47 protein-coding genes and 3 pseudogenes are annotated in these 44,113 nt (G+C 64.0%); 10 read left to right on the top strand and 40 right to left on the bottom strand.

Annotated elements, in window-relative coordinates; translation table 11 throughout:
* From HUU94_RS03445 to HUU94_RS03435, 3 genes are all read right to left on the bottom strand, one after another.
* Window positions 1-572: DUF72 domain-containing protein (locus HUU94_RS03445; protein ID WP_174273717.1), on the bottom strand; the 572-nt coding region annotated here is incomplete at its 3' end.
* Complete coding sequence (typA, locus tag HUU94_RS03440; protein WP_174273716.1) at window positions 572-2,410, bottom strand: translational GTPase TypA; 1,839 nt, start codon at window positions 2,408-2,410, stop codon at window positions 572-574. The genes HUU94_RS03445 and typA, both read right to left, overlap by 1 nt.
* Window positions 2,411-2,480: 70 nt before the next feature.
* Window positions 2,481-3,095: a LysE family translocator gene (locus tag HUU94_RS03435; RefSeq protein WP_174273715.1), complete on the bottom strand. Its 615-nt coding sequence runs from the start codon at window positions 3,093-3,095 to the stop codon at window positions 2,481-2,483.
* Window positions 3,096-3,219: 124 nt separating this feature from the next.
* On the opposite strand from HUU94_RS03435, the gene HUU94_RS03430 reads away from it, so the two are divergent.
* On the top strand, window positions 3,220-3,513 hold the full coding sequence (locus HUU94_RS03430) for a plasmid stabilization protein (RefSeq protein WP_174273714.1): 294 nt from the start codon (window positions 3,220-3,222) through the stop codon (window positions 3,511-3,513).
* Window positions 3,514-3,631: 118 nt separating this feature from the next.
* Here the strand turns inward: HUU94_RS03430 and tgt are convergent, their stop codons facing one another.
* From tgt to HUU94_RS03415, 3 genes and pseudogenes are all read right to left on the bottom strand, one after another.
* Window positions 3,632-4,765: a tRNA guanosine(34) transglycosylase Tgt gene (tgt, locus tag HUU94_RS03425; RefSeq protein ID WP_174273713.1), complete on the bottom strand. Its 1,134-nt coding sequence runs from the start codon at window positions 4,763-4,765 to the stop codon at window positions 3,632-3,634.
* Between the two features lie 51 nt (window positions 4,766-4,816).
* Window positions 4,817-4,951, bottom strand: a pseudogene (locus HUU94_RS03420) (S-adenosylmethionine:tRNA ribosyltransferase-isomerase); the annotation flags it as partial.
* A gap of 226 nt (window positions 4,952-5,177) precedes the next feature.
* Window positions 5,178-6,974, bottom strand: coding sequence for a DUF4209 domain-containing protein (locus tag HUU94_RS03415; RefSeq protein WP_174273712.1), 1,797 nt, complete (start codon window positions 6,972-6,974; stop codon window positions 5,178-5,180).
* Window positions 6,975-7,055: 81 nt separating this feature from the next.
* Here HUU94_RS03415 and HUU94_RS03410 point away from each other — a divergent pair, with 81 nt between their 5' ends.
* On the top strand, window positions 7,056-8,282 hold the full coding sequence (locus HUU94_RS03410) for a phage tail tape measure protein (RefSeq protein WP_174273711.1): 1,227 nt from the start codon (window positions 7,056-7,058) through the stop codon (window positions 8,280-8,282).
* 98 nt (window positions 8,283-8,380) lie between these two features.
* Here HUU94_RS03410 and HUU94_RS03405 read toward each other — a convergent pair whose 3' ends face one another.
* The 4 genes from HUU94_RS03405 to HUU94_RS03390 all read right to left on the bottom strand — a co-directional run bounded on the left by HUU94_RS03405 (window position 8,381) and on the right by HUU94_RS03390 (window position 12,190).
* Window positions 8,381-8,674, bottom strand: a complete 294-nt coding sequence (locus HUU94_RS03405) for a hypothetical protein (RefSeq protein WP_174273710.1) — start codon at window positions 8,672-8,674, stop codon at window positions 8,381-8,383.
* 49 nt (window positions 8,675-8,723) lie between these two features.
* Window positions 8,724-9,890 (bottom strand): tyrosine-type recombinase/integrase, encoded by a 1,167-nt coding sequence (locus HUU94_RS03400; RefSeq protein WP_174273709.1) that lies wholly within the window; start codon window positions 9,888-9,890, stop codon window positions 8,724-8,726.
* Between the two features lie 209 nt (window positions 9,891-10,099).
* Window positions 10,100-10,507, bottom strand: coding sequence for a hypothetical protein (locus tag HUU94_RS03395; protein WP_174273708.1), 408 nt, complete (start codon window positions 10,505-10,507; stop codon window positions 10,100-10,102).
* A 174-nt stretch (window positions 10,508-10,681) separates the two neighbouring features.
* Window positions 10,682-12,190 carry an AAA family ATPase gene (locus HUU94_RS03390; protein WP_174273707.1) on the bottom strand — a complete coding sequence of 503 codons (1,509 nt, stop codon included), beginning with the start codon at window positions 12,188-12,190 and terminating at the stop codon, window positions 10,682-10,684.
* A 510-nt stretch (window positions 12,191-12,700) separates the two neighbouring features.
* Between HUU94_RS03390 and HUU94_RS03385 the strand changes: the two genes are divergently transcribed.
* The gene (locus tag HUU94_RS03385) at window positions 12,701-13,111 is read left to right on the top strand and encodes a LysR family transcriptional regulator (protein ID WP_174273706.1); all 411 of its coding nucleotides are present in this window, start codon (window positions 12,701-12,703) and stop codon (window positions 13,109-13,111) included.
* A gap of 255 nt (window positions 13,112-13,366) precedes the next feature.
* On the opposite strand, the gene HUU94_RS03380 is transcribed toward HUU94_RS03385, so the two are convergent.
* The 4 genes from HUU94_RS03380 to HUU94_RS03365 form a co-directional block, all read right to left on the bottom strand.
* Window positions 13,367-13,759, bottom strand: coding sequence for a hypothetical protein (locus HUU94_RS03380; protein WP_174273705.1), 393 nt, complete (start codon window positions 13,757-13,759; stop codon window positions 13,367-13,369).
* A gap of 139 nt (window positions 13,760-13,898) precedes the next feature.
* Complete coding sequence (locus HUU94_RS03375; RefSeq protein ID WP_174273704.1) at window positions 13,899-14,288, bottom strand: hypothetical protein; 390 nt, start codon at window positions 14,286-14,288, stop codon at window positions 13,899-13,901.
* Window positions 14,289-14,407: 119 nt separating this feature from the next.
* Complete coding sequence (locus HUU94_RS03370; protein ID WP_174273703.1) at window positions 14,408-14,572, bottom strand: hypothetical protein; 165 nt, start codon at window positions 14,570-14,572, stop codon at window positions 14,408-14,410.
* Between the two features lies 1 nt (window position 14,573).
* Complete coding sequence (locus HUU94_RS03365; RefSeq protein ID WP_174273702.1) at window positions 14,574-15,011, bottom strand: hypothetical protein; 438 nt, start codon at window positions 15,009-15,011, stop codon at window positions 14,574-14,576.
* Window positions 15,012-15,483: 472 nt separating this feature from the next.
* Between HUU94_RS03365 and HUU94_RS12935 the strand changes: the two are divergent.
* Both HUU94_RS12935 and HUU94_RS03355 read left to right on the top strand, forming a co-directional pair.
* Window positions 15,484-15,882, top strand: a pseudogene (locus HUU94_RS12935) (hypothetical protein); the annotation flags it as partial.
* Window positions 15,883-15,981: 99 nt separating this feature from the next.
* Complete coding sequence (locus HUU94_RS03355; RefSeq protein ID WP_174273700.1) at window positions 15,982-16,533, top strand: hypothetical protein; 552 nt, start codon at window positions 15,982-15,984, stop codon at window positions 16,531-16,533.
* A gap of 11 nt (window positions 16,534-16,544) precedes the next feature.
* Here the strand turns inward: HUU94_RS03355 and HUU94_RS03350 are convergent, their stop codons facing one another.
* The 12 genes and pseudogenes from HUU94_RS03350 to HUU94_RS03295 form a co-directional block, all read right to left on the bottom strand.
* Complete coding sequence (locus tag HUU94_RS03350; RefSeq protein ID WP_174273699.1) at window positions 16,545-17,945, bottom strand: restriction endonuclease; 1,401 nt, start codon at window positions 17,943-17,945, stop codon at window positions 16,545-16,547.
* Entirely contained in the window at window positions 17,942-18,991 is a 1,050-nt protein-coding gene (locus tag HUU94_RS03345; protein WP_302480177.1) for a DNA cytosine methyltransferase, read from the bottom strand. Before HUU94_RS03345 ends, HUU94_RS03350 begins: the two co-directional genes overlap by 4 nt.
* Before the next feature lie 8 nt (window positions 18,992-18,999).
* Complete coding sequence (locus HUU94_RS03340; RefSeq protein ID WP_217429554.1) at window positions 19,000-20,085, bottom strand: DNA cytosine methyltransferase; 1,086 nt, start codon at window positions 20,083-20,085, stop codon at window positions 19,000-19,002.
* 77 nt (window positions 20,086-20,162) lie between these two features.
* Complete coding sequence (locus HUU94_RS03335) at window positions 20,163-20,423, bottom strand: ribbon-helix-helix protein, CopG family (RefSeq protein ID WP_174273698.1); 261 nt, start codon at window positions 20,421-20,423, stop codon at window positions 20,163-20,165.
* Window positions 20,424-20,496: 73 nt separating this feature from the next.
* The gene (gene queA / locus HUU94_RS03330; protein ID WP_174273697.1) at window positions 20,497-21,522 is read right to left on the bottom strand and encodes a tRNA preQ1(34) S-adenosylmethionine ribosyltransferase-isomerase QueA; all 1,026 of its coding nucleotides are present in this window, start codon (window positions 21,520-21,522) and stop codon (window positions 20,497-20,499) included.
* A 20-nt stretch (window positions 21,523-21,542) separates the two neighbouring features.
* Entirely contained in the window at window positions 21,543-22,256 is a 714-nt protein-coding gene (locus tag HUU94_RS03325) for a peptidylprolyl isomerase (protein WP_174273696.1), read from the bottom strand.
* A 2-nt stretch (window positions 22,257-22,258) separates the two neighbouring features.
* Window positions 22,259-22,744, bottom strand: coding sequence for a pantetheine-phosphate adenylyltransferase (gene coaD, locus HUU94_RS03320; RefSeq protein WP_174273695.1), 486 nt, complete (start codon window positions 22,742-22,744; stop codon window positions 22,259-22,261).
* Between the two features lie 12 nt (window positions 22,745-22,756).
* Complete coding sequence (locus HUU94_RS03315; protein ID WP_254601918.1) at window positions 22,757-23,659, bottom strand: polyprenyl synthetase family protein; 903 nt, start codon at window positions 23,657-23,659, stop codon at window positions 22,757-22,759.
* Window positions 23,660-23,666: 7 nt separating this feature from the next.
* Window positions 23,667-23,933: an exodeoxyribonuclease VII small subunit gene (locus tag HUU94_RS03310; protein ID WP_174273693.1), complete on the bottom strand. Its 267-nt coding sequence runs from the start codon at window positions 23,931-23,933 to the stop codon at window positions 23,667-23,669.
* Window positions 23,934-24,154: 221 nt separating this feature from the next.
* The gene (locus HUU94_RS03305) at window positions 24,155-24,814 is read right to left on the bottom strand and encodes a DUF1013 domain-containing protein (protein WP_254601917.1); all 660 of its coding nucleotides are present in this window, start codon (window positions 24,812-24,814) and stop codon (window positions 24,155-24,157) included.
* A gap of 193 nt (window positions 24,815-25,007) precedes the next feature.
* Window positions 25,008-27,337: pseudogene (locus tag HUU94_RS03300) on the bottom strand (ligase-associated DNA damage response DEXH box helicase).
* A 195-nt stretch (window positions 27,338-27,532) separates the two neighbouring features.
* Complete coding sequence (locus HUU94_RS03295; RefSeq protein ID WP_174273692.1) at window positions 27,533-27,721, bottom strand: hypothetical protein; 189 nt, start codon at window positions 27,719-27,721, stop codon at window positions 27,533-27,535.
* A gap of 168 nt (window positions 27,722-27,889) precedes the next feature.
* Here HUU94_RS03295 and HUU94_RS03290 point away from each other — a divergent pair, with 168 nt between their 5' ends.
* The 3 genes from HUU94_RS03290 to HUU94_RS03280 all read left to right on the top strand — a co-directional run bounded on the left by HUU94_RS03290 (window position 27,890) and on the right by HUU94_RS03280 (window position 32,540).
* A complete protein-coding gene (locus tag HUU94_RS03290) occupies window positions 27,890-28,900 on the top strand; it encodes a ligase-associated DNA damage response exonuclease (protein WP_174273691.1) in 1,011 nt (336 codons plus the stop codon).
* 95 nt (window positions 28,901-28,995) lie between these two features.
* Window positions 28,996-31,584 (top strand): TonB-dependent receptor, encoded by a 2,589-nt coding sequence (locus tag HUU94_RS03285; protein WP_174273690.1) that lies wholly within the window; start codon window positions 28,996-28,998, stop codon window positions 31,582-31,584.
* A gap of 41 nt (window positions 31,585-31,625) precedes the next feature.
* Window positions 31,626-32,540, top strand: a complete 915-nt coding sequence (locus HUU94_RS03280; protein WP_174273689.1) for an arginase family protein — start codon at window positions 31,626-31,628, stop codon at window positions 32,538-32,540.
* Here HUU94_RS03280 and HUU94_RS03275 read toward each other — a convergent pair whose 3' ends face one another.
* The 4 genes from HUU94_RS03275 to HUU94_RS03260 form a co-directional block, all read right to left on the bottom strand.
* Window positions 32,541-33,908, bottom strand: coding sequence for an HD-GYP domain-containing protein (locus tag HUU94_RS03275; RefSeq protein ID WP_217429553.1), 1,368 nt, complete (start codon window positions 33,906-33,908; stop codon window positions 32,541-32,543). It abuts the gene before it with no gap.
* Window positions 33,909-34,112: 204 nt separating this feature from the next.
* Window positions 34,113-35,495 (bottom strand): phosphoglucomutase/phosphomannomutase PgmG, encoded by a 1,383-nt coding sequence (pgmG, locus tag HUU94_RS03270; RefSeq protein WP_174273688.1) that lies wholly within the window; start codon window positions 35,493-35,495, stop codon window positions 34,113-34,115.
* Between the two features lie 48 nt (window positions 35,496-35,543).
* Window positions 35,544-35,945: a DnaJ domain-containing protein gene (locus HUU94_RS03265; protein ID WP_254601915.1), complete on the bottom strand. Its 402-nt coding sequence runs from the start codon at window positions 35,943-35,945 to the stop codon at window positions 35,544-35,546.
* On the bottom strand, window positions 35,942-36,730 hold the full coding sequence (locus HUU94_RS03260; protein WP_174273687.1) for a division plane positioning ATPase MipZ: 789 nt from the start codon (window positions 36,728-36,730) through the stop codon (window positions 35,942-35,944). Before HUU94_RS03260 ends, HUU94_RS03265 begins: the two co-directional genes overlap by 4 nt.
* A 129-nt stretch (window positions 36,731-36,859) precedes the next feature.
* On the opposite strand from HUU94_RS03260, the gene HUU94_RS03255 reads away from it, so the two are divergent.
* Window positions 36,860-37,138, top strand: a complete 279-nt coding sequence (locus HUU94_RS03255; protein WP_174273686.1) for a hypothetical protein — start codon at window positions 36,860-36,862, stop codon at window positions 37,136-37,138.
* Between the two features lie 10 nt (window positions 37,139-37,148).
* Here the strand turns inward: HUU94_RS03255 and HUU94_RS03250 are convergent, their stop codons facing one another.
* Genes HUU94_RS03250 through HUU94_RS03235 form a run of 4 tightly spaced genes read right to left on the bottom strand, consistent with a single transcriptional unit; the run spans window position 37,149 to window position 39,696 of the window.
* Entirely contained in the window at window positions 37,149-38,318 is a 1,170-nt protein-coding gene (locus HUU94_RS03250; RefSeq protein ID WP_174273685.1) for a GNAT family N-acetyltransferase, read from the bottom strand.
* Window positions 38,293-38,751, bottom strand: coding sequence for a RidA family protein (locus HUU94_RS03245; RefSeq protein ID WP_174273684.1), 459 nt, complete (start codon window positions 38,749-38,751; stop codon window positions 38,293-38,295). The genes HUU94_RS03250 and HUU94_RS03245 overlap by 26 nt, the downstream gene beginning before the upstream one ends.
* Window positions 38,738-39,409, bottom strand: a complete 672-nt coding sequence (locus HUU94_RS03240; protein WP_174273683.1) for an HAD family hydrolase — start codon at window positions 39,407-39,409, stop codon at window positions 38,738-38,740. The genes HUU94_RS03245 and HUU94_RS03240 overlap by 14 nt, the downstream gene beginning before the upstream one ends.
* Window positions 39,406-39,696, bottom strand: coding sequence for a DUF3572 family protein (locus HUU94_RS03235; protein ID WP_174273682.1), 291 nt, complete (start codon window positions 39,694-39,696; stop codon window positions 39,406-39,408). The genes HUU94_RS03240 and HUU94_RS03235 overlap by 4 nt, the downstream gene beginning before the upstream one ends.
* Window positions 39,697-39,724: 28 nt before the next feature.
* Here HUU94_RS03235 and HUU94_RS03230 point away from each other — a divergent pair, with 28 nt between their 5' ends.
* A complete protein-coding gene (locus tag HUU94_RS03230; protein WP_174273681.1) occupies window positions 39,725-40,087 on the top strand; it encodes a response regulator in 363 nt (120 codons plus the stop codon).
* A gap of 21 nt (window positions 40,088-40,108) precedes the next feature.
* Here the strand turns inward: HUU94_RS03230 and HUU94_RS03225 are convergent, their stop codons facing one another.
* The 6 genes from HUU94_RS03225 to HUU94_RS03200 form a co-directional block, all read right to left on the bottom strand.
* Window positions 40,109-40,357 carry a DUF6356 family protein gene (locus HUU94_RS03225; RefSeq protein WP_174273680.1) on the bottom strand — a complete coding sequence of 83 codons (249 nt, stop codon included), beginning with the start codon at window positions 40,355-40,357 and terminating at the stop codon, window positions 40,109-40,111.
* Window positions 40,358-40,416: 59 nt separating this feature from the next.
* Window positions 40,417-41,256, bottom strand: coding sequence for a 2OG-Fe(II) oxygenase (locus HUU94_RS03220; RefSeq protein ID WP_217429552.1), 840 nt, complete (start codon window positions 41,254-41,256; stop codon window positions 40,417-40,419).
* Between the two features lie 41 nt (window positions 41,257-41,297).
* Window positions 41,298-41,717, bottom strand: a complete 420-nt coding sequence (gene ribH, locus HUU94_RS03215; RefSeq protein WP_174273679.1) for a 6,7-dimethyl-8-ribityllumazine synthase — start codon at window positions 41,715-41,717, stop codon at window positions 41,298-41,300.
* Window positions 41,717-42,850, bottom strand: a complete 1,134-nt coding sequence (ribB, locus tag HUU94_RS03210) for a 3,4-dihydroxy-2-butanone-4-phosphate synthase (protein ID WP_174273678.1) — start codon at window positions 42,848-42,850, stop codon at window positions 41,717-41,719. The genes ribH and ribB overlap by 1 nt, the downstream gene beginning before the upstream one ends.
* Window positions 42,834-43,463, bottom strand: coding sequence for a riboflavin synthase (locus HUU94_RS03205; protein ID WP_174273677.1), 630 nt, complete (start codon window positions 43,461-43,463; stop codon window positions 42,834-42,836). The genes ribB and HUU94_RS03205 overlap by 17 nt, the downstream gene beginning before the upstream one ends.
* Before the next feature lie 4 nt (window positions 43,464-43,467).
* Window positions 43,468-44,113: RibD family protein (locus tag HUU94_RS03200; RefSeq protein ID WP_174273676.1), on the bottom strand; the 646-nt coding region annotated here is incomplete at its 5' end.

Genomic DNA, 44,113 nt, shown 5'->3' with positions numbered 1-44,113 from the left:
GACCAGTAGATTCGCGGGCTGCCGTGGAGGCGGCGGTAGGTGAGGCCGCGCCAGCCGCCCGGATCGGCGGCGGCCGGGACGAGTGCGGGATCGGCGGCGACGCGCGCGATCCGGTGGCCGGCGAGAAGCGCATCGGCTTCGGCGGTGAACCAGCTCGGGTGGCGCGGCTCGCAGACCATCGCGCCGCCGAGGCACCCGGCCGCGAGCACGAAGAAACGCTCCGCCGTTATCGGCGCGAAGGCGAAGCTCGGCGGCAGTTGCAGGAGCAGGGGGCCGCGCTTTTCGCCCAAGCCGTCGACCTCTTCGGCGAAGCGCGCGAGCAGCTCGGCGCAATCCTCCAGCCGGCGCTCATGGCTGATCGCCTTGGGCAGCTTGACCGCGAAGCGGAAGCCGGGCGGCACGCTCGCCGCCCAGCGCGCATAGGTGGCGCGGCGGTGCGGGCGATAGAAGCTGCTGTTGATCTCGACCGCGTTCAGCCGCCGGGCGTAGCGTTCGAGGTGGCTGCCGTCCGCCGGAAAGCGATCGGCCAACGCGGCGGGGATCGACCAGCCGGCCGTCCCCGTCCGCGCCATCAGGCCGCCTGCTTGGCCCGGCTGGCGCGCTTGCGCTCGTGCGGATCGAGGTAGCGCTTGCGCAGGCGGATCGATTTGGGCGTGACCTCGACCAGCTCGTCATCGTCGATATAAGCGATCGCCTGCTCCAGCGTCAGCCGGCGCGGCGGGGTGAGGCGGATGGCGTCGTCCTTGCCGCCCGACGCGCGGAAGTTGGTGAGCTGCTTGGCCTTCATCGGATTGACTTCGAGATCGTCGGTCTTGGCATTCTCGCCGACGATCATGCCCTCGTAGAGCAGCTCCTGCGGCGCGACCATCAATATGCCGCGCTCCTCGAGCGGGCCCAGCGCATAAGCGTTGGCCTCGCCCGCGCCGTTGGAGATCAGGACGCCGTTCTTCCGGCCTTCGATCCTGCCCTTGTAGGGACCATATTTCTCGAACAGCCGGTTCATGATGCCCGTGCCGCGCGTATCGGACAGGAATTCGCCGTGATAGCCGATCAGCCCGCGCGAGGGGGCGGAGAAGGTGATGCGCGTCTTGCCGCCGCCCGACGGCCGCATATCGGTCATCTCGCCCTTGCGATTGGCCATCTTCTCGACGACCGTGCCCGAATATTCCTCGTCGACGTCGATCACGACGGTCTCGTAAGGCTCCTCGCGGCCATTCTCGCCTTCGTGGAACAGCACGCGGGGGCGGCTGATGCTGAGCTCGAAGCCCTCGCGGCGCATCGTCTCGATCAGCACGCCGAGCTGGAGCTCGCCGCGCCCGGCGACCTCGAAACTGTCCTTGTCGTCACTCTCGGTGACGCGGATCGCGACATTGCTCTCGCCCTCGCGGGTGAGGCGATCGCGGATCATGCGGCTGGTGACCTTGGTGCCCTCGCGCCCCGCCATCGGCGAATCGTTGACCGCGAAGCGCATCGACAGCGTCGGCGGATCGATCGGCTGCGCATGGAGCGGCTCGGTCACGCTGGGATCGGCGATCGTGTTGGCGACGGTCGCGACGGTGAGGCCGGCGATCGAGATGATGTCGCCCGCCTGCGCCTCGTCGGTCGGCACGCGCTCGAGCCCGCGGAAGGTCATGATCTTCGATGCGCGGCCGGTCTCGACGACATTGCCGTCGTTATCGAGCGCGTGGATCGGCATGTTGGTCTTGACCGAGCCCGAGAAGACGAGGCCGGTGAGGATGCGGCCGAGGAAATTGTCGCGGTCGAGCAAAGTGACGAGGAATTTGAACGGGCCATCGGGATCGGCCGAGGGCGGGGGAACATGCTCGATGATCTTCTCGAACATCGGCGCCAGCGTGCCTTCGCGCAGGGCCGGATCCTCGTTGGCATAGCCGTTGCGGCCCGAGGCGTAGAGCACGGGGAAATCGAGCTGTTCGTCGGTCGCCTCTAGGCTGACGAACAGATCGAACACTTCGTCGAGCACTTCCTGGATGCGCTCGTCGGGCCGGTCGATCTTGTTGACGACGACGATCGGGCGCAGGCCGAGCGCCAGCGCCTTGCCCGTGACGAACTTGGTCTGCGGCATCGCGCCCTCGGACGAATCGACAAGCAGGATCACGCCATCGACCATCGAGAGGATGCGCTCGACCTCGCCGCCGAAATCGGCGTGGCCCGGCGTATCGACGATGTTGATGCGGATAGGGTCGCTCTCGCCCGCAGGCGTCCATTCGACCGAGGTCGGCTTGGCGAGGATGGTGATCCCGCGCTCCTTCTCGAGATCGTTCGAATCCATCGCGCGCTCCTCGACGCGCTGATTGTCGCGGAAGGTGCCCGACTGGCGGAAGAGCTGGTCGACCAGGGTGGTCTTGCCATGATCGACGTGCGCGATGATGGCCACGTTGCGGAGGCGCATGGTGGTCTTTCGGATCAGAAGCTTCAGAAGTGCCGCGCCCTTAGCCGAATTGCGGCAACGCAACAAGCAGTCAGGCGCGCGCCGCGAGCAGGCCGGCGCCGAACGCGACGAACAGGGCGCCGGTCGCGCGGTTGAACAGGCGCTGCCGGCCCGGCCGCGTCAGATGGCGCGCGAGCCGCCGGCCCCCAAGGGCATAGGCCGCATACCAGCCGGATTCGATCACCGCGAAGGTGGTGACGAGCAGCAGGAGCTGCGGAAGCTGCGGCGCGATGAACTGCGGGAACAGCGCGCCGGCGAAGACGATGAGCTTGGGGTTGGAGAGGCCGGTCAGCAAGGCATCGCGATAGAGACGGCCGGCGGACACGCCCTTCGCGGTGTCGACGCCTGCGGGATCGCGCGGACCGTCGCCGGCGCGCCAGCTCGCGATCCCCAGCCAGACGAGATAGGCGACGCCGGCATAGCGCAGCGCATCGAACAGCCGCGGGAAGGCGGCCAGCAGCGAAGCCAGCCCCGCCGCCGACGCGAGCAGGGCGAGCAGCACCGCCGTCAGACATCCGGCCATCGCCCAGAGGCTGCGCGCGCCATGCTCGATCGAGCGGGTCATGACGTGCAACATGTTCGGGCCGGGCGTCGCCGACACCAGGAACACCGTCACCGCATAGAGCCACCAACTTCCCGCGGTCATGACTCTCCCCTCGGCGAAGCGCGCCCTCTGCCCGGTGAGTGGGGCGATTTGGAGGCGCCCGGCGCCGGAATCGAAACCCGCCGAAGCGGCGGGCGTTGCGGCCGTGGAGATCAGGAGAGCGATCATGCCGCGTGGTGACAAAGGCGCCTACACCGACAAGCAGAAGCGCAAGGCCGAACATATCGAGCAGGGCTATGAGCAGCGCGGCGTGCCCAAGGCGGCGGCGGAGGCGCGCGCCTGGGCGACGGTGAACAAGGAGAGCGGCGGCGGCAACAAATCCGGCTCCGGGCGCGGCAAGGCGGATACGCATGTCTCGTCGAGCCGGGGCGGTGAGGCGCACAAGGCGGGGTCGCCGGAGGCGCGGTCGGCGGCGGCGAGGAAGGGGTGGGATACACGGCGGAAGAAGGCAGGGGAGTGAGCCCTTCCCGTATCGTCACCCCGGACTGGTTCCGGGGTCCCGCTGCCTGCCGACGCTGAAGAAGAAGCGGGACCCCGGATCAAGTCCGGGGTGACGGTTAACTTGGATAGGACAGCCTTTAGGGCGAGGGGCGCCGCGCTCCGTAGCGTCTGCGGAAATCATCGGCCCAGCTTGCCAGCCGCCGCTCCGCGATCGCGTCGCGCAACGCGGCCATGAGCTGCTGGTAGAACCAGAGGTTGTGTTCGGTGAGCAGCATCGCGCCGAGCATTTCGCCTGACTTGGTGAGGTGGTGGAGGTAGGCGCGGCTCCAGCCGGCGATCGGCGAATCCGGATCGATCGGCGCCACATCCTCGGCATGCGCGGCGTTGCGGAGGTTGAGCGGGCCGTCCCAGGTAAAGGCCTGGCCGTTGCGGCCCGAGCGCGTCGGCAGCACGCAATCGAACATGTCTATCCCGCGCTCGACCGCGCCGACGATATCGTCGGGCTTGCCGACGCCCATCAGGTAGCGGGGCCTGGCCGGATCGAGCTGGGCGGGCGCGTAATCGAGGCAGGCGAACATCGCCTCCTGCCCCTCGCCGACCGCGAGGCCGCCGACCGCATAGCCATCGAAGCCGATGTCGAGCAGCGCGTCCGCCGAGGCCTTGCGCAGTTCGCGATCGAGCGCGCCCTGCTGGATGCCGAACAGCGCGGCGCACTCCGCATGCGCGCCGCCGCCGTCGAACGCGGCGCGCGAACGCTTCGCCCAGCGCATCGATCGCGCCATCGCCTCGGCCTGGATATCGCGGGTCGCGGTGGTGGGGACGAGTTCGTCGAACGCCATGACGATGTCCGCGCCGAGCAGCCGCTGGATCTCGATCGAGCGCTCGGGGCTGAGCAGGTGCGCCGAGCCGTCGAGGTGGCTCTTGAAGGCGACGCCTTCCTCGCTGCGCTTGGTCAGCGCGGAGAGGCTCATCACCTGATAGCCGCCGCTGTCGGTGAGGATCGGACGGTCCCAGCCCATGAAGCCGTGCAAACCCCCCAGCCGCGCGACGCGCTCCGCGCCGGGGCGGAGCATCAGGTGATAGGTGTTGCCGAGGAGAATGTCGGCGCCCGTCGTGCGAACCTCGGCGGGGCGCATCGCCTTGACCGTGCCCGCGGTGCCGACCGGCATGAACGCGGGTGTGCGGATCGCGCCGCGCCGCATCGCGATCGCGCCGGTGCGCGCGGCACCGTCGGTGGCGTGGATCGAAAAGGCGAAGCGGGGGGCGGGCATGGCAGCCGAGCGCATGCCGCCCACCGCGCCACGTGTCGAGTATCAGCGTCTTCAGCTAGGCAACAGCAGGCTCGCATCGCCGTAGCTGTAGAAGCGATAGCCCTCGGCGATCGCGTGGGCGTAGGCCGCCTGCATCCGATCCAGCCCCATCAGCGCCGAGACCAGCATGAACAGATTTAGCGGAGGCCAACGACTTTCTGATTTAGATCAAACGACTTATGGAGTTTCTCAGGCAATCTTTTTGCCTTCCCATGAACGACCCAATCTCAACGAAGCCTCTAGGTACGCCGCTATCGAGCGAAAAGCACTTTGGTAGGACGAATCGCGTTACGGTGACCTACTCCCCGCCACCGCAAATTGCTTTCGAGAGCCGACTAAGCTCTGACTTGTCACCGCTCAACGGGTGACTCCGTTAGGTGGCTTGCTCCGGGGAACGGTTGGCTAGGCTACCGAGCAGTAATGCTGAATGAATGAGCCAATGGGTCAATTCTTGCGTCATATCCTGTCGGTCGAGAATGCCATGGGCAAGGTCGTTCCGAACATTGCGTGCGCGGGAATCCGCGTAGAGTGTAGCGATTTGCAGTGAGATACCTTCACCGACCGTCCCAAATTTGGTGGTGAGAATCTTGTCATGCATGATGTCGCCCATCGTGATGACTACCTGTGCCGTCGAGAACCTAGGATGCGGTTTGGTTGAGGCCCCGCCGGCAACTTCGATAAGGTTGCGGAAGCCGCGCTCGATCTGAGGAACGAGAACATGCACAGCCTTGACGAAATCGCCATCAAAATAGGCCTCAAGTCCATCCTGCAGTAAAAGTCCGTCGCCAAACAGTCCGGCGCGGTTGGCAAACCGGGCAAACTCTAAGGCCTTGAGGCGGTGTACCTCAATCGCACGTTTCATAGCCCAACCTAGGAACGGTGTGTCGAACATGACTTTGCGGACTGCTCGACGAAGTAGGTGCCCATTCGGGTCGTCCTCTGCTGAGCCAACTGTCGCCACCACATGATCGCCGTCGAAAATCGATTGGGTGATCATTGAATAAAGCGGTGCCTCCCGTTTGCCCTCTTCGATTAAGGCTTCGAGCGGCGCGCGCTTCAGCAAAAAGCCGACGGCTATGGCTTGCAACGTTGCATCGGCGGACGGCTTAATAACACCTGAGAGAAACTCCTCCACTTTATCAAATGTGACGGTGAACTCCTCTTGAATCGCCGTCATTTCGGATTGTGCTTGGCGGCTTTTCACCGCCATTTCGCGACGTATCCGTTCGACCTCTTCGGACATGCCGGCCTTGCGATATGCTTCCATGCTACTCTGCAGGACGGCAGATGCCAGTAAGGCGTTGCCGAGGCTTGCATGGTGTTCGGCGGCACGGGCTACCGTAGCGTGGCAGCGACCGGCGTCTTGGACTTGTCCCGTTCGCTCGTAATGCTTGGATAGACGGTCCGCCGTCATTTTTACGAAATGCGGATCGAAGGCATTTGGATCGGCCGCGTTTGAATGATGCACGAGCATCGATTCAAGGTCACATACAAGCGACGATCTTTCGGAATCCGATAGGCCTGCTTTTCTCTGCTGGACGAGAATATCGTACGCCTGCCACCATAGAGTGCCTTCGCTCATTGCTCGGAAGTGCAACGCAAGCACCGCCTGTTTTGCAGCCGGAATCCGAACGCTATCGTTGATTTGAATTGCTAGCTGCAGCGCCCTGGCACCGTCCTCGAAACCTTGATGAAGGTTGGCAGCTGCGACCGTGCTGGCCGCCTCTATGTAACTATCTATAGCGAGCTTCACGTCCGAGAAGACGCCGTTAATGCCCGCAATCGTCTTGCTAAGATCCCAGCAAAGGTCGGCATATCGAGCGCGAAGTGCGGGATGCGTCAATGACTGCGATCGGCTGCACCAATGTTCAAGAATCTCAGCGTCCGCTTGGGATATATCTGGGCTATAAAATGCCGTTCCATCCGCATATTCACCAGACGCTATTGGTCCAAAATGGGTTGACCAAGGACTGTCGCGCGGATCGCAATTGACAAGCGCGAACGCTAAAATCTCTGCCCACGCTCCCTTTTGCTGGTCGTCAGACAGAGCGCCCAAAGACTGCCTCGCGGCTTGTAGAGCGGTTAACACCTCAACGCGATCGAATGGAGTCGAGCGTTGGTCAAAATCAGCGAGTATTTGTGCGATCGCCGTGGGGATTATCAGAGCCATAGTTTCCCATGGGCTCCCGACGAATGCATGCCAACACATACGCTGAGCCGGCGGGCCAGCGCAAAGCAGCGGGAGAGAGTTATGGCGCGCGAATTTACCCGGCAGTCGCTATACGAATTGGTCTGGTCGAAGCCGATCACGCACGTCGCGAAGGAATTTGCCCTCTCCGATGTCGCGGTTCACAAGATTTGCCGCAAACATGGTATTCCGACCCCGCCATTAGGCTGGTGGACAAAGATGCAGGCTGGAAAGCCGGTAAAGCAAACGCCCCTTCCTTCTGCGCCCGCCAACAGTGCGGATCGGATCGTCATCACGACGCTCGACCTCAGCAAAGAAGGCGGTTCGCTCGCCGATGCCCGACAGCAAGCACGCATTCGGGCCAGCAGCCAAGATTCCAGTGTCTCGCGCTCGTTTCCTATAATCGATCGCACCATCACTGCGCTTCGCCAGGCGGATGTGGCATACAATGGTCTCTCGACGGTTTCGGGGCCTAGCCTCATCAGCTGCGAAGTCAGCAAGGCGGCGTTGGATCGGCTCAAACTGTTTCTCTCGCGCCTAGCCGCAGCGGCGGAGGTTCAGGGCTTCCAACTTAAAGATGGTGAGCGGGGCGTCCAATTCGCGGGCGATGGTGAGACGATCCACCTTCGGGTGACTGAAACCGTCAAGCGCGTGAAGCATGAACTGACGGCCCAAGAGCAGAAACTGCAGGACGCTCGGGACGCCAAGGTCGAACGCGAAGCGAAACGACGAACGTGGAACCTAGATTACTCGAGCAGGCCGTTCTTTGCCGAGTGGGATTATATTTGCACTGGCCAGCTCAGCCTTGAGATGGAAACCGCGCATATAGAGGGCAGACAGGGTCCGCGCAGCACGTTCCGCGATGCAAAGATACAGCGCCTGGATAAGATGGCCGAGGATATCTCGGTTGCGTTAGCAGTGCTTGCTGTCGCCAAACGCGATGCGCGCGAACGCCGTGACCAGGCCGAGTGTATCCGGCTGGAAGAGAAGCGCCGCCGGGAGCAACCGCTCAGGGCGAAACACATCGCCCAGCGGCGGCGCGAAGGGCTGGACAGCGTATTGGTGGACCTCGCAAATCTTGATCGTCTGCGGCGGATGCTGGCGGGCTTAAAGGACATCAAGAAGGACGGGGCATCGACGAGGGTGTCGGAGTTCCTCTCTCGGGCGCAGATCGAGCTTAACGTGAGGGAAGAGGCGCTATCGGCGTCCGGCTTGCATAGGCGCTTCGAAGAAACCCGGCTGTTTGGCGACGACGATGACCATGGGTTCAAATCGCCTCTCTGGTATTAACTGCACGCCCAACAATTCCTTCGATATGACGCCACCCGGCGCCGTAAACATAATAGGAATATCCCACCCGCGAGCTTCGCGGATGGGATCAGGTTTGGTTACGGCGGGGATGAGCTGGAACGGTAATAGCCGTCGTCATCGCACGACCAATTGCCAGCTCGTAATCCTGCCTTCAACGTAATGACGACATGCTGGTGGTTGAATTCGAGTTCGCGCAACGCGCCGACAATACGACGCCGGGTGTTGATGCGCGCATCGAGTAGCGCATGAATCAGATTGGTCGCTTGCTCGTGCTTATTTGAGCCGCTGGCCCGCTTGAGTGCCCGCAGACCTCGAAAGAATTCGGCGTTCTGATCAGGCGTCCAGTTAGTGGAATCATCCGGTGTAGTCATGGTGTGTCCAATGATTACCGGCTGCGCCGAAGCGCAGGCCGGGTTTCGGTTAGATGGTGGGAAGCGTCCAAGTCGTGCCGCTCGCCTTGACGGCCGTGTTCACCGCGTTGCGAAGTGTCTCGGTTGAGAGGTGAGCGTACCTCTCGGTGGTCCGTGTCTGGGCATGGCCCAGCACGTTCGCGATGACCCAGAGCGAATGACCAGATTGGGCAAGGTGACTTGCCAGAGTGTGGCGCAGGTCATGTAAGCGGACGTCGCCAAGGCCTGCTCGATGCCGCGCCTGATCCCAGCTCGTGAAGATCGAGGTGAACGGTACCTTCGTTTTGGGGTTCGCCACGATGTATGGGCACCGATCAAGACGAGGAATTGAACGGAAGACCGCCAACGCCTCATCCCCGAGCGGCACATGCCGAGCGCCGGTTTTACCCTTCAGGATCTTTAGGCTCTTGTTCTCGAAGTCGACCTGATCCCACTTGGCATCCAGGATTTCCCGTTTCCGGCACCCTGTAAGCAGGAGCAAGGCGACGATCTGGCCCAACTTCGCGTTGGGACTTTGCTCGACCGCGACCTTGAGCCGCCTGACCTCCTCCTGCGTAAGGAACCGTTCCTTCCTGTTGTCGGGATCCTTGAGCTTCGCGCCCTTCAAAGGATTGCGCTCCGCCCCCGGCACACCCCAGTCCCCGGCGAGCCGCATCATGCACGACAGGATCACCTGCCAGCGATTTACGGTCGCCTGTGCATAGCCATCCTTCACCTTCCCGTTCAGCCATTCCATGATCTCGGTCTGGTTGAGCTTATCGAGATGCTGCTTGCCGAAGCGCGGAAGCAGGTGAAGGCGTAGATATCGCTCATCGATATCTGACGAGCGCTTGTTCTCGCGGGCGTGGTCCAGATAGCGCGGAGCGAATTCTGCCAGGGTCGGCACCTGCCGGATGACCTTGCGCTTCGCTTGGGGGCTTTCACCAGTTAAGGCTTGCGCCTTGACCCTCAAGGCCACCCTACGGGCTTGGTCGGCCGTCAATACCGACGCATCCCCGATCTTATACTGAATCTGCTTGCTGCGATCGTCGGTGTATCGAACCGCGTATGTTTTGCGGTTGTGGGCGATCTCGCACATGAAGCCCGTCAGAGCCTCGTCGAACAGCGTGATCTTGCGTTTGTCGGGCGGGCAGGTCGCGATCAAGATTGCGGTGTTGGTGATTTTTATGACTGGCATTTCTGTTTCCTTGAGCAATTGAGGGGCGGTTGGGCACGCAGGAGCGCGCCGAGCGGCGGCGATGGTCGGCTGATGCACGGGCGCGGGTCGGCTCTCCTCGGTCCGCAGGCGGGCGAGGTTGGGCAGTTTCCGGCGCGTTCAGGGGGAGCCGGGGAGAGCCGGTTGGCGTTCCCAGCGGGGCTACAGCGGGGCGTTACCCCGCAATTAAATCAGTATGGCTGATCGAGATCGGCGACCGTTGAAGGCTTTCGTTTCCGCAGTATGGGGCCCGTCCGTAAATCAACAGGCGGCTCTATACGGACTACCGGGAGCTGGAGATGATAAGCCTTGTTATCATCGCGGTACCAATACCCGTCGTTGATCGTCGGACCCGAAAAGCGGTCCAAGACGGAGGCGACCTCTGCATAGCCGAAGCCCACAAATCGAGGGACATTCCGGACGATATCGTCTCGCGTCCGAGCGCCTTCGGCGATGCACGCCATAATCATGATGAGCAGGCAATCTTCATCGGCGACGATCGCTTGTCGGTCGCGCATGAAGGCTCTGCCCCGTTCGATGAGCGCTTTGTAAGTGCGGCGCTGTGCTAGCATTTCGGTGGCGGTCTTAATGTTGGACATATCGGTCTCCTAAAAATGGCAAGGGAAGTCGTTTTCCGAACCTCGGTTTTGAGACTCAGAGCACGGTGCGCGGGCACTCGCTCAGTGCAGCGCGGCAGATTTGCGGGAAGGTTCAGCGTTGCGGCCGGGCGCGGCTGCGCGACGGCAAAAATCTGAAACGCTGCTGTGATGCTGTTAGGTGGGCGCGAGATCGCCCGGCGGCAACAATGGAAGCAGCTCGTAAATGAACGCTCCTCGCCCGCCGCGTTTGAACTGCCAGCGATGTTGCAGCGGATCATCGCCGGTGTAGCGATCGATCAGTCGGCCGCCCTCCCGGCCGCTGATCCCGGTCCTGGACGCGATCTCTTTGGCGAGGATCATCTTAGTATTGATGCCCTCTGTGATGCAGGCAGACGCGACCGTGATGAGATCGGCGTCCGATCGCTGTTCTTCGACTCGCTTGAATTCGTCGATCTGTTGCGGATCGATGAGGCGGACCGATGCCAGCAGTTCGTCGTACGGTACGCCGGTCTCGCCAGCATAGGCGTAGGCCGCCCTTTCGGCGGAGTCGCCACGGGCTTTGACCCGCCGGAACTCGACCACCTTCTCTTTTTCTTCGGTCGAGGTGGACAGCTTGCTGATAGTGTAAACGGCATCGGCATCATCAACGAGATCGGAAGTTCCGGCGTAACGCGCGGTCCCATCGGCGTTAGCGTTCTTGGTGGTATGCGCGAGGCCAAGTACGCTGCCACCCCTCATGGCAACCTGTCGAAACGCTTGGGCGATGGCGCTTGATTCCTTCTTATCCATGAGGCTTCCGAATTTCTTGATCGTGTCGACGATGACCAAAACACCCCGCGCGTCGTCATCGTCCGCCAGCTTGTGGAGTAGCGCTATAAGCACGCTGTTTCGCAGGTTTCGGAAGCCCGGCGAAAGGGTGTGTGCGCCGAGGTCGTCCATGATCTGAAGCTTTGTGGCAAAGCCGGAACCGTTGTCGTCGGCGTTCACAAAGAACACATTGCCGGCAGCAATCCGCCCCTCCCGCACGGCATCGACGACGAGGCTCAACGCAAGCAGCGTTTTCCCTATGCCGGGACCGGCATACCAGATTGTTACCTGCCCCTTGAGGCATACGTCGCCAAGGAGAGGTTTCGCCTCGATCGCGAGCCGCTTGAACTTATCTGCCTGTCCGCGCAGGCTGAACGGAACAAGCGCATTACTGCTCGCGGCCGGTTCAGGTGCCGAGGTTGTCAGCTGATTGACGTGGGCGGCAGCGAGCACCGAAAGCTCAGCGACGTTTTTCGCGAGACCTTCGCTGAGATCGACGCCACTGAGATCGACCTTCTCACCTTCGCTGATGAGATCGACCCCGTCTGGCACAGCGCGCCTGAGCGGACTGATTAGCGCAGGATTGTCCAATCTGTAGAGTGCCAGGCGGCGGTCACCTTTCACGAGGGCAAAGTGCGACGGGACGCCCATCGTTTTGAGCATTTCAATCAATGCGGCGTGCGTGTGCTCGCCGTTCGCCTGAAGCATGATGACAGAGGGAGGGAGCAGATATTCGCCCTCGCCGGTTGGTATAAGGCCAAACTCGACAAGCGGGTCTACGGGAGGCGGGTCGAGGAACAGGCTGCTGACCGCGATCTTCGCAGACGATTGTGGAGGTTCAGGTACAGCCGAAATTGCTGAAAAGGAGGTTAGCATCAACGATGCCTTTCAGTTGAAGTTGGTAAGCCAGCGGGCAGCCGAGCTTTTCTTGGATGGCAGCGCCGCACCGTTTCGGTGCGAGCTTCGCATGAACACCGTGACGCGCTGCAGCGCTGTAAAGCTAAGATGAAGCACGCGCCTTGCGATCATGTTCCGCGATCACCTTGTTGGCCATCCGCAACACATCCCTAAGTCGTTTGAGTTGTTTCCGGTATTGGAGAGGTGAGTTATCCGGAATATCGAAATCTCCAAAACTTTGACGTTTCTGATCGTCTTTCATGTTTGTCCTGTCTTAATCGATTCGCAGAGTGTTATCGCTCTGTCTGCTGTGCATGATACTTTCTCGATCCAATTCGACAATGCGTTCTGGAGAGCGTTCTTCCCCCACGGCCCACTTAGAGCTTCCGGGGAAATTCCCCGGTCGCACTCCTGCGCCACGGTAGACTCTCGATTTCGCGATTCGTTTGTGCGACTAATTCAGAATTAATCCGAGGCTGGGAGTTGCACGTGGGAGTCAGCAAAAAGTCGGCCGAACCAAATGAAGCGGATGAGTCCCCCACCCCGACCACGGTCAGCCTCGCCCAATTTGAAACGTTTTTGGCAATCATTCGAACCGGAGCGACGAAGACTGCTGCTGACAGGCTTGCGATTGATGATTCGACGCTGCGGGGACGCATACGGAGCCTAGAAGCATGGCTCGGCAGAACGCTTTTCACGAAGAGGCCGACTTACAGGCTGACGCCCTACGGGCACCGGTTTCGCCCTACTGCTGAGCTGTTAGTTCGCTCGCTGTACGAAGCTCGCGAAAAAACCAACTTCGAGCGCATCATGGAATTGAAAGGTGTGCCCCTTGATCAGCCCTTAGGCCGGGAAGTCACGAACAAAGTCACGGGCGAAACCTACTATCAGATAGATTGATTGATGGAGACGTGTAGGGCTATTGCCGTTGAATTGTGCGAGCGATTATTGCCAACGCGGCGACGCCAAGGCTGACCGCCGGCTGAGCCTGAACCATACCGATGACCGTACATATCGCGAGTAAGCCAAATACCTCTCGTGGTTTGGTGAACAAGCCCACGATGATGCTGAGAAGGACGGCGAGGTACAATGCGACGGCAATGGCTTATGCCGCCGCAATCACGACGCAAGCGACGATGAAGATGCCTATGATCTTCATGCCTCTGCGAACATTCGGCATAGGCACTGAAGCTCTGGTATCACGCCGTCTGCGTTGGGGATGATCAAGATATACGCGAAAGCCGAGCCGAAGCTGACGATCATCACCCAGTGGCCGTCTTCGTAATCGAGGTGATCCCAAAAGGGATGGAATCCTTTGTTACCAAAGCGGCCTCCATCGGGATCGAGAAGCGGCGACATGCCGATGGCATCAATGATGTCGGCTTCGCGATCACCCTGCTCGACGATCACGAACTCGGTGTGATCGCTTAAATCTCCCCAGCGTGTGTGCAGGGAGGCGAAGCGGCGTTTGAGGATTGCGCGGAGGTCGGGGTTGAGGTCGAGCGTGAGCGTGTGCGCTATTGAGGCGCGATCGTAGATAGTCTTCATGTGGATATGCTCCAGGCATAAAAATAGCCCGCGAAGGCGAGGGCCTTGCGAACTGGGAGCCGCGTTGTGGCGGCAGGTTTGTTGGCTTTATTTGGCTTTTCGTTCGAGACTGCGGCGGCCAGGAACGACGATGGACAACTTAGCCCTTAGGTGTTGCAGCCTCGGTGGATGTTGGTGCGATAATGGCTCCGACGCGCACTAGCGCGAGCAGAGCAGGATCGATTTCGCTGCTGGTCAGCACTACCAAGATGTGAGCAAAGTCATCGGAAAGAATGAACGCGACTTCGATGCAGCCGCCGTGGTCCATTGACCATTCCCATGATGGAGCGGGGCCGTCGCCGGTCAAGTTGACCAACAGCGGAAAGCCGAGTGTCTGCTCCACTTCTGGAAGGCCATCACCGGGCTCGACGATGTAGAACCAAGCTTCCTCCGCCAGATCAATGCGGAGGCGCAATAGCGATCGGATGGCAGGAGCGGTTGGAGGATCGAGCGCGCTGCTAAACGCACTCGGGCTGGCAATGATGTACATAGTTTTCTCCAATATAAAAAGCCCCCGGCGGTGAGGCCGAGGGCTTGGCTTTGGTTAGTAGTGAGCGCGATCGCCCTACAGCGAAGCACTTAAAGTCGTGTAGGCTTAGATTGACGTGATCAATGCATAGAGTCTGACAATCTTTCTAGTTCCTTTATTGACTGAACAGCGTCTCGATTCTGTTTTGCTTTAATGGCATCGCCGAGTGTAAGATGTATGATTGGCGGTAACGCTGTCAGCAGAATGAGCAGCGCTGCGACGATGGATCGGAGCTTCTTGGTCATATCAAAGCTCCTTGCGTGAGTTGCTGAGCATAATCAGGCCTAGTGCCAGCCCGCCTAGCGGGAGCCCAATATCGCGGACGAAGCCCATGCCGCCCGGTTGATCAACATCAGAATAGAAGTCGTTGTTAGCAAAGCACGGCATCTGGATGTTGATGAAATCAATTCCTTGCCGTTGCGGGCCAAAGAATGCGTAACAATATCCTGTTTGGTCGATGAGCTTGAGACTGATCGATAGGATGAGGAGTAACGACACCCCCAGAAGGGTGGCCGTGTTGCGGGAAATTCCCAGACGCTGAATCGGTTGTAAGTTGGCGACGGCTATCAAGATTACTCCGCCGCCCACAGCAGCTTTCATGTCGTAAAAGGCCCAGAACGTCAGCGCGAGCGCTGCCACTGCAAGCAGGTAATCGTATTTTTCGGAAAAGATGGTTCGCTTCATAAACTGTTCCCCTGTTGATGATTGAAGGCATGCGAAATCGCGTCAGAACGCGGTTGCGCTGACGTGTCAGATCGTTGCTGTCATTGATGTCGCCCCCACTTGCGGAGCGACCTTCGGCTCAACCTCGTGCCGCCCCTATGTTCCTCTCGGGGCGACGGCCGAAGCCGGATGTTCGAAACCTGATCGATGAACAGGCGCATGCGCCTTTACCGTCGCCGGCTGGACATACGCGCATGCCACCCGGCCTCGGAATCAAGTTCCGTGGACCGAGTTCATCGATTGAGGTTTCGACGCCCCACCTTCCGGCTTTCACGGAAGGCCGGCGGATCATGGTCAGGCCGGACGGTGTTCGCAATACCCGTTTGCGTGGGAAGGGTTTGAGACCCTCATATAAGGTGGTGTTTCTGCCTCGCTGCCCAACAGTTTAAAGGAGATACTGGCTGGCGGATTGATAAGAAGGTAAGTCGATCAGATGGCACGACCGACGAAAAGCGACCTGCTTCAGCGCATCACCGCATCCTTCAAAGATGCGGGGTGGTCAGTTGAGTTGCTTTCCGAGATCGGGGTCCACCCCATTGAGCTCAGTATCGCGCGAGGACATAAGCGCCTGGCTGTCCGTGCTTATGTTTGGAATCTGACCCACGGAGGAAAAACTCGCTCCAGAGACGAACTTCGCATTCAGGCGACCGGGATAAAATCTTTCGATCGGGCGATCGGCGCGCAGACCATAATCCTTGGTTGGAGCCAAGAATTCCATGCTTTCGCCTGCTTTGATATCGATCGCCATCTCGGTGCTTTGGGGTCTTCGCCTTCCCTACAGATTAGTCGGTCCGCCCTTGAGTCGTCAGAAGCGTCCGGGATCGCGGCGCGTACAAAGAGCAACAGTGAAATAGTGGTGGCCGTAAGGTCCGATGTTCTCGCGGAATATGTGAATCATCGAGCGCGACTTCATAGCCCGGCTGAGGCGCAAATGACTGTCGAGGCTCTCCGCGAGACACTTCGGCGCGACCGCGAAGACCGGCTGCCGGAATTGGCGCGATACGCCGAAATTGCCATCGGCGGCCGCAAGGCAGTCTTTGGCGATGAGGCGGAAATGGTAGAGAGGCGCGTCATCCTGGAAAGGCTGGCGACGCTAGAGCGTGAAATTGATCAGATACGCCAACAACCGGGAATGATGGGACACAATCGCCCCCCACCGGAGGAGGCTCTGACTGATCCGAGCATCGCTGAGATTGCCGATGCCGTGCGCGGGATGGGCGAGGAAATGGAGCGGGACGAGCCTCGACCTCGTGAGATAGTGGACCGCGTCACCGTGATCGAGCGAGTTGCCAAGGTTTGGCGATCCGTCCAGAGTGAGGCTCTAAAGGTCAAAGATGTCGCCAAAGACGAAATCAGGAAACGTGCAGTCGGCGCAGTCATAACCACTGTCGCAGGCGGTGGAGCTTTATATCATCATGAAGTGGGCAAAATAGCTGCGCAGATTGTTGAGGCAACTCTCAACTGGTTGAGCTTGATCTTTTAATAATACGGAAACTAACTACCGTCCTCGGGAGCAATTGATTGATTGCGCTTTTGCGCCATGACACGAGCAGCGTTGGCGGCAACATAATCCAATAAAACGCTAGCTCCCTTGTCGAGATAGCCTTTAACAATCACACCGTTTATAAGCAAAAACTGTAGATGCGTCGCCTGCGTAATCTCGCGAACGTATGCAATGGCTTCGCTAGAGAAGTCGCTCGTAGTAACGACGGCGACAACATGCGCTTTCGAGTAAATGGCAAGGCCGACTTCCTTAGCCACATCACCTAAGCTGACCCGGTTGGTTATGCACTTGCATTGAAAATTCCAGCGCGAAAATAGCAGGTTTTTGCCCTCAGCGGTCAAATCAACCTCGGCGTGAGCCGTGTCGCGGCTTCGCAAACGAAACGCCCTTGGTTCAAGTCCGATATCAAGGATCATTTTAAGCGCGAGCAATTCGAGGCCCAGGCCTCTTTCATAAGTGTCTCTGCTTTCTAGCAGCTGCTGCACTTCAGCGCGGGGGAGGTCGATTTTGGCGCGAAGGTCGGACGGGATAATTTGATCGAAGTCGGGCAGCACAGAAGTGATCGGAATGCCCATCAACTTAGCTGATGGTATGATCACCCCGCTTTTACCGCCTCGGCCGGTGACGCTGGGACCAGCCGGCACCTCGACCCAGCCGGCGTCGATAAGAGGATTGATGATTTTCGATCGGATCTGATCCTCATCGAACCGTGCGCGATGTTCTCGTAAACACTCGTCAATTACTTGCTTAGCTGGGGTTTCCGTTCCGCCATTGGTCTCAGCAAGCCGGCGCAGCACTCGGATAAAGATCTGCTGATTCAGCGGCAACTCGGCAAAGCCAGACCGCTCAGAATCCGAAATGCCGAGGACCGCCTTCATCACCGCGTCTACAGGTTCTGGATTGCCCCGCCCGTCTTTGGTGAAAAGCCCTGCTAACACCATCCAATTAAGTAACGTCGTGTGATCAGTCGTCGCGTTCGACAACCCCTGTATGCCGCCGACCTCTAGCTCACGCTTCAGACTTGCCTTGGTTAGGTCTTCTCCCCGACGATTAAGCGAGCGCACCGCATCGACGATAGCCATGCCGTTGCCCGTGGCGACGATGTGACTGATCATCCGTTGTGCGGCTTCCGTAGCATCTGGTGCGGCGAGAATAGCTTTACCCACGTCGGTGAGAGCAAGTGGTTGGCGGGTCATCAGGCCAAGACTGTTTAGCGTAGCGGGAATGTTCGTGCTGGCGCGCTTGTTGCCGGCGCTCGCAAAGAACGCACCATCCCATTCAGCGACAATTGCTGACATGTCTGGTGCCAAACGTTCGAGTATCTCGAGCGGACGTCGAACATCTTTGATAATGCCCGGCGAGAAATCGTTGAAAGATGGAAGGCGTCTCATGCAGCTTTGCGTAACGGCGTCCCTAGCGCCTCGGCAACGCTGCGCCCCACCGCCGCCGCCAGAACAGGTGGAACGGCATTGCCGATTTGACGCCATTGCCGCTCAATAGTGCCGGAAAGATCGAAGTTGTCGGGAAATGTCTGCAACCGCTTAATTTCGCTGATCCTCAAGATACGATTGCGCCAATGGAATGGCCCCATGTTGTTGGAGCGCCGCGCCTGGATAGTCCACGATGGCATATCCGGACTAAGTTTTAGTAAGAACGACCAGTACCGCCCGCGCCACTTGAACTTAGGCTCGGGATGGCCGCGCTTTTCTGTAAAATATAGGTAGTTATCTCCCGGCGGTACCTGACGAAGCAAGTCGTGGTGTTGGCCACCGGCGAAATGGCCCAAGTCGCCAGCATTCTGTTCAGTGTCTAGGTCGGCCAGGACCTCACCCGCAGTAGCCCATGGTAACAAAATAGAATCCGGCTGATTAGAATGTGTCGGTTTCGGAAGTTCAACGCGCGCTTCTAACGAACCAATTACAAAACAGCGTTCACGAATCTGCGGTACCCCGTAATCAGCAGAGTTCAAAACGCCTGTTGTGACTTTATAGCCTAACCCCTCCGCGCGGCTAATAATCGTTTCAAGTGCGTCCGCATGGACTTTGTAGGCTAAGCCCTTCACATTCTCTAGGATAAACGCCCGAGGGCGTACCCAATCAAGCATATTGAGATAACCGTTGATCGTCTCCCAACCGCTAGGGTCATCGAGCGCACGAGGCATTTCCTTGCGGTAGAAGCGGCTTTTTGAAAACGGAGGACAAGGAGGGCCGCCTGCAACGAGATCGATCTCTCCGATTGTCCCGCCGAGAGCCTCGGCAACATCATTACGATCAATCGTGCCGATCCCGCCGACAAGGAAAGGAGTTTTAGGCATATTGCGCCGCCACGTCTCGCTGCACAAAGCCTCGAAATCGCTGGCAAGCGCAGTTCGGAATCCAGCCTCATGCAGTCCCAAATCAAGGCCGCCGCAACCGCTAAACAGGCTTATGCTTCGCACACGCCCTCCTATCGATCGACTGCCGCAAGCACAGCCTCAACCATTCGACACGCTAATGGAGGTGGCACCGCGTTGCCCAATTGGCGCACACGATCTCGCCTGCTGCCAGCCAAACTATAGTTATTCGGAAAGCCCTGAAGCGCTGCCATTTCTACGGTGCGCAGACGGCGGTCCGACCAGTGGAATGGTCCGGTCCATGGCCCAGGCGATGCTGCAATCGTCCAAGAAGGCCGATCAGGCGCTAGCTTTAGAAGAAAATTCCAGAAGCGCGTTTCAGTGACGAATGTGGGACTGGGATGTCCCGCCCAAGCTGTATGGGCCTTGTAGTTGCCACCCGGAGGCACGGTTCGCAGATGCTCCGCCCATCGACCGATTACGAGCTCCTCCGGTTCGAAAAAGCGAGGGTGATCAAAACCTTCGAGAGCCTCGCCTGCCGTGATTGCCGACTTCCGTCCCGCCTCAAACTTGAGAGCGTGCGTAGGCTTCGGCGCTATCGGGTTGCAACGCTTTGCGCCCAATAGGAAAACGCGCTGCCGGGCTTGCGCGACGCCATATTCGACAGCATTGGCAGTGACCTCAACAACTTGATATCCCGCTGCTTCTGCCGATGTCCGAAAACCCTCGAGCACCGGTTTGTTGCGTGGATGCTTGATGCTGGGGACGTTCTCAAAAACGAATCCATCCGCATTTGACTCGAAGATTAGCCGCCAGAACTCTTCGACTAATGTCCGGCGAGCATCGGGCCGCACCGCTGTAGGGGCTAATGGGCGCTCCATTGCAATGCCAGCAGCACGTGCCTGCCGATAACGAGCCTCGTCGCCGTCTTCGACCCAATAAGCAGCCTTAGAAAATGGCTGGCAAGGCGCGCCGCCGACAACGATCAAAGGGTCAGTCGGACCCAATCGTGCAGCATTCCGCAACGCGAGACCAGTCAGTGTTGAAACATCGGCTTCGATCACCGCACCGTGAAGGCCCTCATTGGCACGCAGCGTTCGGCAGGCAATTGTGTCCTGCTCGACGCTAACACGTACTTCGCAGCCTGCATGATGTGCGCCGATGCTGAGACCGCCAGCCCCTGCGAAGAGATCGATCACGGGCATACGCGTTTTCGCGTACGAAAAGGCATTGTTAGCCCTGCGCGACGAAACCAGTGAATCGAGCAACGCCACAGCTAGCTCAGCTGCCCGAGATTAAGCGGAAGTTGCGTTTCGCGATTTTGTTCGAGAAACTGATCTACGGCATGGCGAACCAGCCAAGCGACACTGACCTTATGTTTTGCAGCGAGATCTTTGAGAGCTTGCTCCTGAGCCCTACTTAAAGATGCTGTCACACGGGCAACGCCGTCATCTGCGATAACCGCCATATCCGCCCCTGCTGCTGTTTGCAGCAGTGTTCTGCACAATGACTCGGTCACATGCAATAGGCGGAACATACCATGATCGAATTAATTTTCGGGCGATTAGAGCTTTGATCAGAAGCCCACCAACTTCCCATCGGAATGCGCCTTAAGGCAGGAGCAGCGACGCATCCCCGTAGGAATAGAAACGGTAGGTATTCTCGATCGCATAAGCGTAAGCGGCTTTCATACGATCAAGCCCCATCAGCGCCGATACCAGCATGAACAGGGTCGAGCGGGGAAGGTGGAAGTTGGTGAGGAGGCCGTCGATGCCTTTGAAGCGATAGCCGGGGGTGATGAAGATGGCGGTGTCGCCTTCGAAGGGCCGGATATGCCCGTGTTCGTCGCAGGCGCTTTCGATCAGGCGCAGGCTGGTGGTGCCGACCGCGATCAGGCGGCCGCCGCCCGCGCGGACGGCATCGAGGCGCGTGGCGGTGGCGGGATCGATGCGGCCCCATTCGGCGTGCATGCGATGATCGGCGGTGTCCTCGGCCTTGACCGGGAGGAAGGTGCCCGCGCCGACGTGGAGCGTCAGCGTTTCGTGGGCGATGCCCATGGCGGCGAGCGCTTCGATCAGGGCGGGGGTGAAGTGGAGCGCGGCGGTGGGGGCGGCGACGGCGCCGGGTTCGGCGGCGAACATCGTCTGATAATCGCTGGCGTCTCGCGCGTCGGCGGGGCGTCTGGCGGCGATATAGGGGGGGAGCGGCATCCGGCCGACGCGCGCGAGCAGCAGTTCGACGGGCTCGTCACCCTCGAAGCTCAGCAACAGCGCGCCATCGTCGCGGCGTTCTTCGGCGATGGCCGAGACGCCTTCGCCGAAATCGATGCGGTCGCCGATCCGCACGCGTTTGGCGTTGCGGACGAAGGCGACCCAGGTCCGCGGGCCTTCGCGTTTGTGCAATGTCGCGCCGATGCGCGCGTCGCCGCGCCGTCCTTCGAGCTGGGCGGGGATGACGCGCGTGTCGTTGAAGATCAGGCAGTCGCCCGCGCGGAGCAGGCCGGGCAGATCGCGGACGTGCGCGTCGCGCGTGCCTTCACCCTCCAGCACCAGCAGCCGCGCGGCATCGCGGGGCGACGCGGGCCGGAGCGCGATGCATTCGGGCGGCAGCGCGAAATCGAAGCGATCGACGCGCATAAGCGAGCGGCCGACCCGCCCTAGCGGCGAACCGGCTTCTTCGCAGGAGCGGAAGCGGGGGCCGTGGGCTTGGGCGGCAGCACGATCGGCGCGGAGGGCAGCGAGCCGACCGAGGGCGCGGGCAGGCCGGGATCGGCGGGCGGCGCGCCGAAATAGACGCGGACCATCCGCGTCGGCGCGGGCGGCGGCTCGCCCCGCGCGATATGATCGACGTTGGCCATGCCCTGGATGACACGGCCGACGACGGTGTAGCCGCGATCGAGCGCGAGATTGGGCGAGAGCATCAGATAGAATTGGCTGTTGCCGCTGTTGGGCGCGGAGGTGCGCGCCATCGCCATCGCGCCGCGAAAATGCGGCAGATCGTTGATCTCGTCGGGCAGATCGGGCAGCTCCGATTCGCCCTCGCCGGTGCCCTTGGGATCGCCGCCCTGCGCCATGAAGCCATCGATGACGCGATGGAAGGTGAGGCCGTCGTAGAAGTGGCGCGCCGCGAGCGTCTGCAACCGCTCGACCGCCTTGGGCGCCTTGTCGGGACGGACGAGCACCGAGACGGTGCCGCCGCTGGAAAGCTCGATATTGATGATGTTGGCGGGATCGGCCCTGGGCGCGATCGGCGCGGGAGTGTCGCTGGACAGCGGCTTGGGCTCGGCGAGGCCCTGCGGCCCCGTCGCCTGCGCCAGCAGCGGGAGAGCGGCGAAGGCGCCGAGCCCGAGGGCGATGCTTTTCCGGAACATGCTCACGCTCCTGCCAACTTCGCGGTCACATCGGCCGCCACCCCTGGCGTGACGAAGTGGCCGATATCGCCGCCGCCCCGCGCCACATCCTTGACCAGGCTCGAGGCGATCGGCCGCAGCGCCGGATCGGCCATCAGGAAGACCGTGTCGATCCCGCCATCGAGCATGCGGTTCATCCCCGCCATCTGCGCCTCATAATCCAGATCGGTGCCGCTGCGCAGGCCGCGCACGATCGTGGTGCCGCCGATCATCCTGACGAAATCGACGAGCAGGCCGTCGCAGGCCATGACCTCGATCGCATGGTCATATTCCGAAACCTCGCGGCGGAGGATTTCGAGACGCTCGTCGCGCGTGAACAACGGCGTCTTGGCCGAATTGCCGAAGATGCCGATCACCAGCCGATCGCAGAGCCTGGCGGCGCGCGCGATGATATCGAGGTGGCCGAGCGTCGGCGGATCGAAGGTTCCCGAATAGACGGCGGTGTGCATCTGCGCCCAGCCCTAGCGATCGCGCGCGATGACGTAGCGCGCGATCGTGCGGAGCAGATCGGCCTCGGTGCCGAAGCTCGCGAGCTGGCCGATCGCCTGCTCGACGAGCATCTGCGCCTGGCGGCGCGCGCGATCGACGCCGAGCAGCGAGACGAAGGTCGCCTTGCCCGCCTGCGCATCCTTGCCCACCGCCTTGCCGGTGTTGGCGGCCTCGCCCTCGACGTCGAGCAGATCGTCGGCGATCTGGAAGGCGAGGCCGATGTCGCGCGCATAGCCGCGCAACGGGCGGCGCCCGTCGGGCGGCAGCTTGCCGAGGATGCCGCCGGCTTCGAGGCAGAAGGCGATCAGCGCGCCGGTCTTGAGCTGCTGGAGCCGCGTCGTCGTCGCAAGATCGAAGGTCTGGTTCTCGGCGGCGATGTCCATCATCTGCCCGCCCGCCATCCCCGCCGGGCCGCTGGCGCGCGCCAGCTCGGCGATGAGCTCGGCGCGGACGAAGGGATCGGCCTGCCAATCGGGCTCGCCGAGAATCTCGAAGGCGAGCGCGTGGAGCGAATCGCCCGCGAGTACGGCGGTCGCCTCGTCGAACGCCTTGTGGACGGTGGGGCGGCCGCGGCGGAGATCGTCATCGTCCATGCACGGCAGATCGTCGTGGATCAGGCTGTAGACGTGGACGCATTCGACCGCGACGCCGACGCGCAGCGAGGCGGCGGGATCGACATGGTAGAGATTGGCGGCGGCGCGGACGAGCAGGGGGCGGAGCCGCTTGCCGCCGCCGATCGCGGCGTGGCGCATCGCTTCGTAGAGGCGCGCGCGCGGATCATCGGGCACGGCGAGCAGGCGATCGAACGCCTTGTCGACCTCGGCGGCGAGGCCGTCCATCGCCGCCTTGAGCGAGATCGAGACGACGTTGCTCATCCTGACCTCAGCCGGCATCGAACGGACGCACCCCGGCGGGCGCGCCATCGGGATCGAGGGTGATGCGCTCGATTCGCGCCTGCGCCGCCTGAAGCCGCGTCTCGCACTGCTTCCGCAGGCGATCGCCCTCGCCATAGAGTTCGATCGATTCCTCGAGGCTGGCCTCGCCGCCTTCGAGGCGATGGACGATCGCTTCGAGGCGCTTGAGCGCATCCTCGAACGATAGATCGGCGATCGGTGCGACCGGCGGGGTTTCGGGAGAAAGGTCGCTCATGGCTCGCGCGTATTTGTGAGCGTGGCGGGCGTTAGGGTCAAGCGAGGGTTGATGATCGGGTGACTCACTTAGTCGCGTGTGGGTGGAGGGATTCTCCCCTGGAAGGGGAGGTGGCATGCCGCGAGGCAGGGCGGAGGGGTGTCGCCTTATCGATAGCGCGGATACCCCTCCACCAGCCTGCGGCTGGTCCCCCTCCCCCGATGGGGGAGGAACTAACGGATTTAGCTCCGCTTGCCGAATAGCTGGTCGACGTCCGAGAGCACCGCCTCGCCCGCGTGGCTGGCGACTTCGCGCTCGTGGCGGAGCTGGGTGATCAGCGCCTCGCGGTCGCCTTCGAGACGCGTGTCGACCGGCGCCTCGATGCCGGCGGCCTTGGCGGCCTTGGCGACGATCGCGTCGAGCTCGCGCTGCGACGTAAGGCCGAGCGTGACGGGATCCTTGGGGGTGATGTTCGCCATGTTCCAGTGGCTGCGGTCGCGGATCGCGGCGATCGTGGTGCGCGTCGTGCCGATCAGCAGGCTGATCTGGCCGTCGGTGACCTCGGGATGGTTGCGGATGATCCAGGCGATGCCGTCGGGTTTGTCCTGCCGCTTGGAGACGGGGGTGTAGCGCGGGCCCTTGGTGCGGCGCTGCTGATCGGGCACCTTGGACATGACGAGCGCGTGATCGGGATCGGCCTGGCCCTTGTCGATCTCGTCCTGCGTCAACTCGTGCGCGCGGATCGGATCGCGCCCGGTGAGCTTGGTCGCGGCGGTATCGTCGGCGATCGCCTGGATTTCGAGAATGTGCAGCCCGCAGAAGGCGGCGATCTGCTGGAAGGAAAGCGAGGTGTTGTCGACCAGCCAGGATGCGGTCGCGTGGGGCATGAGCGGCTGGGCCACGGGGATACTCCAGATAAAGAAAGGGCCGCCCCTCACCGGAGCGGCCTATATGTGGGGCGAATGTAGCCGCGTGGCGGATTTGGGGCAAGCGGTTCTACTCTCGTCGCCCCGGGCTTGACCCGGGGTCCCGCTTCCTTCTCCACCGCGCCAGGAAAGCGGGACCCCGGGTCAAGCCCGGGGTGACGATGGTGCGTCAGTCTTCGCGCATCGCCTCCGCCACCAAGGCCTCGGCCTCGATCAGCAGCGCGTCGTCGGTGGTTCCCTGCGTCACGCGTTCGCGGCCGATCAGCACCAGCACGGGGACGGCGAGCGGCGAGACGCGCGCCAGATCGACGTGGAGCATCGTGCCTGCCGCGCGATCGAGCAGATCGGCGAGGCGGCCGACGTCGGTCATCCGCGCGCGGGCGTCCTGCCAGGCGGCGCGCATCAGCAAATGATCGGGCTCATATTTGCGCAGCACGTCGTAGATCAAATCGGTCGAGAAGCTGACCTGGCGGCCGGTCTTGCGCTTGCCGGGGTGCTGGCGCTCGACGAGCCCGCCGATCACCGCGACCTCGCGGAACGCGCGCTTGAGCAGGCTCGATTGCTGGACCCAATCGACGAACTCATGCTCCAGCACGTCGCGATCGAACAGAGAGGCGGGATCGGTGACGGGTTCGAGGCCGAACGTGGCGATCGCATAATCGCTGGCGACGAAGCCGATCGGCTTCAGCCCCGCGGTCTCCATCCGGCGGGTGAGCAGGAAGCCGAGCGACTGGTGCGCGTTCCATCCTTCGAAGCTGTAGACGACCATATAATGCCGCCCCTCGCGCGGGAAGGTTTCGACGAGCAATTGGCCGGGCTTGGGCAGCACCGAGCGGCGCGCCTGCATCTCCAGCCAGTCGCGCACGTCGGCGGGGAAGCGCGGCCATTGCGCGGGATCGGCGAAATAGCGGCGCACGCGGGTCGCGAGGTTGGTCGAGATCGGCATGCGCGCGCCGCCGTAGGTCGGGATGCGCGCGGGCTTGCTGGTGGCGCGGACGAAAAGATCCTCGCCGTCGATCCGCTCGACCTCGAGGCTGAGGCCGGCGAAGAAGAAGGTGTCGCGCGGGCTGAGCGTCGCGGCGAAGCTTTCCTCGACCTTGCCGAGCCCGCGGCCATTGCGGAAGCGGACGTTGAGCATCGTCGCCTCGACGATGATGCCCGCGTTGAGGCGGTGCTGCGCGATGAATTTGGGGTGGCTGACGCGCCACATGCCGCCTTCGTGGACGAGGCGGCGGAAGCGATCATAGGCCTTGAGCGCATAACCGCCGGTGGCGATATAATCGAGCACCTGGGCGAAGATTTCGGGGGCGAGCGCGCTGTAGGGCAGCGCGGATCGCACCTCGGCGAGCATCGCCGCTTCCTCGAAAGGCGCCGCGCAGGCGCAGGCCATGACATGCTGGGCGAGCACGTCGAGCGCGCCGGGGCGGAAGATTTCATCGTCGAGCTCGCCCTCCTCGATCGCATCGAGCGCGGCGCGCGCCTCGAGATATTCGAAGCGGTTGCCGGGGACGATCACCGCTTCGGAGGCTTCGTCGAGGCGATGGTTGGCGCGGCCGATCCGCTGCGTCAGCCGCGACGCCCCCTTGGGCGCGCCCATCTGGATGACGAGATCGACGTCGCCCCAATCGACCCCGAGATCGAGGCTGGCGGTGCAGACCAGCCCGCGCAGGCGCCCCTCGGCCATCGCGCCCTCGACCTTGCGCCGCGCCTCGATCGACAGCGAGCCGTGATGGATGCCGATCGGCAGCTTGAGCTCGTTGACCGCCCACAGATCCTGGAAGATCAGCTCGGCGAGACTGCGCGTGTTGCAGAAGACGAGCGTGGTGCGGTGCGTCTCGATCTCGGCCATCACCTGGGCGGCGGCGTAGCGCCCGGAATGGCCCGACCAGGGAATGCGGTCCTGCGGCAGCAGGATCGCGAGATCGGGATCGGCGCCGGGATCGCCCCGCACCAGGGTCACCGCATCGATATCGCCGTCGGGCGCCAGCCAGGCGCGATAGGCGTCGGGATCGGCGACGGTGGCGGAGAGCGCGACGCGGCGGAGTGCCGGGGCGAGCGTTTGCAGCCGCGCCATGCACAAAGCGAGCAGATCGCCGCGCTTGCCGCCGGCGAAGGCGTGGACCTCGTCGACGACGATCGTCGAGAGATGCTCGAACAAAGGGGCGGCGTCGGTGTGGCTGAGCAGCAGGCTGAGCGATTCAGGCGTGGTGAGCAGCATCTGCGGCGGCCTGACGCGCTGGCGCGCCTTGCGATCGGAGGGGGTATCGCCGGTGCGCGTCTCGACGCGGATATCGAGCCCCATCTCGCCGATCGGATCGAGCAGGTTGCGCTGAACGTCGATCGCCAGCGCCTTCAACGGCGAGACGTAGAGCGTGTGGAGGCCGGGGGGGGGGCGGCGACGAGTTCGACGAGGCTCGGGAGGAAGCCCGCCATCGTCTTGCCCGAGCCGGTGGGGGCGACGAGCAAGGCATGGCGCCCGGCGCGCGCGGCGGCGAGCATCTCGCGCTGGTGGCGGCGGGGGGACCAGCCGCGCGCCGCGAACCAGGCGGCGATGGGGGATGGCAGGTCCTCCCCGGCACGGGGAGGGGGACCATCGCGTAGCGATGGTGGAGGGGGTTCGCCGTCAGATGCCGCGCTCAACCGAGCCCCCTCCGTCATGCCTTCGGCATGCCACCTCCCCGTGCCGGGGAGGAGCTAAAACGTCTTGGTATCGGGGTCGCTCACCTTGTCCTCGCGATCGATCTGCTGATTGAGCGCGCGGGTGGCCTCCTCGGTGCGGCGGACGTCGTTGGCGCTGCGCTTGCGGTTGGCGATGACCGCATAGAGCAGCACCAGCGCCAGGATGATGCCGCCGACCGCCGCGACCGTGCCGATGCCTTCCATCGCCTGTTCCTTCTTGTTGTTGCGACGGCTCAACGAGTTGGGAACGGAAGGTTTCCCCCGCTCAACCGTCATGCGGGACGGGTTCCGGCATCCACCCCGCAATTGGAGGAAGTGGGGTGACGGTCGCGCGGGGTGGGAACCGTCACGCGCCAGGACCATATAGCTCCCATGCCCCGCCCCGGATCCTGGATCGAACCGCATCCGACGGGGCTGTACATTCCCGCCGCCGATGCCTGGATCGACCCCTCCGTCCCGCAACCGCGCGCGCTGGTCACGCACGGCCACGCCGATCATGCGCGCGGCGGGCATGGCGCGGTGCTGGCGACCGCCGAGACGCTGGCGATCATGGACTGCCGCTATGGGCCGCAACAGGGCCAGGCGGTGGCCTATGGCGAGACGATCCGGCTGGGGGACGTAGAGGTCGGCTTCGTGCCGGCGGGGCATGTGCTGGGATCGGCGCAGATCGTGCTGGAGCATAACCCCGGATCCGGGACGGAGCGCATCGTCGTCTCGGGCGATTACAAGCGCCGCCCCGATCCCACCTGCGCGCCGTTCCAGCCGGTGCCGTGCGACATCTTCATCACCGAGGCGACGTTCGGGCTGCCCGTGTTCCGCCACCCCGATACCGGATCGGAAATGGACCGGCTGCTGGAGGCGCTGCACGCCAATCCCGATCGCTGCGTGCTGGTCGGCGCTTATGCGCTGGGCAAGGCGCAGCGCGTGATCATGGAGCTGCGCGGGCGCAACCATCATGCGCCGATCTACCTGCACGGCGCGCTGCAACGATTGTGCGATCTCTATCGCGATTTCGGCGTCGCGCTGGGCGATCTGCGGCCCGCGACGGGGGTCAAGGCGGCGGAGATCAAGGGGCATATCGTCCTCGCGCCGCCGTCCGCGCTCAACGATCGCTGGTCGCGCCGCCTGCCCGATCCGATCACCGCGATGGCGAGCGGCTGGATGCGGGTGCGCCAGCGCGCGCGGCAGAAGAATGTCGAGCTGCCGCTGGTGATCTCCGACCATGCCGACTGGGACGAGCTGACCGAAACGCTGACCGAGATCGCGCCCAGCGAGGTCTGGGTGACGCACGGCCGCGAGGAGGCTCTGGTCCACTGGTGCATGACCCGCCAGATCAAGGCGCGCGCGCTGGCGCTGGCGCATTACGAGGATGAAGATGATTGAGGGGCACCGGCCCGAGTCTTCGATCTGTAACCGAGACATCATCGAACCGTCATCGCGACGAAGTAGCGGGAGCCTCATTCGGGAGGGGAACGCTCATGTATCGCTATCTTGCTTCGACGGCTGCGGTCGCGCTTGCCGGCACGGCCTGCGCGCAGAGCATCCCGGCCATCGATCCCAAGCCCGACACGGGGACCGAGATCGTCGTCAGCGGGCAGCGCGCGCAGCTCGAACGATCGATCGAGGCCAAGCGCGACGCGATCGGCGTGCTCGACGTCGCCGCCGCCGACGAGATCGGGCGCCTGCCCGACAAGAATGTCGCCGAGGTGATCGAGCATCTGCCCGGCGTCGGCGTCACCTACGATCAGGGCGAGGGCCGCTATGTCGCGATCCGCGGCGTGCCTTCCAACCTCAACAATTATACGCTCAACGGCCTCGAGATCGGCAATCCCGACGGCACGACGCGATCGCTGCCGCTCGACATCATCTCGGGCCAATTGCTCAACCGCGTCGAGATCGCCAAGGTCAAGACCGCCGACATGGACGGCCAGGGTATCGGCGGCACCGTAAACCTCGTGACGCAAACCGCTTATGATTTCCGCAAGCCTGTGAATTTCGCCATTTCGGGCAAGGCCGGCAAGCAGGAACTCAACAACAAGGTGCCCTATCAGGTCGACGGCAGCTTCGCCGCGCGCTTCGGCAGCGACGAGCAGTTCGGCGTCACGCTCGGCGGCGGCTATTCGGACCGCAACTTCAACAGCGAGGGCTTCTATCCCGACAATTGGAAGCCCGACGCGCGCTTCGCCCGCGGCGGCGTGCCCGACAATATCAAATATACCGAATATTCGCTCGACCGGCAGCGGATCAGCGCCACCGGGTCGTTCGACTGGCACGCCAGCGACACCCAGACCTTCTACGTCCGTGCCGTCTACAGCCGCTTCACCGAGAATGAGATTCGCCCGCGCTACCGGCTCGATTTCACGACCACGCCCTACACCCTCAACGCCGACGGGCTGACCGGCACCACCGCCGGCACGCCGAGCGCCGCCAACGGCACGCCGGGCACGGGCGCCGAGCGGCGCGAGGATCTGCGGCTCGATTACAAGCGCAAGTCGCTCGCCACCGCCATCTTCGGCGGCTCCTCGGAGTTCGGCAGATTGCGCTTCGGTTATGAGGGCGGGTACAGCCGCAACCAGACGCTCGACCGCTATCCGCTCTGGCAGTTCCGCTGCAACACCGGGCCGGTGACCTTCGATTTCACCAGCAAGGTCTATACCGCGACCCCGGTGACCGAATGCTCGGCCAACCAGATGCAGTTCCGCCAGTATCAGAAGTTCAACCAGCTCAACAAGGAGCGGATCTGGCAGGGCAAGATCGACGGCACCTACGATCTCGGCAACGAAAGCTTCGTCAAGTTCGGCGCCAAATATCGCGATACCGATCGCAGCTTCGATCAGGATCTGCCGACCTGGGTGCGCGCGACCCCCACGGCGAGCCGCTGGACGCTCGGCCAATATAATCTCGGCGGGCCGGCGCTCTGCGTATATCCGAACAGCGCGAATACCGATCAATGCTACACCAACAGCCCGACCTTCAACATTCCGGCGCTCCAAGCCTTCACCGACGCGAACCTCGGCGGCGCGCTGATGCCGCTCGATGCAGCGACGACCTTGGTCAACAACACCATCGCCGACTTCCGGCTCAAGGAGCGGGTGGCGGCCGGCTATGTCATGGCGAACCTGAGGTTCGGCGCGCTGACGGTGACGCCGGGGCTTCGCTACGAGCGCACCCGTCTCGCGGTCACCGGCTACCAACTCCTCGCCGGCACGACCACCGTCCTGCCCTTGGCGCAGACCAACAGCTACGGCGACTGGCTGCCCTCGGTGATCGTGCGCGCGCGGCCGACCGACACCACCATCTTCCGCATGACCTATTCCAAGAGCCTCGGCCGGCCCGAATATAGCAGCCTCAACCCCGGCGGCTCGATCGATTCGGTCAATGCCACCGTCTCGCTCGGCAATCCCGGCCTGAAGCCCTACCGCGCGGACAATTTCGATGCGACGGCCGAATGGTATTTCGCGCGCGGCAGCCTGCTCAGCGTCGGCGCCTTCGCGAAGATCGTCAAGAATCCGATCTTCAGCCAGGTCACCGTGCTCCGCAACACGACCTATGCCGGCGTCGCCTACCCGGTGCTGAGCATCACCCAGCCGCTGAACGCCGCCAAGGGCGACATCATCGGCATCGAGGCGCAGTTCCAGCAGCAGTTCACCTTCCTGCCGGGCCTGCTCTCGGGCTTCGGCATCTCGCTGACCGGCACGCTCACCGACAGCGTGCTGAGACTGCCCACCGGCCGCACCTCGACCTTTCCGAGCCAGTCGAAATATCTCTACGGCGCCGAGCTTTTCTACCAGAAGGGGCCGTTCGAGGCCTCGGTCGCCTATCACAACACCGGCCATTCGCTGCTGGCGATCGGCAACCCTGACTACAACGACCAGTATAACGACGATCTCCGCCGGCTCGACGCCAAGGCGAGCCTCGCGGTGTGGCGCGACATGCGCGTCTTCTTCGAGGCGCAGAACCTGACCGACGAGCCCACCCGGCAATATCAGGCGGGCATCCAAGACTGGCTGATCCAGAACGAGCGCTATGGACGGACCTTCTATCTCGGCCTGTCGATGAAGCTGTAAGGAAGGCGGAACCTGCCGGCGAGGGGATCGTCTATCGCGCTATGCCTAAGCGCCAGACCTTCGCCGGCCTTCCCGAAGCCGACCTCGACGATCTCGCCGGCGCCAAGGTGGTGGTGCTCGGGGCGTCCGAGGCCTCGCCTTACGTAAAGGGCGAGCGCAGCCATTCGGCCGATGCGCCGGCGATGTTGCGCAAGGCATCGGCGCAATTCTCGGGATCGCTCGGGCAATATGATTTCGATCTCGACACGACCCTGTTTCCCGACAGGCAGGACAAGCGCGGCTGCGTCGATGCGGGCGACGTGCCGACCCATCCCTGGGATGCCGAGGGCAATCGCGCGCGGATCCGGGATGCGGTCGCGCGGGTGGTGGCGGCAGGCGCGGCGCCGATCGTCCTGGGCGGCGACGATTCGGTGCCGATTCCCGCGATCGCGGGGCTCGAGGCGCTCGGGCCGCTGACGATCCTTCAGATCGATGCGCATGTCGACTGGGCCGATGTGCTTCAGGGCAATCCCTACGGCTATGGATCGACGATGCGGCGCGCCGCCGAACTCCCCTTCGTCACCCATATGGTGCAGGTCGGCATCCGGGGCCTCGGCTCGGGCGAGGCTTGGCAGCACGACGATGCGCGCGCCTTCGGGTCCAAGCTCATCACCAGCTATGCGCTGCACGAGCGGGGCGTCGGCGCGGTGCTCGATCTGATCGCGCCGGGGGCGAACGTCTTCGTCTCGGTGGATTGCGACGGGATCGATCCGGCGGTGCTGCCCGCGGTCAACATGCCGACGCCGGGCGGGCTGACCTATGAGGATATGATCCGCCTGCTGAGCGGGGTGGCCGCCAAGGCGCGGATCGCCGGGCTGGCGATGGTCGAATATGTGCCGTCGCGCGACGACCGCCATCAATTGTCGGGGCTGGTCGCGGCGCGGATCGCGTCGGTCGCGATCGGTCTCGCGCTGTAATCACCGGACCCGCGCGAAATCCCGCAGCGCTTCGTAACAGCGCGGATCGATCGCGCTGCCGACATTCTCGCCGATGATCGCCAGCGCCTTTTCCGCCGGCATCGCGCTGCGATAGGGGCGGTCGGCGGTGAGCGCGTCGTAGAAGTCGCTGATCGTGATGATCCGCGTCGCCAGATCGATCGCGTGCGCGGCGAGGCCCAGCGGATAGCCGGTGCCGTCGAGCTTCTCATGATGCGCGGCGGCGATCGGCGCGAGATCGTGGAAGGCGGAGATGCGGCCGAGGATCGCCTGCGTGGCACCGGCATGGCCGCGCATCAGCGTCCATTCGCCGTCGTCGAGGCTGCCGGGCTTGTCGAGAATGGCGTTACTGACGCCGAGCTTGCCGATATCGTGGAGCAACGCGCCGCGCTTCAGCCAGCGCAGCCGATCGGACGCGAAGCCGACGCGCTCGGCCACCGCGACCGCATAATGCGCGACGCGCTGCGAGTGGCCGCCCGTGTAAGGGCTCTTGGCATCGACCACCGAGCCGAAGGCGGCGGCGATATCGTCGAGATAATCCTCGTCGATCAGCCGGCTGTGCCGCGCGGGCTGGAGCGCCAGCACCTCCGCCTCGATCGTCGGCGAGGCGAGGCCGGCCCAGAACGCCGGATCGGCGGCGACGCGTTCGAACGCCGTGACGAGGGCAGGATCGAACCAGGAGCCGGCGCGGGCACGCACCTCGGCCATCGCCGCCGCCGGCCCGGCCTCGGCATGAAACACCTCGGCCACCTGCGAGAGCAGCGCGATGCGCGCGAAGATCGGGATCGCCGCGCCGGCCAGGCCCTGCGGCTTGCCCGATCCGTCCCAGAGCTCGTCGAGGCTGTAGATGCCGCCCGCGACCGCATCCGAAAAATGAAGCTGGCGGGCGATGTCGGCGCCGCGCGTGCAGCGCGTCTCGATCAGCTCCTGCGCGATCGCGGCGCCGTTGCGGAGGATGTTGAGCATCGCGCGCGCGCGGCGGCCGAGCGGCTGGTTCGACCCGACATGACGGAGCAAGAAGCCAAGGATCGGGCCGGTGCCCGCGCCGACCAGCTTGAAATCCCGCTTGAACGCGCGATCGTCGGCCATGTAGATGTCGCAGATCCGCGCGGCATTGCTGCTGCACCCGAGATCCTTGAGCAGCAGGACGTAATAAAGCTCGGCGAGCGCCTCTTCGGGAAGCCCGATCGCGGCGCCGATATGGCTGCCGATCCAGCAGGCGCGGATGCAATGCCCCTCGGGCTGGCCCTCGGTGATGTCGAGCGCATAGCTGAACGCGCCGAGCAGCTCGGCGAGCGGCAGCGCGGTTTCCGCCATCGGCGCGGATTGCAGGGGGGCACGGGACGACATCGCGCCGCCATGACAGAAAATCCCTCACCAACCGCTTAATCAAATGTTACGGAAAGCCGCCATCGCGGGGCTGAGAATCTGTCCTATTGACCTTAAACTGTCGTCACCCCGGCCTTGAGCCGGGTCCCGCTTTTCTTCAACGTCGGCAGGCAGCGGGATCCCGGATCAGGTCCGGGGTGACGTTCGGCTTGAACAGGACAGTCCCTAATGCCCCGCCTGCGGCCCCCGCTCCAGCCCCGAGAGCGCGAGCTGCTCGTCGATCTGTCCGAGCAGGCGATCGAGGCCGGGCTGATCCTTCGCCTCGGCGCGCGCGACGAGCACGTCCTGCGTGTTGGAGGCGCGCAGCAGCCACCAGCCATCGGCCGTGTTGACGCGCGCGCCATCGGTGTCGTTGACCTCGGCGCCGTCCTTGGCGAGGCGATCCAGCACCTCCCTCACCACCGCGAACTTGCGGCTTTCATCGACCTGGAAGCGCATCTCCGGCGTGTTGACCAGGGCGGGCATCGCGCTCTTGAGATCGGTCAGCGAGCCGCCGAGCATGCGGATCGACGAGATCAGGCGCACCGCCGAATAGATGGCGTCGTCGAAGCCGTACCATTCGTGCTTGAAGAAGATGTGGCCGGACATCTCGCCGGCGAGCGGGCTGTCGGTCTCGGCCATCTTGGTCTTGATCAGGCTGTGGCCGGTCTTCCACATCAGGGGCGTGCCGCCGAGCTCCTTGACGCGATCGAACAAAGCCTGGCTCGCCTTGACGTCGGCGATGATCGTGCCGCCGGGGACCGCCTTCAGCACCGGCTCGGCGAGGATCGACAGGATCTGGTCGCCCCAGACGACGCGGCCGAGGCCGTCGATCGCGCCGATGCGATCGGCATCGCCATCGAAGGCGATGCCGAAATCGAGCCCCTTCTCGGCGACCAGCGCCTTCAGATCGGCGAGATTCTTTTCCTCGGTGGGATCGGGATGGTGGTTGGGGAAGCGGCCGTCGATCTCGGTATAGAGCAGGTGGTGCTCGCCGGGCAGCTTGGCGACGAGCTTCTCTAGGATGCGCCCGCCCGCGCCATTGCCATTGTCCCAGCCGATCCGGAACGTGCCGCCGGCATAGCCCGCCATCAGCCGATCCACGTAGAGATCCTCGATGTCATAGTCGGAGACGGCGCCCGCGCCTTCCTCCCAATTGCCTTCCTCCGCCATGCGGCCGATCGACTGGATATCGTCGCCGAAGAAGGGCTTGTGCTGGAGCACCATCTTGAAGCCGTTATATTCGGCGGGGTTGTGGCTGCCGGTGATCTGGACCGCGCCGTCGACCTCCAGCGTCGCCTCGGCGAAATAGAGCATCGGCGTCGGCCCGAGGCCGGTGCGGACGACATCGACGCCGCTTTCGGTGAGGCCCCTGACGAGCTGGTCGCGCAGCATCTCCGACGAGACGCGGCCGTCCCAGCCGACCGCGACGCGCGTGCCGCCCGCGCGCAGGACATGCGTGCCGAAGCCGCGCCCGATCGCATAGCCATCCTCGCCGCCGAGCGCTTTCCCGACGATGCCGCGAATGTCATATTCGCGGAGCGAGGTCGGGTCGAAACGATGCGTCATGCGGGTCTCCGTGGATGGGCGATGGGGGGCCGGCGCGCCGGCGGGAATTCAGAACAATGAGCGGCGGGCGAGCAGCGTGTCACGCGCTTCGTTGACGCGCGCGGTGAGGTCCGCCGAGCCGCCGGCATCGGGATGGACGCGCAGGATCAGGCGGCGGTGCGCGGCGCGGATCGCCTGCGGAGAGGCATCGCGCGGGACTTCGAGCAGGCGACGCGCCTCGTCGTCGCTCATACCGCCTTCCGCCTTGCCGCTGCGTCGGAACCACAGCCACCATGCGGCACCGCTCAGCGCCAGCAGCGCGGGCAAGGTCTCCGAGCGCGAGAAGAGGCGGAGGCCGACCAGCGCCGCGACGACCGCGGCGACGTCGCCGAAGCGCATCGCCTGCGAATCGCGCGTCTTCCACGCCCAATAGCCGATCGCGGCGGCGGCGAGCAGGACGAGCGCGATCACGCGGCTTCGGCCGCCTTGGGCGTATCGGCGGGAAGCTGGAGGCCGGCCACCAGCTCGCGCAATTCCTGCCGCGCGGCGACGTGCGCGAGGCCGGCATCCTGGCCGATCGCGGCGAGATCGAGCAGGGTCAGCCCCTTGGGGAACAGCTCGCGATAGACGACGCGTTCGGAGAGACCGGGGATGATGCGGAAGCCGACGCGCTTCGAAAGCTCGGCAAGCGCGGCGGCGACGCGGCGCATGTTGCGGGCCTCCAGATGCTGGAGCCGGTTGCGCAGCACGATCCAGTCGACCGTCGCGCCATCCTTCTTGCCGCGCGCCTTGCGGGCGTCCCAGACGAGCTCGGCATAGAAGCTCGGCCGCGTGACCTTGAAGCTTTCGGGATGGACCTGCCCGATCAGATCGAGATCGACGAAGCTGTCGTTGATCGGCGTCACCAAAGTATCCGCCGACGAGATGGCGGCGCGGACATGTTCGTCGTCGCGGCCCGGGGTATCGATCACCAGATATTCGGCGTCGACGGACAGCGCGTCCAGCCGTGCCTCGATCGGGCCGCTCTTGCCGGGATCGAAGGTCTCGCAGGTCGGCATCGGCAGCGTGACGCCGAGCGTCTTTGCCATGCTCGCGCGATTGTCGAGATAGCGGCCGAAGGTGCGCTGGCGGGTATCGAGATCGATCGCGGCGACGCGGCGCCCGGCGGCGGCGAGCGCGACCGCGACATGGACCGCCGTGGTCGACTTCCCCGATCCGCCCTTCTCGTTGGCGAAGACGATGCGATGCGCGGCCATTCTGCTCTTGTCCCAAATCCAGATCGTCGCGAGGGCTTATGCCAGCCAAATTTCTGCGCGCAACCGACTCAAGCTTGGGAAAAGATCGCCGTTAACCTTGTCGTAGGCATTGTCGGCAAGGATGTAGCCATGACCAGACTCTTGAGCGAGCAGGACCAGACGAGCAACGTGGTCCAGGGCGGGGCCGAAGCGGCCTTCGATCTGGGCATGGCCTATTCCAGCGGATCGGCGGGAATGCCGCTCGATCTGGTGCAGGCGCACCGCTGGCTCAACGTCGCCGCGATCTGCGGCTACCAGCCCGCGCAGGCGTGGCGCGCCGAGGTCGCGACCGAGATGTCGGGCGGCGAGGTGGTCGAGGCGCAGAAGCTGGCGCGGGCGACGCTGACGTTGGTGCGTCAGGCGGCCTGAACCCGGCCGATCATTCGCCCTTCCTGTACGGTCCATACTCCTCCAGCGCGTCGATCTCGCGTGCGATGGCGGCGCGCTCGGCCTCCAGAAATCCCGCCACCGCGCGGCGGAAGCCGGCATTCGGGATGTGATGCGCCGAATATGTCGGCGTCGGTTCGTAACCGCGCGCGAGCTTGTGTTCGCCCTGCGCGCCGGCCTCGACATGTTTGAGGCCGTGCGCGATCGCATGATCGATCGCCTGATAATAGCAGAGCTCGAAGTGGAGGAACGGCACCTCCTCCGATGCGCCCCAGTAGCGGCCGTAGAGCGTATCGCCGCCGACGAGGTTGAGCGCGCCCGCGATCGGCGCACCGCCGCGCAGCGCCAGCATCAGCACGACGCGGTCGCCCATCCGTTCGCTTAGCAACGAGAAGAAGCGGCGGGTGAGATAGGGCGTGCCCCACTTCCGCGCGCCGGTATCCTGATAGAAGATCCAGAAGGCGTTCCAATGCGCCTCGGTGATTTCGGGGCCCGTGAGGTGGACGAACTCCAGCCCCTCGCGCGCGGCGGCGCGTTCCTTGCGGATCGCCTTGCGCTTGCGGCTGGCGAGCGCGGCGAGGAAATCGTTGAAGGTGCCGTAACCCTGGTTGGTCCAGTGAAACTGGCGATCGGTGCGGATCAGCCAGCCCGCCGCTTCGAACAGGGGCACCTGTTCGGGCGCGACGAAGGTAGCGTGCGCGGAGGACAGGCCGTGCTGCGCGACGACCGCCTCGGCGGCGGCGATCAGCGGTGCGGCGAGGTGCTGATCGCGCAGCAGCAGGCGCGGGCCGGGAACAGGAGAAAAAGGCACGGCGATCTGGAGCTTGGGATAGTAATTGCCGCCCGCGCGCGCCCAGGCATCGGCCCAGCCCGCATCGAAGACATATTCGCCGCGGCTGTGGCTCTTGGCATAAGCGGGGAGGATCGCGGCGGGGCGGCCGTCCCCGCCGTCGATCGCAATCGGGATCGGCTGCCAGCCCGCGCGCGCGGTGGCGCTGCCCGATTCTTCCAGCGCGGAGAGGAAGGCGTGGCCGACGAAGGGATTGTCCGCGCCCGCGCACGCGTCCCAATCGGCGGCGTCGAACGCCCCGACGCCGTCCGCCATCCGCGCGACGACATCGCCGCCCGCCACCGGCTCAGCCCCTGATCGCCACCACCGCATCGACCTCGACCACCGCGCCCAGGGGAAGCACCGGCACGCCGACCGCGCTGCGCGCATGTCTGCCCGCTTCGCCGAACACCGCGACCATCAGCTCGGACGCGCCGTTGGCGACCTTGGGCTGGCCCGCGAAGGTCGCGGCGGAGGAGACGAATACGCCGAGCTTGACGATCCGCTCGACGCGATCGAGCGAGCCCAGCGCCTTCCTCACCTGCGCGAGCAGCATCAGCCCGCAGCGTTCGGCGGCGAGGCGGCCATATTCCTCGTCGCGATCTTCGCCGCAGCGGCCCGCCATAAGCTGGCCGTCGCGGAACGGGAGCTGGCCCGAGACGTGGAGCAGCCCGCCTGCCTCGACGGTGGGGACATAGGCCGCGACCGGGGCGGCGGCTTCGGGAAGGATGTGGCCGAGTTCGGCAAGGCGATCATCGATGCTCATGCGCGTCTCCCTCGGTCGGTGCGGCGGCAGCGTCAAGCGGCACGCCCGCGAAACGCGCGAGCAGCCAATCCGCCGCCTGGGTCCAATCGTCGATCCGGGCATGTGCGGCGGGCGCGGGCGGCACGTCGGGCGCGATCGAGGGTTCGGCGACCATGTGGAGGCGGAATATGTGCGGCGCGGCCTCGGCGACCGAGGCGTGGTGCCACGCCAGATCGTCGACGAAGGCGGCGACGCTCGGCCGATATTCGTCGAGCAGGGCGCGCACCGCCGCTCCCTTGGGGCCATGCCCGTTGCAGACGACGCGATGATCGATCCCGAGCGCGGCGAGCTGGCCCGATCGCGCGGCGAGATTATGCTCGCCCAAGTTGGTGAGGATCACGACATCGGCGACCGCGGCGATGCGCGCGATCGCCTCGCGCGCGTGCGGCACGAGCGTCTGGCGCGCCATCTCGGTGGCGAAGAAGCCGTCCAGCAGTGGCCAGACGCGCTCGGGCGGCACAACCTCGCCATTGTGCCGGTGGCGCAGCGCCTCGGCGAACTGGCCGCCGACGGGCCTGAAATCGATCGCATGCGCCTGCGTGAGCCATTCGCCGAAGTGCCGCACCATGTGCAGCAGCACCTCGTCGCAATCGGTGATCAGCAGCGGGCGGCCGATCATGCCAGCGCCCGCCCGGCGGCGGCGAGGGTGGCGGGCGTCGTGCCGAGCGATTCGGCGCAGGCGATCAGATCGGGTTCATGCGCGGCGAGATACGCGAGCACTGCGGCGAGCAAAGCCGGATCGCCGGCGCGGGCGCGAAGATCGGCGGGGGTGAGCCCCGTCAGCCCGAGCAGGCGATCGGCGCGTGCCGGATCGGCGATCGCCCAGCCGAGCGCGCCGAGCGCGAGAACGAAGGGCTCGGAACCTTGGCCGGGCTGGGTGCTTGCAACGTCTGGGTGGCTTGCCATGCACGCCTGCCTACTGGAGTATGTTTTCGTGGTGAAGAAGGTTCTGGTCGTCGAGGACAATGAACTCAATTCGAAGCTGTTCTGCGATATCCTCCGCGCGCACGATTACGAGCCCGAGGCGGTACGCGACGGCGACGAGGTGCTGACGCGGGCGCGCGCCTTCCTTCCTGACCTGATCATCATGGACATCCAACTGCCCCATGTCAGCGGGCTCGAGCTGATCGAGCAGATCAAGGCCGACCCGGCGCTGGGATCGACGCCGATCATGGCGGTGACCGCTTATGCGGCGCGCGGCGACGAGGAGAAGATCCGCGCGGCGGGGGCCGAGGCCTATGTCTCGAAACCGGTCCCGGTGGCGCGCTTCATCGCGACGGTGAAGGAACTGGCATGACGGTCCGCGCAGTTCGCAGGATTAGATATCCCAGGTCAGCGCGGCGCCGTTGAGCTCGGCCTCGGTCGGCTGGCGGCCCTTGAGCTCGGCGTTGAGGCGGAAGATCGTGCGGCTGCCGGTGCGGACGTGGAGTTGCGGGAAGATCGCGTGGATCAGGCAGGCGATGCCGCCGCCGATCAGCATCACGCCGACGCGACCCGCGACGCGCAGATGCTGGAAATAGCTTTCGCCGACCGAGCGGGGATGCGCGAGAAACAGGCGTTCGATCATGCTGGACCTTCCTATCCTCCGGATAGCCTGCAAAGCCGGAAGGCGCCAGCACCCCGGGATCAGTTGCGGCGCTTTTCCAGCCATTCGGTGATGATCGGCGGGGTGAGCTTCTTGGCGAACTTTCGCGCGCGATCCTTGGCGGTCTCCTCGCCTGGCCGGTGGCGGAACAGGGTCGAGTGCGGATTGCCGGCTTCGCTTTCGGGGCGGCCGTTGGTGTAATAATAGAAAGCCAGCGACAGCCGCGTGCGGCCATCGGGGGCGGCGACGGGCACGGGATTGCCGTGGAAGCTCCTGTCGGTGGTGTTGAAGATCACGCAGCGGTTGAACAGAGGCATGATGCGCTGCTGGCACGCGGTCATGCCCGTGTCCCATAGCTCCAGCCCGCCGCCATATTCCTCGCGCCAATCCTTGTTGAGATACAGCAGCAGGTTGATGCGGCGATCGAGCCTGAGGTGCCGGTGCAGGTTGAAATCGGCATGGACGTTGAGAAAACCGCCGTCGCGCAGCGCATGGATTCCGCCGCCGGCAAGCTGCCAATCGGGCACGAGGCCGGTAATGCCGGTAAGGCGCTCGAGGAAGCCCAGCACCTCCTGGCCGTTCATGAAGTTGATGAGCTGGCGCGTGCGCGGTCCCATCTGGCGCGTCGTGGCGCAGGAGAACTTCTGCTGATAGCGATCCTGCATCGCGTTCCAGAGGACGCCATCGGCGCCCGAAACTTCCGCCAGCACCTCTTCCAGCATGTCCGGGCGGACGAAATCGTCGATGACGATATGCGGGAAGGGATCGGCGGCGGCATAAGCGATAGCCTGCTCGTTCGCGATCCGATCGAGACGATCGATATCCGCTTCCATCGCGACGTCAGCCACCATCTCGCAAACCCCCGAATGCCCCTGCCTCATTGGCACGAGGCGCCTTCACAGACAAATATCCAGCGCAAGGCTCAGGCGAAGCGGCCCTTGAGCGCGAGCATCGCGATCGCCGCCTTGGCCGCCTCGCCGCCCTTGTCCTTCTCGTCGGGCCGCGCGCGGGCGAGCGCCTGCGCCTCATTCTCGACGGTGAGGATGCCGTTGCCGATCGCCAGGCCATCGAGGCCGAGCGCCATCAGCCCGCGCGCGCTTTCGCCCGCGACGATCTCGAAATGATAGGTCTCGCCGCGGATGACGACGCCGAGCGCGACATAAGCGTCGTAGCGCCCGCTCTCCGCCGCCAGCGCGATCGCGCCGGGCACCTCGAGCGCGCCGGGGACGGTGATCGTCTCGTGGCCGTGCCCCGCGGCTTCGAGCGCGCCGCGCGCGCCCTCCAGCAGCAGATCGTTGAGATGCGCATAGAAGCGGGCCTCGACTATGAGGAAGCGCGCCATCAGCCCTCGGCTCCATCGATCGCGCGTTCGGCGACGATGTTGAGGCCGTAGCCGTCGAGCGCGACGAGCGTGTGGTGCGAATTGGTCAGCAGGATCATCTCGTGGATGCCGAGTTCGGCGAGGATCTGCGCGCCGACGCCATAATCGCGCAGCTCCTGCATGTCCGGGCCGCGCTCGCCCGCCATCATGCGGACCGCCTGGCTGAGCAACGCCATCCGTTCGAGCAGCACGACGACGCCGCTGCCTTCCCTGGCGATCGCCTTCATCGAGCGCGCGAGCAGGCCGTTGCGTTCGCTGTCGTGCCCCAGCACGTCGCCGAACAGATCGAGCGCGTGCATCCGGACCAGCGTCGGCTTGTCGGGATCGATGTGCCCCTTCACCAGGGCCAGCGTCTCGCTGTCGATCGCCTTGTTGCGATAGCTGATCGCGGTCCACTCGCCGCCCCAGCGGCTGGTGAAGCGCGTCTCGGCGGTCTTCTCGACATTGTGATCGTGGCGGCGGCGATAGGCGATGAGATCGCGGATCGTGCCGATCTTGAGCGCGTGACGCTGGGCGAAGGCGACGAGATCGTCGAGGCGGGCCATCGTGCCATCCTCCTTCATGATCTCGCAGATCACCCCCGAGGCGTTGAGCCCGGCGAGCCGCGATACATCGACCGCCGCCTCGGTATGCCCCGCGCGGACGAGCACGCCGCCGGTCCGCGCGACCAGCGGGAAGACGTGGCCGGGGGTGACGATCTCGTCCTTGCCCTTGGTCCCGTCGATCGCCACCGAGATGGTGCGCGCGCGATCGGCGGCGGAGATGCCGGTGGTGACGCCGTGCCGCGCCTCGATCGAGACGGTGAAGGCGGTTTCGTGGCGGGTGCCGTTGCTGCGGCTCATCAGCTCCAGCCCGAGCTGATCGACGCGCTGCTTGGAAAGCGCGAGACAGATCAGACCGCGGCCGTGCATCGCCATGAAGTTGATCGCATCGGGGGTCGCCATCTGCGCGGGGATGATGAGATCGCCCTCATTCTCGCGGTCCTCGTCGTCGACGAGGATGTACATGCGGCCGTTGCGCGCCTCGTCGACGATTTCCTCGGGCGAGGAGAGGAAGGCATGGCGCAGCCGCGCGAGTTCAGGCCGGGACGACATTATCACTCCTTGCGCGAAGCTGCTCCATGCGGCCGAGATAGCGGGCGAGGACATCGATCTCGAGATTGACCGCGCCGCCCTGCTCGAGCGTGCCGAGCGTCGTGACCGAGGCGGTGTGCGGGATGATGTTGACCGCGAAATGGACGCCGCCGTCGGGCTGGTCCGAGACGTCGTTGACGGTCAGCGAGACGCCGTCGACGGTGATCGAGCCCTTGGGCGCAAGATAGGGGGCGAGCGCGGCGGGGGCAGCGAAGCCGATGCGGTGCGAATCGCCCTCGGGGCAGACGCCGAGCACCTTTGCGACGCCATCGACATGGCCGGTGACGATGTGCCCGCCGAGCTCGTCGCCCAGCTTGAGCGCGCGTTCGAGGTTGAGCGGGCGGCCCGGCCGCCACATCGCGGCGGCGGTGCGCGACAGGCTTTCGGCCGAGACATCGACCGCGAACCAGCCCGGTCCCTTGTCGACGACGGTCAGACAGACCCCCGAGCAGGCGATCGACGCGCCGAGATCGACGCCGGCGGTATCGTAGCGCGTGCCGATGCGGACGCGCGTGTCGCCGCGCTGCTCGATGGCTTCGATGACGCCGAGGTCGGTGATGATGCCTGTGAACATGGGGCTAGCTCCGGGCGCGCTCGTAAACCTCAAGCCGCTCGCTGCCAAGCATGCGGGTATCGTGGAGCGACCAGCGGCCGTGCGCATCGGCGAGATCGGCGAGGCCGAGGTCGCCGATCGCGGCGCGTCCCTCGCCGATCAGGATCGGGGCGCGATACAGCAGCAGGCGATCGACGAGGTCGCGGGCGAGGAAGGCGGCGGCGGTGGCGGCGCCGCCTTCGATCAGGAGGTGATCGACATCGGTGAGGCCGGAGATGGCTTCCGGTGTGGCGAGCGCTTCCCAATCTTCGTGCCGGGACGACGAGGAAAGGAGGAGGCGACGCGGGCTGCGGTCTTCCAGCCCCGGCAGGCGGACGTCGAGCATGGGCGCATCGGTCTCACAGGTGCCCCGCCCGACCAGGATCGCATCGCAGCGCGCGCGTTCGAGGTGGGCGTGGGCGCGGGCGGGGTCTCCCGTGATCCACCGGCTGCGGCCGTCGGGCAGCGCGATCCGGCCGTCTAGCGAGGTCGCGAGCTTGAGCGTGACGTGCGGGCGGCCGCGTTCGATGCGGGAGAGCCAGCCGGCCATGGCGCGGCGGGCGTCGGCGGCGCGGACGCCTCCGACGACCTCGATCCCGCCGCCGCGCAGGCGTTCCGCGCCCCGCCCATCA

It is taken from the genome of Sphingomonas bacterium (genome assembly GCF_903644055.1).
Classification (GTDB): domain Bacteria; phylum Pseudomonadota; class Alphaproteobacteria; order Sphingomonadales; family Sphingomonadaceae; genus Sphingomonas_I.
The sequence above is the reverse complement of the archived record's forward strand: the minus strand, read 5'-3'. Positions and strand labels throughout refer to the sequence as shown.

Excerpts from the sequence above, each read along its gene's own strand:
- HUU94_RS03285 (WP_174273690.1), top strand. The coding sequence starts at position 28,996 with ATGTATCGCTATCTTGCTTCGACGGCTGCGGTCGCGCTTGCCGGCACG.
- HUU94_RS03290 (WP_174273691.1), top strand. The coding sequence starts at position 27,890 with ATGCCCCGCCCCGGATCCTGGATCGAACCGCATCCGACGGGGCTGTAC.
- HUU94_RS03435 (WP_174273715.1), bottom strand. The coding sequence starts at position 3,095 with ATGACCGCGGGAAGTTGGTGGCTCTATGCGGTGACGGTGTTCCTGGTG.
- HUU94_RS03400 (WP_174273709.1), bottom strand. The coding sequence starts at position 9,890 with ATGCCAGTCATAAAAATCACCAACACCGCAATCTTGATCGCGACCTGC.
- HUU94_RS03280 (WP_174273689.1), top strand. The coding sequence starts at position 31,626 with ATGCCTAAGCGCCAGACCTTCGCCGGCCTTCCCGAAGCCGACCTCGAC.
- HUU94_RS03415 (WP_174273712.1), bottom strand. The coding sequence starts at position 6,974 with ATGGCTCTGATAATCCCCACGGCGATCGCACAAATACTCGCTGATTTT.
- HUU94_RS03255 (WP_174273686.1), top strand. The coding sequence starts at position 36,860 with ATGACCAGACTCTTGAGCGAGCAGGACCAGACGAGCAACGTGGTCCAG.
- coaD (WP_174273695.1), bottom strand. The coding sequence starts at position 22,744 with ATGCACACCGCCGTCTATTCGGGAACCTTCGATCCGCCGACGCTCGGC.
- HUU94_RS03395 (WP_174273708.1), bottom strand. The coding sequence starts at position 10,507 with ATGTCCAACATTAAGACCGCCACCGAAATGCTAGCACAGCGCCGCACT.
- HUU94_RS03250 (WP_174273685.1), bottom strand. The coding sequence starts at position 38,318 with ATGCGGTGGTGGCGATCAGGGGCTGAGCCGGTGGCGGGCGGCGATGTC.
- HUU94_RS03370 (WP_174273703.1), bottom strand. The coding sequence starts at position 14,572 with ATGACCAAGAAGCTCCGATCCATCGTCGCAGCGCTGCTCATTCTGCTG.
- HUU94_RS03275 (WP_217429553.1), bottom strand. The coding sequence starts at position 33,908 with ATGTCGTCCCGTGCCCCCCTGCAATCCGCGCCGATGGCGGAAACCGCG.
- HUU94_RS03245 (WP_174273684.1), bottom strand. The coding sequence starts at position 38,751 with ATGAGCATCGATGATCGCCTTGCCGAACTCGGCCACATCCTTCCCGAA.
- HUU94_RS03380 (WP_174273705.1), bottom strand. The coding sequence starts at position 13,759 with ATGAAGACTATCTACGATCGCGCCTCAATAGCGCACACGCTCACGCTC.
- HUU94_RS03295 (WP_174273692.1), bottom strand. The coding sequence starts at position 27,721 with ATGGAAGGCATCGGCACGGTCGCGGCGGTCGGCGGCATCATCCTGGCG.
- HUU94_RS03235 (WP_174273682.1), bottom strand. The coding sequence starts at position 39,696 with ATGGCAAGCCACCCAGACGTTGCAAGCACCCAGCCCGGCCAAGGTTCC.
- HUU94_RS03365 (WP_174273702.1), bottom strand. The coding sequence starts at position 15,011 with ATGAAGCGAACCATCTTTTCCGAAAAATACGATTACCTGCTTGCAGTG.
- ribH (WP_174273679.1), bottom strand. The coding sequence starts at position 41,717 with ATGGCGCGCTTCCTCATAGTCGAGGCCCGCTTCTATGCGCATCTCAAC.
- HUU94_RS03225 (WP_174273680.1), bottom strand. The coding sequence starts at position 40,357 with ATGATCGAACGCCTGTTTCTCGCGCATCCCCGCTCGGTCGGCGAAAGC.
- HUU94_RS03315 (WP_254601918.1), bottom strand. The coding sequence starts at position 23,659 with ATGAGCAACGTCGTCTCGATCTCGCTCAAGGCGGCGATGGACGGCCTC.
- tgt (WP_174273713.1), bottom strand. The coding sequence starts at position 4,765 with ATGCCCGCCCCCCGCTTCGCCTTTTCGATCCACGCCACCGACGGTGCC.
- HUU94_RS03240 (WP_174273683.1), bottom strand. The coding sequence starts at position 39,409 with ATGATCGGCCGCCCGCTGCTGATCACCGATTGCGACGAGGTGCTGCTG.
- HUU94_RS03355 (WP_174273700.1), top strand. The coding sequence starts at position 15,982 with ATGACTGTCGAGGCTCTCCGCGAGACACTTCGGCGCGACCGCGAAGAC.
- HUU94_RS03350 (WP_174273699.1), bottom strand. The coding sequence starts at position 17,945 with ATGAGACGCCTTCCATCTTTCAACGATTTCTCGCCGGGCATTATCAAA.
- HUU94_RS03390 (WP_174273707.1), bottom strand. The coding sequence starts at position 12,190 with ATGCTAACCTCCTTTTCAGCAATTTCGGCTGTACCTGAACCTCCACAA.
- HUU94_RS03260 (WP_174273687.1), bottom strand. The coding sequence starts at position 36,730 with ATGGCCGCGCATCGCATCGTCTTCGCCAACGAGAAGGGCGGATCGGGG.
- HUU94_RS03405 (WP_174273710.1), bottom strand. The coding sequence starts at position 8,674 with ATGACTACACCGGATGATTCCACTAACTGGACGCCTGATCAGAACGCC.
- HUU94_RS03220 (WP_217429552.1), bottom strand. The coding sequence starts at position 41,256 with ATGAGGCAGGGGCATTCGGGGGTTTGCGAGATGGTGGCTGACGTCGCG.
- pgmG (WP_174273688.1), bottom strand. The coding sequence starts at position 35,495 with ATGACGCATCGTTTCGACCCGACCTCGCTCCGCGAATATGACATTCGC.
- typA (WP_174273716.1), bottom strand. The coding sequence starts at position 2,410 with ATGCGCCTCCGCAACGTGGCCATCATCGCGCACGTCGATCATGGCAAG.
- HUU94_RS03375 (WP_174273704.1), bottom strand. The coding sequence starts at position 14,288 with ATGTACATCATTGCCAGCCCGAGTGCGTTTAGCAGCGCGCTCGATCCT.
- HUU94_RS03335 (WP_174273698.1), bottom strand. The coding sequence starts at position 20,423 with ATGTTCCGCCTATTGCATGTGACCGAGTCATTGTGCAGAACACTGCTG.
- queA (WP_174273697.1), bottom strand. The coding sequence starts at position 21,522 with ATGCGCGTCGATCGCTTCGATTTCGCGCTGCCGCCCGAATGCATCGCG.
- ribB (WP_174273678.1), bottom strand. The coding sequence starts at position 42,850 with ATGTCGTCCCGGCCTGAACTCGCGCGGCTGCGCCATGCCTTCCTCTCC.
- HUU94_RS03430 (WP_174273714.1), top strand. The coding sequence starts at position 3,220 with ATGCCGCGTGGTGACAAAGGCGCCTACACCGACAAGCAGAAGCGCAAG.
- HUU94_RS03205 (WP_174273677.1), bottom strand. The coding sequence starts at position 43,463 with ATGTTCACAGGCATCATCACCGACCTCGGCGTCATCGAAGCCATCGAG.
- HUU94_RS03310 (WP_174273693.1), bottom strand. The coding sequence starts at position 23,933 with ATGAGCGACCTTTCTCCCGAAACCCCGCCGGTCGCACCGATCGCCGAT.
- HUU94_RS03325 (WP_174273696.1), bottom strand. The coding sequence starts at position 22,256 with ATGTTCCGGAAAAGCATCGCCCTCGGGCTCGGCGCCTTCGCCGCTCTC.
- HUU94_RS03410 (WP_174273711.1), top strand. The coding sequence starts at position 7,056 with ATGGCGCGCGAATTTACCCGGCAGTCGCTATACGAATTGGTCTGGTCG.